This is a genomic window from Acidovorax sp. LjRoot204 (genome assembly GCF_056175785.1).
Genome location: NZ_JBGFFF010000003.1, coordinates 1 through 55,724 on the forward strand (window position 1 = coordinate 1; position 55,724 = coordinate 55,724).

At 65.9% G+C, this 55,724-nt stretch carries 51 protein-coding genes and 2 pseudogenes; 28 read left to right on the plus strand and 25 right to left on the minus strand.

Annotation, left to right across the window (positions count from 1 at the left end; all coding sequences use genetic code 11):
* From AC04MI_RS00960 to sucC, 6 genes are all read right to left on the minus strand, one after another.
* On the minus strand, window positions 1-258 hold a 258-nt coding region (locus tag AC04MI_RS00960), incomplete at its 3' end, for an FHA domain-containing protein (protein ID WP_476496927.1).
* Between the two features lie 41 nt (window positions 259-299).
* Window positions 300-1,088: a Stp1/IreP family PP2C-type Ser/Thr phosphatase gene (locus AC04MI_RS00965; RefSeq protein ID WP_116748326.1), complete on the minus strand. Its 789-nt coding sequence runs from the start codon at window positions 1,086-1,088 to the stop codon at window positions 300-302.
* A gap of 17 nt (window positions 1,089-1,105) precedes the next feature.
* Window positions 1,106-3,739 carry a CHASE2 domain-containing serine/threonine-protein kinase gene (locus AC04MI_RS00970; RefSeq protein ID WP_436076754.1) on the minus strand — a complete coding sequence of 878 codons (2,634 nt, stop codon included), beginning with the start codon at window positions 3,737-3,739 and terminating at the stop codon, window positions 1,106-1,108.
* Between the two features lie 262 nt (window positions 3,740-4,001).
* Window positions 4,002-4,688, minus strand: coding sequence for a TerC family protein (locus AC04MI_RS00975; RefSeq protein WP_056056608.1), 687 nt, complete (start codon window positions 4,686-4,688; stop codon window positions 4,002-4,004).
* 144 nt (window positions 4,689-4,832) lie between these two features.
* Entirely contained in the window at window positions 4,833-5,729 is an 897-nt protein-coding gene (gene sucD / locus AC04MI_RS00980) for a succinate--CoA ligase subunit alpha (RefSeq protein ID WP_056056609.1), read from the minus strand.
* A gap of 15 nt (window positions 5,730-5,744) precedes the next feature.
* The gene (gene sucC / locus AC04MI_RS00985; RefSeq protein ID WP_121508197.1) at window positions 5,745-6,905 is read right to left on the minus strand and encodes an ADP-forming succinate--CoA ligase subunit beta; all 1,161 of its coding nucleotides are present in this window, start codon (window positions 6,903-6,905) and stop codon (window positions 5,745-5,747) included.
* 206 nt (window positions 6,906-7,111) lie between these two features.
* Between sucC and argC the strand changes: the two genes are divergently transcribed.
* Window positions 7,112-8,044, plus strand: a complete 933-nt coding sequence (argC, locus tag AC04MI_RS00990) for an N-acetyl-gamma-glutamyl-phosphate reductase (protein ID WP_436076753.1) — start codon at window positions 7,112-7,114, stop codon at window positions 8,042-8,044.
* A 55-nt stretch (window positions 8,045-8,099) separates the two neighbouring features.
* Here the strand turns inward: argC and recX are convergent, their stop codons facing one another.
* Both recX and recA read right to left on the minus strand, forming a co-directional pair.
* Window positions 8,100-8,558, minus strand: a complete 459-nt coding sequence (gene recX / locus AC04MI_RS00995) for a recombination regulator RecX (protein WP_436076752.1) — start codon at window positions 8,556-8,558, stop codon at window positions 8,100-8,102.
* 84 nt (window positions 8,559-8,642) lie between these two features.
* Window positions 8,643-9,719 (minus strand): recombinase RecA, encoded by a 1,077-nt coding sequence (gene recA, locus AC04MI_RS01000; protein ID WP_056057577.1) that lies wholly within the window; start codon window positions 9,717-9,719, stop codon window positions 8,643-8,645.
* A gap of 140 nt (window positions 9,720-9,859) precedes the next feature.
* On the opposite strand from recA, the gene AC04MI_RS01005 reads away from it, so the two are divergent.
* A complete protein-coding gene (locus AC04MI_RS01005; RefSeq protein WP_056742807.1) occupies window positions 9,860-10,381 on the plus strand; it encodes a MarR family winged helix-turn-helix transcriptional regulator in 522 nt (173 codons plus the stop codon).
* Here AC04MI_RS01005 and AC04MI_RS01010 read toward each other — a convergent pair.
* Window positions 10,354-11,301 carry a LysR substrate-binding domain-containing protein gene (locus AC04MI_RS01010; RefSeq protein WP_056056616.1) on the minus strand — a complete coding sequence of 316 codons (948 nt, stop codon included), beginning with the start codon at window positions 11,299-11,301 and terminating at the stop codon, window positions 10,354-10,356. The two genes, AC04MI_RS01005 and AC04MI_RS01010, sit on opposite strands and share 28 nt — an antisense overlap.
* A gap of 107 nt (window positions 11,302-11,408) precedes the next feature.
* Here AC04MI_RS01010 and AC04MI_RS01015 point away from each other — a divergent pair, with 107 nt between their 5' ends.
* The gene (locus tag AC04MI_RS01015) at window positions 11,409-12,374 is read left to right on the plus strand and encodes a tripartite tricarboxylate transporter substrate binding protein BugE (protein ID WP_056057580.1); all 966 of its coding nucleotides are present in this window, start codon (window positions 11,409-11,411) and stop codon (window positions 12,372-12,374) included.
* Window positions 12,375-12,539: 165 nt separating this feature from the next.
* Window positions 12,540-13,466 carry an N-formylglutamate amidohydrolase gene (locus tag AC04MI_RS01020; protein WP_436076751.1) on the plus strand — a complete coding sequence of 309 codons (927 nt, stop codon included), beginning with the start codon at window positions 12,540-12,542 and terminating at the stop codon, window positions 13,464-13,466.
* A 24-nt stretch (window positions 13,467-13,490) separates the two neighbouring features.
* Here AC04MI_RS01020 and AC04MI_RS01025 read toward each other — a convergent pair whose 3' ends face one another.
* The 3 genes from AC04MI_RS01025 to AC04MI_RS01035 form a co-directional block, all read right to left on the minus strand.
* The gene (locus AC04MI_RS01025) at window positions 13,491-14,702 is read right to left on the minus strand and encodes a serine hydrolase domain-containing protein (protein WP_436076750.1); all 1,212 of its coding nucleotides are present in this window, start codon (window positions 14,700-14,702) and stop codon (window positions 13,491-13,493) included.
* A 100-nt stretch (window positions 14,703-14,802) separates the two neighbouring features.
* Window positions 14,803-16,215 carry a sensor histidine kinase gene (locus AC04MI_RS01030; protein WP_436076749.1) on the minus strand — a complete coding sequence of 471 codons (1,413 nt, stop codon included), beginning with the start codon at window positions 16,213-16,215 and terminating at the stop codon, window positions 14,803-14,805.
* Entirely contained in the window at window positions 16,212-16,868 is a 657-nt protein-coding gene (locus AC04MI_RS01035; RefSeq protein WP_436076748.1) for a response regulator, read from the minus strand. The genes AC04MI_RS01030 and AC04MI_RS01035 overlap by 4 nt, the downstream gene beginning before the upstream one ends.
* 138 nt (window positions 16,869-17,006) lie before the next feature.
* Between AC04MI_RS01035 and AC04MI_RS01040 the strand changes: the two genes are divergently transcribed.
* The 3 genes from AC04MI_RS01040 to AC04MI_RS01050 all read left to right on the plus strand — a co-directional run bounded on the left by AC04MI_RS01040 (window position 17,007) and on the right by AC04MI_RS01050 (window position 20,369).
* The gene (locus AC04MI_RS01040) at window positions 17,007-17,681 is read left to right on the plus strand and encodes a response regulator (protein WP_056056624.1); all 675 of its coding nucleotides are present in this window, start codon (window positions 17,007-17,009) and stop codon (window positions 17,679-17,681) included.
* 80 nt (window positions 17,682-17,761) lie between these two features.
* Entirely contained in the window at window positions 17,762-19,213 is a 1,452-nt protein-coding gene (locus AC04MI_RS01045; RefSeq protein ID WP_015016304.1) for a sensor histidine kinase, read from the plus strand.
* A 151-nt stretch (window positions 19,214-19,364) separates the two neighbouring features.
* The gene (locus AC04MI_RS01050) at window positions 19,365-20,369 is read left to right on the plus strand and encodes an MBL fold metallo-hydrolase (RefSeq protein ID WP_436076747.1); all 1,005 of its coding nucleotides are present in this window, start codon (window positions 19,365-19,367) and stop codon (window positions 20,367-20,369) included.
* A 31-nt stretch (window positions 20,370-20,400) separates the two neighbouring features.
* On the opposite strand, the gene AC04MI_RS01055 is transcribed toward AC04MI_RS01050, so the two are convergent.
* The 4 genes from AC04MI_RS01055 to AC04MI_RS01070 are packed head-to-tail and all read right to left on the minus strand — an operon-like array spanning window position 20,401 to window position 23,339.
* A complete protein-coding gene (locus AC04MI_RS01055) occupies window positions 20,401-21,144 on the minus strand; it encodes a DUF6882 domain-containing protein (protein WP_121941373.1) in 744 nt (247 codons plus the stop codon).
* Window positions 21,145-21,155: 11 nt separating this feature from the next.
* The gene (locus AC04MI_RS01060; protein WP_436075952.1) at window positions 21,156-21,887 is read right to left on the minus strand and encodes an SPOR domain-containing protein; all 732 of its coding nucleotides are present in this window, start codon (window positions 21,885-21,887) and stop codon (window positions 21,156-21,158) included.
* 46 nt (window positions 21,888-21,933) lie between these two features.
* Window positions 21,934-22,788 (minus strand): biotin--[acetyl-CoA-carboxylase] ligase, encoded by an 855-nt coding sequence (locus tag AC04MI_RS01065; RefSeq protein ID WP_436075953.1) that lies wholly within the window; start codon window positions 22,786-22,788, stop codon window positions 21,934-21,936.
* A complete protein-coding gene (locus AC04MI_RS01070; protein ID WP_108500224.1) occupies window positions 22,785-23,339 on the minus strand; it encodes an SET domain-containing protein in 555 nt (184 codons plus the stop codon). The genes AC04MI_RS01065 and AC04MI_RS01070 overlap by 4 nt, the downstream gene beginning before the upstream one ends.
* 119 nt (window positions 23,340-23,458) lie before the next feature.
* On the opposite strand from AC04MI_RS01070, the gene AC04MI_RS01075 reads away from it, so the two are divergent.
* The 6 genes and pseudogenes from AC04MI_RS01075 to AC04MI_RS01100 all read left to right on the plus strand — a co-directional run.
* The gene (locus AC04MI_RS01075) at window positions 23,459-26,368 is read left to right on the plus strand and encodes a DNA topoisomerase III (protein ID WP_436076746.1); all 2,910 of its coding nucleotides are present in this window, start codon (window positions 23,459-23,461) and stop codon (window positions 26,366-26,368) included.
* Window positions 26,365-26,595: a hypothetical protein gene (locus AC04MI_RS01080; protein ID WP_288853149.1), complete on the plus strand. Its 231-nt coding sequence runs from the start codon at window positions 26,365-26,367 to the stop codon at window positions 26,593-26,595. The genes AC04MI_RS01075 and AC04MI_RS01080 overlap by 4 nt, the downstream gene beginning before the upstream one ends.
* Window positions 26,596-26,680: 85 nt before the next feature.
* On the plus strand, window positions 26,681-27,457 hold the full coding sequence (locus tag AC04MI_RS01085; RefSeq protein WP_436076745.1) for a helix-turn-helix transcriptional regulator: 777 nt from the start codon (window positions 26,681-26,683) through the stop codon (window positions 27,455-27,457).
* A 115-nt stretch (window positions 27,458-27,572) separates the two neighbouring features.
* Window positions 27,573-28,166 (plus strand): YbhB/YbcL family Raf kinase inhibitor-like protein, encoded by a 594-nt coding sequence (locus tag AC04MI_RS01090; protein ID WP_436076744.1) that lies wholly within the window; start codon window positions 27,573-27,575, stop codon window positions 28,164-28,166.
* A gap of 67 nt (window positions 28,167-28,233) precedes the next feature.
* Entirely contained in the window at window positions 28,234-28,584 is a 351-nt protein-coding gene (locus tag AC04MI_RS01095; RefSeq protein ID WP_192419248.1) for a DUF4124 domain-containing protein, read from the plus strand.
* A 147-nt stretch (window positions 28,585-28,731) separates the two neighbouring features.
* Window positions 28,732-28,977: pseudogene (locus AC04MI_RS01100) on the plus strand (DUF2834 domain-containing protein); the annotation flags it as partial.
* A gap of 53 nt (window positions 28,978-29,030) precedes the next feature.
* On the opposite strand, the gene AC04MI_RS01105 reads toward AC04MI_RS01100, so the two are convergent.
* Entirely contained in the window at window positions 29,031-29,861 is an 831-nt protein-coding gene (locus AC04MI_RS01105; RefSeq protein WP_370539890.1) for an AraC family transcriptional regulator, read from the minus strand.
* Window positions 29,862-30,055: 194 nt separating this feature from the next.
* Here AC04MI_RS01105 and AC04MI_RS01110 point away from each other — a divergent pair, with 194 nt between their 5' ends.
* From AC04MI_RS01110 to AC04MI_RS01130, 5 genes are all read left to right on the plus strand, one after another.
* On the plus strand, window positions 30,056-30,811 hold the full coding sequence (locus AC04MI_RS01110; protein WP_395458141.1) for a tyrosine-protein phosphatase: 756 nt from the start codon (window positions 30,056-30,058) through the stop codon (window positions 30,809-30,811).
* A gap of 161 nt (window positions 30,812-30,972) precedes the next feature.
* Window positions 30,973-31,353: a BPSL0067 family protein gene (locus AC04MI_RS01115; RefSeq protein WP_395457033.1), complete on the plus strand. Its 381-nt coding sequence runs from the start codon at window positions 30,973-30,975 to the stop codon at window positions 31,351-31,353.
* A 5-nt stretch (window positions 31,354-31,358) separates the two neighbouring features.
* Complete coding sequence (locus tag AC04MI_RS01120; protein ID WP_395457035.1) at window positions 31,359-31,826, plus strand: STY0301 family protein; 468 nt, start codon at window positions 31,359-31,361, stop codon at window positions 31,824-31,826.
* Window positions 31,827-32,040: 214 nt separating this feature from the next.
* Window positions 32,041-32,991, plus strand: coding sequence for a peptidoglycan recognition protein family protein (locus AC04MI_RS01125; RefSeq protein WP_395457037.1), 951 nt, complete (start codon window positions 32,041-32,043; stop codon window positions 32,989-32,991).
* A 1-nt stretch (window position 32,992) separates the two neighbouring features.
* On the plus strand, window positions 32,993-33,298 hold the full coding sequence (locus AC04MI_RS01130) for a hypothetical protein (RefSeq protein WP_436076742.1): 306 nt from the start codon (window positions 32,993-32,995) through the stop codon (window positions 33,296-33,298).
* 396 nt (window positions 33,299-33,694) lie between these two features.
* On the opposite strand, the gene AC04MI_RS01135 is transcribed toward AC04MI_RS01130, so the two are convergent.
* The 3 genes from AC04MI_RS01135 to AC04MI_RS01145 form a co-directional block, all read right to left on the minus strand.
* On the minus strand, window positions 33,695-35,002 hold the full coding sequence (locus tag AC04MI_RS01135; RefSeq protein WP_436076741.1) for an MFS transporter: 1,308 nt from the start codon (window positions 35,000-35,002) through the stop codon (window positions 33,695-33,697).
* A gap of 231 nt (window positions 35,003-35,233) precedes the next feature.
* Window positions 35,234-35,878, minus strand: a complete 645-nt coding sequence (locus AC04MI_RS01140) for an NADPH-dependent F420 reductase (RefSeq protein ID WP_436075964.1) — start codon at window positions 35,876-35,878, stop codon at window positions 35,234-35,236.
* An 83-nt stretch (window positions 35,879-35,961) separates the two neighbouring features.
* The gene (locus tag AC04MI_RS01145; protein WP_436075965.1) at window positions 35,962-36,798 is read right to left on the minus strand and encodes a pirin family protein; all 837 of its coding nucleotides are present in this window, start codon (window positions 36,796-36,798) and stop codon (window positions 35,962-35,964) included.
* A gap of 116 nt (window positions 36,799-36,914) precedes the next feature.
* Here AC04MI_RS01145 and AC04MI_RS01150 point away from each other — a divergent pair, with 116 nt between their 5' ends.
* Both AC04MI_RS01150 and AC04MI_RS01155 read left to right on the plus strand, forming a co-directional pair.
* Window positions 36,915-37,835, plus strand: a complete 921-nt coding sequence (locus AC04MI_RS01150; RefSeq protein WP_436075966.1) for a LysR family transcriptional regulator — start codon at window positions 36,915-36,917, stop codon at window positions 37,833-37,835.
* A gap of 147 nt (window positions 37,836-37,982) precedes the next feature.
* Window positions 37,983-39,404: a DUF2130 domain-containing protein gene (locus AC04MI_RS01155; RefSeq protein ID WP_436076740.1), complete on the plus strand. Its 1,422-nt coding sequence runs from the start codon at window positions 37,983-37,985 to the stop codon at window positions 39,402-39,404.
* A gap of 66 nt (window positions 39,405-39,470) precedes the next feature.
* Here the strand turns inward: AC04MI_RS01155 and AC04MI_RS01160 are convergent.
* Window positions 39,471-40,067, minus strand: a pseudogene (locus AC04MI_RS01160) (flavin reductase family protein).
* Window positions 40,068-40,392: 325 nt separating this feature from the next.
* On the opposite strand from AC04MI_RS01160, the gene AC04MI_RS01165 reads away from it, so the two are divergent.
* Window positions 40,393-40,776 (plus strand): VOC family protein, encoded by a 384-nt coding sequence (locus AC04MI_RS01165; RefSeq protein WP_436076738.1) that lies wholly within the window; start codon window positions 40,393-40,395, stop codon window positions 40,774-40,776.
* 639 nt (window positions 40,777-41,415) lie between these two features.
* Here AC04MI_RS01165 and AC04MI_RS01170 read toward each other — a convergent pair.
* The 3 genes from AC04MI_RS01170 to AC04MI_RS01180 form a co-directional block, all read right to left on the minus strand.
* Window positions 41,416-42,237 carry a DUF899 domain-containing protein gene (locus tag AC04MI_RS01170; protein ID WP_436076737.1) on the minus strand — a complete coding sequence of 274 codons (822 nt, stop codon included), beginning with the start codon at window positions 42,235-42,237 and terminating at the stop codon, window positions 41,416-41,418.
* A gap of 184 nt (window positions 42,238-42,421) precedes the next feature.
* The gene (locus AC04MI_RS01175) at window positions 42,422-43,114 is read right to left on the minus strand and encodes a Vgb family protein (protein ID WP_436076736.1); all 693 of its coding nucleotides are present in this window, start codon (window positions 43,112-43,114) and stop codon (window positions 42,422-42,424) included.
* A gap of 44 nt (window positions 43,115-43,158) precedes the next feature.
* A complete protein-coding gene (locus tag AC04MI_RS01180) occupies window positions 43,159-44,415 on the minus strand; it encodes a helix-turn-helix domain-containing protein (protein WP_436076735.1) in 1,257 nt (418 codons plus the stop codon).
* A gap of 124 nt (window positions 44,416-44,539) precedes the next feature.
* Here AC04MI_RS01180 and AC04MI_RS01185 point away from each other — a divergent pair, with 124 nt between their 5' ends.
* From AC04MI_RS01185 to AC04MI_RS01210, 6 genes are all read left to right on the plus strand, one after another.
* Entirely contained in the window at window positions 44,540-45,160 is a 621-nt protein-coding gene (locus AC04MI_RS01185; RefSeq protein ID WP_192419261.1) for a class I SAM-dependent methyltransferase, read from the plus strand.
* 29 nt (window positions 45,161-45,189) lie between these two features.
* Window positions 45,190-45,951, plus strand: coding sequence for a tRNA-uridine aminocarboxypropyltransferase (locus tag AC04MI_RS01190; protein WP_436076734.1), 762 nt, complete (start codon window positions 45,190-45,192; stop codon window positions 45,949-45,951).
* A 61-nt stretch (window positions 45,952-46,012) separates the two neighbouring features.
* On the plus strand, window positions 46,013-46,891 hold the full coding sequence (locus AC04MI_RS01195) for a PA4780 family RIO1-like protein kinase (protein WP_056742748.1): 879 nt from the start codon (window positions 46,013-46,015) through the stop codon (window positions 46,889-46,891).
* 63 nt (window positions 46,892-46,954) lie between these two features.
* Window positions 46,955-47,455 carry a GNAT family N-acetyltransferase gene (locus tag AC04MI_RS01200; protein ID WP_436076733.1) on the plus strand — a complete coding sequence of 167 codons (501 nt, stop codon included), beginning with the start codon at window positions 46,955-46,957 and terminating at the stop codon, window positions 47,453-47,455.
* Between the two features lie 156 nt (window positions 47,456-47,611).
* Complete coding sequence (locus tag AC04MI_RS01205) at window positions 47,612-47,863, plus strand: hypothetical protein (protein ID WP_056056666.1); 252 nt, start codon at window positions 47,612-47,614, stop codon at window positions 47,861-47,863.
* A gap of 210 nt (window positions 47,864-48,073) precedes the next feature.
* Complete coding sequence (locus tag AC04MI_RS01210; protein ID WP_436076732.1) at window positions 48,074-48,646, plus strand: DUF1439 domain-containing protein; 573 nt, start codon at window positions 48,074-48,076, stop codon at window positions 48,644-48,646.
* 13 nt (window positions 48,647-48,659) lie between these two features.
* Here the strand turns inward: AC04MI_RS01210 and uvrA are convergent, their stop codons facing one another.
* Window positions 48,660-51,749 (minus strand): excinuclease ABC subunit UvrA, encoded by a 3,090-nt coding sequence (uvrA, locus tag AC04MI_RS01215; protein WP_233193835.1) that lies wholly within the window; start codon window positions 51,747-51,749, stop codon window positions 48,660-48,662.
* A 204-nt stretch (window positions 51,750-51,953) separates the two neighbouring features.
* Between uvrA and AC04MI_RS01220 the strand changes: the two genes are divergently transcribed.
* Window positions 51,954-55,712, plus strand: coding sequence for a beta strand repeat-containing protein (locus tag AC04MI_RS01220; protein WP_476496932.1), 3,759 nt, complete (start codon window positions 51,954-51,956; stop codon window positions 55,710-55,712).
* Window positions 55,713-55,724 lie beyond the last annotated feature (12 nt).

Consider the following 55,724-nt stretch of genomic DNA (forward strand, 5'->3'; position numbering starts at 1 on the left):
GCCCACTTCCACTGTATCGCCATTGCGCAACTCCTGGCGCTTGACGGCCTTGGCGTTCACATAAGTGCCGTTGGTGCTGCCCAGGTCTTCAATCTCCACATCCTGTCCCACCATGTGGAGCACGGCATGCTCACCGCTCACCGCAAGGTTGTCGATCACGATGTCGTTGTAGGGGCGCCGGCCCAGCGTGGTCCGCTCCTTGGTCAGCTGCACTTCCTTGATGACAACGCCGTCGATTGAAACGATCATTCTCGGCATGATCCACTCCTGATGTGATGAATTGTTGTAGTTCGGGCCGTTCAAGAGGCCCCTAGCAATCGGGACATGAGGCCACGCTTCTTGCCCCCAGCGGCAGCCTGCACCAGCAGCACGCTCACGTTATCACGACCGCCGTTGGCGTTGGCGGTGTCAATGAGCAGTGTCGCTTTTTCCTCCAAAGGCATGGGCGCCCGCACAAGCTCCGCCAGATCCGAATCGGACACCATGTCGGTGAGCCCATCGGAACAGAGTAGAAACAGATCATTCGGCGCCACCTGAAACTCGTTGACTTCCATCAGCACATTGGGCTCCACACCCAAGGCCCGAGTCACCAGATTGCGATTGGAAGACATGGCCGCCTGCTGCGCCGTCAGCAGCCCCGCATCGACCTGTTCCTGCAACCAGGAATGGTCGCGCGTGATTTGCTGCAAAGCACCATCACGCAGACGGTAACAGCGCGAATCGCCAATATGCCCCAAGATCAGGCGGCTGCCGTGGAACACTGCAACCACCAGCGTCGTACCCATGCCCGCGTACTGCGGATTGGAGAGAGACGCCCCCAGAATGGCGTGATTGGCGTTTTCCACGCAGATTTCCAGCGCCCGGCGCACGTCCGTGGACTGAGGACTCGCGCCGGCTTGGGCCAACCAGCGGGCCATTTCGGTACGGATAAAGGTGGTGGCCATGCCACTGGCCACTTCGCCCGCGTTGTAGCCGCCCATGCCATCGGCCAATATCGCGACCTGCGCATCGCGGTCGACGGCTACCGCGTCTTCGTTGTTGGAACGCACGCGGCCCTTGTCGGTCCGCGCAGTGAATTCGTAGGTCATGGATGTGGAGGCGTGCGTCATGGGGCGCCCGAAATCGGCGGGGCTGCCGCACCCCGCACAGCGGGGGGCTCCATCACGGTTTCCTGAAAATCCGCCATTTCTTGCCCTGTTGCATCGCGGTCCGCATCATAGACGACTGGTTCAGGGCTGAAGCGGGCATCGCCGGCCATGGCCTGCCGCAGATCCGCCGCGAACTGCCGCCCGGTCTGATAACGCGCCTCTGGCCGCTTTTGCAACGACAGCGCCACCACCCTGGCCACCGCGGCTGAGAGTTCGGGGCGCAGCTGGCGCACATCGGGAGCCTCCACGCTCGCGATCTTGTGCATCAGCTCGGTCATGGAAGCGCCCCGCAGCGGCAGCGTACCCGTCAACAACTGGAAGAGGGTGATGCCCAGCGAATAAAGGTCGGAGCGCCCATCGACTTTCTTTCCCGCCAGTTGCTCCGGAGACATGAAGCTGGGCGTCCCCAGAACCAGCCCCGTACGGGTCTTGCTCGAATCCGTGATGCGCGCAATACCGAAGTCCGTCACTTTGACCGCGTCTGTGCCACTGTCAAACATGATGTTGGCGGGCTTGATATCGCGGTGGACCACATTGTGGGCATGGGCATAGTCCAGCGCATCGGCCACCCTGGCTGCAATGGAGAGCACGGTGGGGACCGGCAGCAGCCGGTCCTGGCCACAGAAATGGGTCAGGTCCTGACCCTTGAGGAACTCCATGGCGATATAGGCCAAGTCATGCTCCTCACCGGCATCAAAAATAGTGACGATGTTCGGATGCTGTAATCGGCCTGCAGTTTCGGCTTCTCGGAAAAACCGTGCGCGCGCATCGATCAGGGCGTCACCTTCGAACTCCTGCCCCAAGGCCAGCGTCTTGATGGCTACGACGCGGCCGATCTTTGGATCGCGCCCCAGATACACCACTCCCATGGCGCCTTTGCCAATTTCACGATCAATCTGGTAGCGCCCCAACATGGGCACGCCGACACTCGCATCGCCTGGCAGGCGGGGCGCTGCAGCGCCGGCACCCGGCAAAGAGTCTGTGGCGCCCTGCGGAGCTTGCGCGCCACCTTGTGCCTGAGCCTTGGCACGCTTGTAGCGGCTGCGGGCGTCCTTGTAGTGCCAGTCATGGCGCAGGATATGTTCGTAGACCGTCTGCGCCTTGCCGAAGTGGCGCTTGCGCTCGAAATCCTCCGCCAGATGGTAGAGATTGTCCAGAAGCGCGTCGCTGGCAGGTACCTTGCGCAGGCGCTCAAAGGCCATATCCAGTTGTCCCTGGCCCTGCAGGGCCAAGCCCATCATGCGGTCCGCCTCGGCGGCTTCTGCGGAACGTCCGGAGGCGTCACTCAGCCGGCCACGGTGCAAAAGCACCACCACGGTGCTACCAGCCAATACAGCCAGCACTGGCAGCAACAACGGAACCCACAACCCCCCATAGCGCAAAAGGGTCCATTGGGCGATGACAACGGTGAGCGCGAGCGCCGCACCGACCCCCATCCCGACGGGGCGCGCCAAACGCGGCGCCAACAGCACCAGATACACCCCCCCCAGCGCCAACACCAGCCAAGCGACCGGACTAGCCCAGCCTGGCTCTATCACGCCCAGCCCGAGGCGAATGGATGACAAGGTTTGCGCCAAAACCTCCACCGGATAGGCAGCATGCTCCCCCAGCTGCGCCGCTGGGGCGCCCAGCTTCTCCGTCATTTCGCCCACCAACACGATCTTGCCCTGCAAGCTACCGGCGGCGACGGTTCCATCGAGCACGCTGGCAGCCGACAGAATACGGAAGGTGCCCGCTCCATCGCCAGCCACTTGCCAGCGGGGACGCAGCACGGCGCCTGCATTGGTGGCAACGTTCAGCCCTCCGAGCCGCAGCCCCGCAGGCGCATCGACCACGCGGATATCACCCAACCCCAGATGCAGGCTGTGTTGCGCCGCCAGCAACGCCAAGGACGGCACCCCCACGCTGTCGTAGCGAAGAAGCAGTGGAACCTGGCGCACACGCCCATCCAGGTCAGCCTCTGCATACAAGTGCCCCACCCCAGCCGCCACCGCGCCCAACGACGGGATGGGGTGCTGCGCCGACTGCATCGGGGTTGCAGCAGCACCCGGGTCGGGCAACGTGCTGCGACGCACGTACGATGGCAGGGGCGCAGCAGCCCCGCCACTTTCATAACGCGAAGCCAGGAGTACGTTGCCCGCCCGCTGCATGGCGGCTGCCAGAAGCGCATCGCCGTCGAGTACAGCTTCTGCCTCACCCACCACACGGCCGAGCTCGGCCGTCAGTGCGGTTCCCTCAGGCGCAACGGCAAGGGTTTCGCGGATTTTCCTCACGTAACCCAGGCCCCTGTCGTTCTGGGGCTGTGTGAGCGGGGGGGTGTAAACAACGGTTTGGGCGCCAGCCGCTGATAGGCGATCGACCAGGCGCGCGTGGATGTCACGCGACCAGGGCCATGGCCCCAGAGCGGCCAAGCTGGCATCGTCGATGCCCACAATCACCACGTCGGCCAACGGGGCGGGGGACGAGGTGCGGATGGCGGCGTCGTAGAGCTTGTGTTCGAGTGACAACGATGCACCCGTGACCGCACACAGGCCCGCTACGGCCAGTGCCACCAATCCGCCCCAAAAGCCATCGGTACGCCATCCATCCATCCGCCGCGCCGAGGTTTTTCGTCCCACTTGCTGTTATTCCACTCAGTATTGAGTGGGTTTGAAGCAATAACTGCGCCCATGCAGTCCAAGGGCCTTAGGACGTTGATAAGAGGAGATTTGGAGCGAATGGGCAGCGAGGGTGGAGTTGCGTGCCGTTCTTGTCACGCAACCCCGGGATGGGACGCCAGCGCCATGCCATTTTTGTCACTCGCGGGCCTCAAAGAGGGGTTGCACCTCCGTGCGAGCCCCCGGGTTGCAACCCTCAGGTCGCGGATGCGCTGTTGGATCCCTTGCGCCAGAACTTGCCCACGCCCACCACCAGCGCGGCGCCCAGTGCGGCCGCTACATAATGCAACGCTGGGTGCGCCACTGCGTAGTCATGCAAGATGGCATCGCTGGCGATGGTTTCTCCACCCACCCAGCCGATCAGCGCGGCGCCGAGCACCACGATGACAGGGAAACGCTCCATGAGCTTGATCATGAGGGTGCTGCCGAAAATCACCAGCGGGATACTGATGGCCAAGCCCAACACCAGCAGCACCACGTTGCCCTGGGCCGCAGCCGCCACAGCGATCACGTTGTCCAGGCTCATCACCAAGTCGGCGATGAGGATGGTGCGGACGGCGGCCATCAGGCTGCCATAGGTTTTGGACTCGCCCTCGTCCTCCTCATCGTCGCTGAGCAGCTGAAAGCCGATCCACAGCAGCAGACAACCGCCCACGATCTGCAGGAACGACAGCTCTAGCAGCTTGGCAGCCACAACGGTCAGCAAAATCCGCAAGACCACGGCAGCGCCAGAGCCCCAGAACACGGCTTTCTTTTGCTGATGGGGGGGAAGGGACCGGGCTGCCAGCGCGATGACCACCGCGTTATCGCCCGAAAGAATGATGTTGATCCAGACGATCTTCACCAGGCCGATCCAAAAATCGGCGCTTTGCAGAAACTCCATGACTGACTCCACTGTTATGAATGCAAGAAGCGCCCGGAACCTGGGTTCCGAGCGCTTCTCTTTTTGTAGGAGCCGCCAGTCTAGCGGTCTGTGCCGCGCACCGCGTCCGTAATTGTGCTTACGGACGGGACAGCGACAGCCTGCTTACTTCAGCTGGGCCTTGAGCAACTTGCCCAGTTCCGAAGGGTTGCGGGTGATGATGAAGCCCGACTCTTCCATGATGGCCAGCTTGGCATCGGCCGTATCGGCGCCGCCAGAGATCAGCGCGCCAGCGTGGCCCATGCGCTTGCCGGGAGGGGCGGTCACGCCAGCGATGAAGCCCACGATAGGCTTCTTCATGTTGGCCTTGCACCACTGGGCGGCTTCGGCTTCGTCCGGACCGCCGATTTCGCCAATCATGATCACGGCGTCGGTGTCTGGATCGTCGTTGAAAGCCTTCATCACGTCGATGTGCTTGAGGCCGTTGATGGGGTCGCCACCAATGCCCACGGCGCTCGATTGACCCAGACCGACTTCGGTCAGCATGGCCACGGCTTCGTACGTCAGCGTGCCCGAGCGGGACACCACGCCGATACGGCCCTTGCGGTGGATGTGGCCGGGCATGATGCCGATCTTGATTTCGTCAGGCGTGATCAGGCCAGGGCAGTTGGGGCCCAGCAGCAGCGTCTTCTTGCCGCCAGCGGCTTCCTTGGCCTTCATCTTGTTGCGCACCATCAGCATGTCCTTGACGGGAATGCCTTCGGTGATGCAGATGGCCATGTCCAGGTCGGCTTCGACAGCTTCCCAGATCGCGTCAGCGGCGCCTGCGGGCGGCACATAGATCACCGACACGGTGGCACCGGTCTGCTGGGCGGCTTCCTTGACGGAGGCGTAGATCGGGATGTTGAAGATCGACTCGCCCGCCTTCTTGGGGTTCACGCCCGCCACGAAGCAGTTCTTGCCATTCGCGTATTCCTGGCACTTTTCGGTGTGGAACTGGCCAGTCTTGCCCGTGATGCCCTGGGTGATGACCTTGGTGTCTTTGTTGATGTAGATCGACATGTGTGTTCTCCGGGCTTACTTGACGGCAGCAACGATCTTGGTCGCAGCTTCGGCCATGGTGTCTGCGGCAATGATGGGCAGGCCAGACTCGGCCAGCATCTTCTTGCCGAGCTCTTCGTTCGTGCCCTTCATGCGCACGACCAGCGGCACGTTCAGGTTCACGGCCTTGCAAGCTGTGATCACGCCGGTGGCGATGGTGTCGCACTTCATGATGCCGCCGAAGATGTTGACCAGAATGCCTTCGACCTTGGGGTTCTTCAGCATGATCTTGAAGGCTTCAGTCACCTTCTCGGGGGTAGCACCGCCGCCCACGTCCAGGAAGTTGGCCGGCTCGCCGCCGAACAGCTTGATGGTGTCCATGGTGGCCATGGCCAGGCCGGCGCCGTTCACCAGGCAGCCGATGTTGCCATCGAGGCTGATGTAGGCCAGGTCGAACTTGGAGGCTTCCACTTCGGCTGGATCCTCTTCGTCCAGATCACGGAAGGCCACGATTTCGGGGTGGCGGAACAGCGCGTTGGCGTCAAAGTTGAACTTCGCGTCCAGGGCCATCAGGTTGCCCTTGGAGTCGCAGTTCAGGGGGTTGATTTCCACCAGCGACGCGTCGGTGTCCATGTAGCACTTGTAGATCTTGGCGAAGATGTCTACTGCTTGGTCGATGGAAGCGCCGGTCAGGCCGATGGCTGCTGCCACCTTGCGGCTCTGCGCTTCAGTGATGCCGGTCAGCGGGTCGATCATCTCGGTGATGATCTTCTCGGGCGTGGAGTGGGCCACTTCCTCGATGTCCATGCCGCCTTCGCTCGAAGCGATCAGGGCGACCTTCTGCGTGGCGCGGTCGGTGACCAGCGAGACGTACAGCTCATTCTTGATGTCGGCGCCGTCTTCGATGTACAGACGGCGGACCTTCTGGCCCTCAGCGCCGGTCTGGTGGGTGACCAGCTGCATGCCCAGGATTTCGCTGGCGCGTGCTTTCACGTCGTCGATGGTCTTGGCAACCTTCACGCCGCCGCCCTTGCCACGGCCACCGGCGTGGATCTGGGCCTTGACCACCCACACGGGGCCGCCGAGCTTCTGGGCTGCTTCCACGGCTTCTTGCACCGTGAATGCGGGAATGCCACGCGGAACGGGCACACCAAAATTGCGCAAGATTTCCTTGCCTTGGTATTCGTGAATCTTCATGAGGTCTCTCTCAGGGAAGGGTGGTAGTTACCCGTTTACCATGAACAGATGTCTGGCCGCGGGCTTGGGACATGGCAACCCGCGACTGTATCATGCTGCAACGCACCATCCTTGTGCCTGACTTACACCCTGGGCTGGCCTGATAGCCTTCTCATCCCCCCTTTTCTATCCGGCAGACGCTGCCACCTTTTTGCAGGAGCACCTCCATGTCCAAAGTCTTTATTGATGGCGAAGCCGGTACCACAGGCCTGCAGATCCGCGAGCGCCTGCAGGCCATGCCGCAGATCGAGCTGGTCAGCATTACGCCTGAGCTGCGCAAAGACCCGGCCGCCAAGCGCGACCTGATCGCGGGGGTGGATCTGGTGGTGCTGTGCCTGCACGACGACGCTGCGCGCGACACCGTGGCGATGGTGGACGAGATCGAGCGCAGCTCGGGCCGCAAGGTCAAGGTGATCGATGCCAGCACGGCGCACCGCACTGCCAATGGTTGGGTGTACGGGTTTCCGGAACTCGCGGCAGCACAGACACAAGCGGTGCGCGACGCCACCCGCGTCTCCAATCCCGGCTGCTACGCCACGGGCGCGATTGCCATGCTGCGCCCGCTGGTCGATGCAGGCCTGATCCCGGCGGACTACCCTTTGAGCCTGCCTTCGGTCTCGGGCTACTCCGGCGGCGGCCGCACCATGATCGAAGCCTACGAGGCGGGCACCGCAGCGCCGTATGAGGCCTATGCGCTGGGCCTGTCGCACAAGCACATCCCCGAAATCTTGCGCTACACCGGGCTCACACGCCGCCCGGTGTTCATCCCTGCGGTGGGCAACTTCCGCCAGGGCATGCTGGTGCAGTTGCCGCTGCACCTGGACCTGCTGCCCGGAGCCCCCAAGGCAAGCGACCTGCACGACGTGCTGGCCAGCCACTACAGCCGCACCAACACGCCAGAACAATGGGTCAGCGTGCTGCCCCCCACCGACGATTTGAAGCTGGCCGCCGACACGCTGACCGACACCAACAAGCTGGAGCTGCGCGTGTTTGCCAACGAGCAGTACCGGCAGGCCGTGGTCATCGCGCGCCTGGACAACCTGGGCAAGGGCGCGAGTGGCGCTGCAGTGCAGAACCTGCAATTGATGCTGGGCGTGTAAACACCTCAGAGCGCATCAGGAAGCGGGGCCGATGCCCCGCTTGTTGGCGTTGTGGTCAGCCCTCGTCAGACGCATCGGCGCCCAGCACCGCGCGCCGCGCCACATCGCCTGAGAACCCCCGCACCAGCAAAAACCGCATCTGCTTGGCGCGGGTTTGCGGATCTGCGGCGGGCTCGCCAAACTTGCGGCGCCACACCGCGCGGGCACGCTCCAGTTCGCTGCCCTGCAGCTGGGCCACTGCTTGCTGCACAGCCTCTGCCCCCAGCCCCTTGGACTGCAGCTCCTGCCGGATGCGCGATGCACCCAGACGCTCTGCGCGCCGGTGCAACACCGACTCCACCACCCTGGCCTCGCTGATGAAGTCCTTGGCCTGCAGGTCGTCCAGCACAGCCCCCAGGTCTTCGCCCTCCTGCACATGCGGCGCGAGCTTGCGTTGCAGCTCGGCGCGCGAATGCTCCCGCTGGCTCAGCAGCCGCAGCGCACGGCCCTTGAGCGAGAGCGCAGTGAATCCCATGACTGATCCAAAGCTATAGTTTTAATAGCTGCAAGCGCATATGAAATGTGCACCTGCAGGCTATTTGCCTTCAAAAACCGGAAATCACTCGTCCGCAGCCGCTGCTGGGGCCTGCAGTGCGCCAGGCAGCAGCGCAATGCCCAGGCCTTCGCGCACCTTGTTCTCGATCTCGCGGGCCAGGTCGGGGTTTTCGCGCAAAAACTCGCGGGCGTTGTCACGGCCCTGGCCGATCTTTTCGCCGTTGTAGGCGTACCAGGCACCGCTCTTTTCCACGATCTTGGCCGTCACGCCCATGTCGATGATCTCGCCCTCGCGGCTGATGCCTTCACCGAACAGGATGTCGAACTCGGCCGTCTTGAAGGGCGGGCTCACCTTGTTCTTGACCACCTTGACCTTGGTCTCGTTGCCGATGGCTTCGTCGCCCTTCTTGATCGTGCCGGTGCGACGGATGTCGAGGCGCACCGACGCGTAGAACTTGAGCGCATTGCCGCCGGTCGTCGTTTCGGGCGAGCCGAACATCACGCCGATCTTCATACGGATTTGGTTGATGAAGATGACCATGCAGTTGGTCTTCTTGATCGTGGCGGTGAGCTTGCGCAGCGCCTGGCTCATCAGGCGGGCTTGCAGACCGGGCAGGGCGTCGCCCATCTCGCCTTCGATTTCGGCCTTGGGCGTGAGCGCAGCCACCGAGTCCACCACGATCAGGTCCACGGCGCCGGAGCGCACCAGGCTGTCCACGATTTCCAGCGCCTGCTCGCCGGTGTCGGGCTGGCTGATCAGCAGGTCGGACAGCTGCACACCCAGCTTCTGGGCGTACTGCACATCCAGGGCGTGCTCTGCATCGACAAACGCGCAGGTGCCGCCTTGCTTTTGCATTTCGGCAATCACCTGCAGCGTGAGCGTGGTCTTGCCCGACGATTCCGGGCCATAGATTTCGACCACACGGCCACGGGGCAGGCCACCCACGCCCAGCGCGATATCGAGGCCCAGCGAGCCGGTGGAGACGACCTGGATGTCCTCGATCACCTCGCCTTCACCCAGGCGCATGATCGTGCCCTTGCCGAATTGCTTCTCGATCTGGGCGAGCGCGGCGGCCAGGGCCTTGGCCTTTTCCGTGTTCACGGGCAATGCGGGGTTGGTGCCTTTGACTGCGACGTCCATGAGAAACTCCTTGAAAAACAACAGGTTGGATGCTTGCATCGCTCTGCGGTTAATCACAGGCTGGATGCTTGAACAGTAGTTTATGCGAGCAATGAAATCCAGATAAAGCGATTTTTAGTCAGTTTGCCTGACAATATCGCATGGCCGATTTTTCTCCAGCCGCCCCCCTTGCCACGCCCGCCCCGGGACCTGACGACCGCTGGCGCCAGACCCACCTGGGCCGCCTGATGGGCAGCGCCCTGCGCCGCTTCGACGCTCGGGTGCTGCAGCTCATGGCGCGCAATGTGGAGGTGCCGCTGGCGCTGTCCAACCTGGCGGCACGCGACCAGGTGACGGCTGCACACGTGCACATCACCCGGCACCTGGCCTTGCAGGGCGACCGGTTGACCGATCTGGCCCAGCGCGCGGGCATGACCAAGCAGGCCATGGCCAACCTGGTGGACCAGTGCGAGGCATGGGGGCTGGTCACTCGCGAGGCCGACCCGCTGGATGCGCGGGCGCGCCGCGTGTGCTTCACGCCCACCGGCCTGGCGTGGCTGCAGGCGTTCCGGGACGCCGTGGCGCAGGCCGAGGCGGAGTTCCGCGCCGAGGTGGGCCATGACGTGGCCACCGTGGTGGCCATTGGGCTGGAGGCCTATGCGGGCGGCGATACGGGTGCCTGAGCCCCCATCGGCTCGGCGCACGCCAGCAGCCATTCCCTGAAGCACTGCAGCGCGTGCAGCTGCGTGCGGCCTTCGGGGTAGCAGAACCAGTAGCCCACATCACTCCGGTAACCGCCGCGCAGGTCGGCATCGGGCAGGGGCTCGCGCACCAGGCCTGCCGTGATTTCATCCTGCACCAGGCAACGCGGCACCAGCGCCAGTCCCATGCCCGCCATCACGGCGCGGATCATGGTCTGGAACTGGTCGAACTGCGGCCCGGCCAGCGGGTCGATGAGGCCCTCCACCCCGTGCGTCTCGCTCCAGCGCAACCACGCCTCGGGCACGGTCACGTGGCGCAGAAGCGTGTAGCGGGCCACATCGCGCGGGGTGTGGATGGGCCAGTCGGCCACCTTGGTGCGGGGGGCGATCAGCGCCACCTCGTTGCCCGTGATGTGATGGGCGTGCGCGCCGGGCCAGTGGCCGTCGCCGAACAGGATGGCGCAGTCCAGCTCGGGGCGGGTGAAGTCGTAGCTGTGCACATAGGGCACAAAGTGCAGCGTGATTTGCGGGTGCTGCTGCTGGAACTGCGGCAGGCGTGGGATGAGCCATTTGGCCGCAAACGTGGGCAGGCTGGACAGGTGCAGCGCCCCGCCACCGTCATCGCTGGTGATCAGCTCCAGCGTGGCGGCCTCCAGCTGCGCCAGCACGCCACGCACCGCCTTTTCGTAGCGCTCGCCGGCGGGGGTGAGCGCCAGGCGCTTGCGGCTGCGTTCGAACAGCGGCACGCCCACCCAGGTCTCCAGTTCCTTGACCTGTTTGCTGACCGCGCTTTGGGTGAGGTGCAGGGCCTCGGCCGCGCGGGACACCCCGCCGAACCGCGTCACCGTGGAAAAAGCCCGCAGCAGGTGAACGGGTGGCGAGAGGCGGCGAAGGGATGACATAGTAAGTAATCAAATCATTCCAAATAGGAATGTTATCAGGCATATCCATTGCTTGGTAGAGCGCATTGAATCCTTTAACCTCAATGCAACCCATAGGAGAAACGCCCATGCAACGCCGTCACCTGCTCTCAGCACTGGCCGCCGTATCTTTCGCTCCCGGAATGTCTTTGGCGCAAGAGGGCAAGCCCCTGCGCATCATCGTTCCGTTCCCGCCCGGGGGCGCCACGGACATCACGGCCCGCAGCCTGCAAGAGTCGCTGGCGCGCATCCTCAAGCAGCCCGTGGTGCTGGAAAACCGGGGCGGCGCAGGCGGCTCCATCGGCATGGCCGAAGTCGCCCGCGCGCCAGCAGACGGCCTCACCCTGGGCGTGGCCACGCTGTCCACCCATGGCGTGAACCCCGCCGTGTACACCAAGCTGCCCTACCACCCGACCAAGGACTTCATCGGCGTGACCGAGATCGTCAAGGCCCCGGGCGTCATCGTGATCAACCCGGCCGTGGTGCCCGTCAAGGACTTTGCGGAGCTGGTGAAGTACCTCAAGGCCAACCCCGGCAAGGTGTCCTACGCCACCCCCGGCAACGGCACCATCGGCCACATGTGGGGCGAGCTGTTCAAGAGCAGCACCGGCACCTCCATGGTGCACATCCCCTACCGTGGTGCAGGTCCGGCCATCAACGACGTGCTGGCGGGCCAGGTGGCGGTGTACTTTGACCAGGTGGCTTCGTCGCTCCCGCACGTCAAATCGGGCAAGCTCAAGGCGCTGGCGGTGTCGTGGCCCGAGCGGCTGGATGTGTTGCCCGATGTGCCCACCTACGCCGAACTGGGCTACAAGCAGGCCAACGAGCCTTCATGGTTTGGCCTGGTGGCCCCTGCGGGCACGCCCCCGGCGGCGGCAGAGCGCATCCAGCAAGCCGTCGCCCAGGCCCTGAAGGAGCCCGCCGTGCGCGAGCGCCTGGCGGGACAGGGCCTCTACCCCTCGGGCACCACACCCAAGGAATTCACGGCCCAGATCGCCAGCGAGATCGACAAAATGAAGCGCGTGGCGGCCTACGCCAAGGTGGTGCTCGACTGACCTGATTTCCCCGGGCCCTGGGCCCCGGGGACGGCCACAGCTGGGATGGTGAGACAACGCAGGCACGCCTGCTTCCCGGGCCTGCTCAAGGTCTCAGGGATAACCATAGTCACATCCCGGTCTGGGCGGCTAGGCCAGCCGCCCTCCTTTGCGCACACTCTGCCTATGCATGCAGCCTTGAAACTGATCCACCACCGCTTCCAGCAGGCCCAGCCCGGCGTCACCGGCTCGCCGGGGCTTGCCACACAACCCGCCACCGTCACTGCGGTGCCCGGCAGCACACCGCTGGTGCTCGACTCCCCCCACAGCGGCACCCGGTACCCCGACGACTTTGGTTCCGCCCTAGACCTCGCCACGCTGCGCCGGGCCGAAGACACGCACGTCGAAAAGATCTACGCCTTTGCCCCCGCGCTCGGCGTGGCCTGGGTCGAGGCCCACTTCCCCCGCATCTACCTGGACGCCAACCGCGACACGACCGAGCTGGACACCAGCCTGCTCGACGGCGACTGGCCCGACCCCATCTCCACCGATCCCAAGGTGCTCAGCAAGGTGCGCCTGGGCAAGGGGCTGATCTGGAAGTTCACCGACCAGGGCGAACCCATCTACCAGCGCCAGCTCACCGTGGCCGAGGTGCGTGCGCGCATCGACCGCTGCTGGCGCCCGTACCACGCCGCCGTGGCCCAGGCCATCGATGCCGCCCATGCGCGCCACGGCTACAGCATCCACCTCAACTGCCACTCCATGCCCGCCGTGGCCGGGCGCTTTGCCACCGAGTTTCCGGGGCTGGAGCATGCCGACTTTGTGGTGGGCGACCGCGATGGCACCACCGCCAGCCCGGCGCTGTCGGCACTGATCTGCGAGCACCTGCGCGCATGCGGCTATAGCGTCGAATACAACCACCCCTACAAGGGCGTGGAGCTGGTGCGCCGCTACGGCAACCCCGCGCAGCACCGCCACAGCATCCAGGTCGAGATCAACCGCAAGCTCTACATGGACGAGCAGACGCTCGCCCAGATGCCTGAGGGCATGGCGCGGCTGCAGGCGGACCTCAAGACCCTGGTGCAGAGGCTGCTGGCACACGATCAGCGCTGAGCACCCGACGCAGGCCCGGCGGGCTCAGGCCACCAGCGTGGAGACCCCTTCGTAGAGCAGGCCCATGCTGTCCGCCGTGGCGATATTGCTGTGGGCCAGGCCCGCGCGCGAACCATCGAGTGCGACCACCGACAGCGCCTGAAAGCCCGCGTCCTGCCCGTTGTGCAGCAACCAGCCCGTGCCGTGCACCGCATGCACCAGCCAACCCAGGCCATAGCGGCCTGCGGGGGCATGCCCCAGGTCCTGCAGGCCCTTCACATAGCTGCGGGGCAAGGGGGTGGCGTCGCCGCGCAATGCCTGCAGGTGCCACTGCAGCCACCGCGCGTCCTCCTCCACCGTCAGGCTCACGGCGCCTGCCGGGTCCAGGACCTCCAGCCACACACGTTCCGGCGCCTCGGCCAGGGGCAGGGGCTGCAGCCGCCCGTCCAGGATTTCATGCCCGGCGGGCTGCTGGCTACCGGCACGCATCGGTTCTCCCACAAAGAGCGAAAGGCCCAGGGGCTGGGCCACGCGCTGGCGCAGCAGATCCGCCCACCCCAGGCCCGTGGCCGCGCGCAGCATGCGGGCCGCCAGCGCATAGCCTGCGTTGGAGTAGGCAAAGCCCGGGTCTGCGCCCGTGCCGCGAACGGGCGGCTGGCGCAGCAGCCACTGCAGGAAGAACGCCTCTGCCTCCGCAGGTTGCTGCAAGCGCGCCAGCACCTCAGGGCCCACTGCATTCACGAACAGGTCCACGTCTTCGATGGCTGAAAAACCCATCACCCCGGCGCGATGGTCCAGCAGGTCGCGCAGCGTGATCTGCTGATAGGCGGGCAGGGCGCTCTGCGCCAGCTCGGGCAAGGTCTGGGCCAGCGTGCTGTCCCAGCGCAGCAGGCCCTGGTCCACCACGCTCGCGGCCGCGCAGGCCGTCATGGCCTTGCTGTTGGAGCCGATGGCCATCAGGTCGCCGGTGGCCAGGGGCGCATTGCCACCCAGGCGGCGCAGCCCCGCGACGGCTGTGCGGACCTGGCGCGGGTCCGCCCACCCGGCGGCAGCGCCCACCACACCCTGCTTCACCAGCGCTTGGGCCAGGGTCTGCACCCGCTTGTGGGCTTCGCGGGGACCGTCGTCGTCGCCACCGCCGCAGGCGGTGAGCACGCCGCCTAGCGTGGACAGGCCTGCGGCGGCCAGCCAGTGGCGCCGCGAGAGAAGGGGGGCGCTGCGCGCCGTGGAAGGGGTAACAAGGTGGGTAGGGTTCATGGCATCTCGTGAAGTGAAGAAGATGCCGGGATTGTTGAAACGCGAACCTTGGGCGAACCCAAAGATCTGCGCTGGGCGTGGAGCTGCCGGGTGCGGATTGTCAGCCCGCCACCGGCCAGCGCAGCGTGAAGCCTACGCCCCGTCCGTACAGCCCCGGCCCCAGGCGGACCTGCCCGCCCAGGTGGCCGATGGCCTGCTGCGCAATGGTGAGCCCCAGGCCCGATCCGCTGCTGCGCGCGCGTGGCGAGCGCCAGAAACGCTCGAACACCCGGTCCTGCTCACCGGCCGCTATGCCCGGGCCGTCGTCGGCAATCCAGACCACCACGTCGCCGCCCTCCTGCCGCACCCGCAACTGCACCTCGCGCCCCGCGCCCGGGCCGCAGCCGTGCTTGAGCGCGTTGTCCAGCACATTGCCCAGGGCGGACCAGAGCAGCTGGCGGTCCAACGGCAGCTTCAGGGTGTCCGGCCCGTCGAGCGACAGCTCCACGCCCAGGCCCTCAGCCCAGCCCGCGCGCTCGGCCAGGCAGTCCTGCAGCAGCGCCATCAGGTCCTGTGGCGCGGTGGGGTGCTGCGCGGGGGCCTCCTCCAGTGCCGCCAGCGTGAGCAGCTGTTCGCTCAGGTGCGCGGCGCGCTGCACGGCGCGCGTCAGCGCCTCGCTGGCTTGCGCGCGTGCGGGGCCTTCGGGGGCTTGCGCCAGCACATGGGCCTGGGTGGCGATGACGGCCATGGGCGTGCGCAGTTCGTGGGCCGCGTCGTGCACCAGGGCCTTTTCGCGCGCCAGGTGGGCCCGCAGGCGGGCCAGCAACTGGTCGAACGACTGGGCCAGGCCGTGCAGCTCGCGCTGGGGCGGAAGGTGCTGCAGCGGCCGCAGGTCGTTGGCCGAGCGCGCGGCGATCTGGGCATCCAGCCGCGCCAGCGGGCGCAGCCCGGTGCGCACGGCCAGCCACAGCGGCAGGCCCACCAGCGGCAGCGCCAGCAGCACCGAGGCCGCCAGGTCTTCGCCCATGAAGCCCAGCAGCCGCGCATCGGCCAGGCGGGGCTCGGCCACCACCACGCGCCAGGGGCCCGTGCTTTCCCAGGCCACCCAATGGGGTGTGCCGGCCACGTCCATCGCGGCATGGCCCGCGTCGCCTGCCAGCACCACCGCGCGCACACCGGCCGTGCTGCTATGCAGAAGCTGGCCTGTGCGGTCCTGCAGCTGCAGCAGCACCGAGGTGCCCTGCAGCAGGTCCACATCGGCGCGCATGGCGTTGAGGGTGTGGGCCATGCCGTGCACCAGCGCGCGGGCCTCGGCGGGTTGCTCCAGCGTGGCCAGCGCCCCTGCCAGCCCCTGCGCGAGCTGGCGCACGCCGGGGTTGGTGTCCATGGCGCGGTAGTGGGTGATGGCCGCCTGGCCCAGCAGCACCAGCCACACCAACGCCATGGCCGCGAGCAGCGCCAGCAGGGTGCGGCGCATGAGGCTCGGGCCCCACCAGCCGCGTGGGGGCGCGGGGGTTTCGGTAGGTGGTGTCATGGCTGCAGCCGGTAGCCCACGCCACGCACCGTGACCACGCGCTCTGCGCCGATCTTCTTGCGCAGGTTGGAGATATGCACCTCCAGTGTGGCGGCGTCCAGCGCGTCGCCCAGGGGTTCGAGCCGCTGGGCAAGCACGTTCTTGGCCACCACCTTGCCGGGTTCGCGCGCCAGCTCCACCAGCAGCCGGAACTCGCGCGGTGACAGCGCCAGGGGCTCGTCGCCCAGCCAGGCCTCGTGCCGCCGGGGCGCCACGCGCAGCGCGCCCAGCGTCCACTCCTCGCTGGCCTGGCGGGCACTGCGCCGCAGCACGGCGTGCAAGCGCGACAGCAGCTCGGGCACATCGAAGGGCTTGAGCACGTAGTCGTCGGCACCGCCGTCCAGGCCGTCAAGCCGGTCCTGCAAGGCGGTGCGGGCTGTGATCACGATCACCGGCAGGCTGAGGCCCGCGCGGCGCCAGCGACGCAGCAACGCCATGCCCTGGCCGTCGGGCAGGGTCAGGTCCAGCAGCACGGCGGCGACCTCGTTGGCGTCGGGCAGGGGCGGCGTGGCGGCCACGCTGCGCAGCCATTGCACCGTGAAGCCGCCCTGCTGCAGGGCTTGCAGCAGGGCCTGGCCCAGGTCCAGATCGTCTTCGATGAGCAGGATGTGCATGGCCGCCATTTTCCGTGTCCCAAGCTTGCAGCCAGCCAAAGGCGCCGGACAGGGAGCTGGCGCCTAAAATCCTCGCACAGGCAGACAATGACGACACAGGCCCGCCCACGGGCCGCACCACCCAAGGAGACAGTCCGCATGCGCATCCTCATTGCCGAAGACGACCAGGTGCTGGCCGATGGCCTGCTGCGCACGCTGCGTGCCTCGGGCGCCGTGGTGGACCATGTCGCCAGCGGCAGCGAGGCCGACGCGGCGCTCATGACCAACAACGAGTTCGACCTGCTCATCCTGGACCTGGGCCTGCCCAAGATGCATGGGCTGGAGGTGCTGAAAAAGCTGCGCGGCCGGGGCTCCGCCCTGCCGGTGCTCATCCTCACCGCCGCAGACAGCGTGGAAGAACGCGTGAAGGGCCTGGACTTTGGCGCCGACGACTACATGGCCAAGCCCTTCAGCCTGCAAGAGCTCGAAGCCCGCGTGCGTGCCCTCACGCGCCGGGGCATGGGCGGCACCAGCAGCGCCATCAAGCACGGCCCGCTGGTGTACGACCAGGCCGGCCGCGTGGCCACCATCGACGGCAAGATGATCGAGCTGTCCGCCCGCGAACTGGGCCTGCTGGAAGTGCTGCTGCAGCGCGCCGGCCGCCTGGTGAGCAAGGAGCAGCTGGTGGAGCGCCTGTGCGAGTGGGGCGAGGAGGTGAGCAACAACGCCATCGAGGTCTACATCCACCGCTTGCGCAAGAAGATCGAAGGCGGGCCCATCCGCATCGCCACCGTGCGCGGCCTGGGCTACTGCCTTGAGAAGATCCCCAATTAACTATCAAAACGATAGCAGCTTGTGCATATGAATCTGGCGCTATCGGGTGTTTTGGCTTCAAAAATGCCACGGCGGCCGCTGTGAAGATCTTCCAGCGCGAGCAGCGCTCCCTGTTTGGCGAAATCCTGGACTGGATGCTCACGCCGCTGCTGCTGCTGTGGCCTGTGAGCCTGGCGCTGACCTGGCTGGTGGCGCAGGGCCTGGCCAACAAGCCGTTTGACCGGGCGCTGGAGTACAACGCCCACGCCCTCGCCCAACTGGTGAGCGTGGTGGGCGACAAGGCCCAGTTCAACCTGCCCCAGCCCGCCAGCGAGATCCTGCGCGCCGACGACTCCGACATCGTGTACTACCAGGTCATCGGCCCGGGCGGCGAGTTCCTCTCGGGCGAGCGCGAACTGCCCGAGCCCCCGAGCGACGAGGTGCCCCTGTCGGGCGAGGTGCGGCTGCGCGATGCCGAGATGCGCGGCATCGACATCCGCGTGGCCTACATCTGGGTGCGCCTGCCGCTGAAAGACACGCCGGTGGCGCTGGTCCAGGTGGCCGAGACGCGCGAAAAACGCAGCGTGCTGGCCACCGAAATCATCAAGGGCGTGATGCTGCCGCAGTTCGTCATCCTGCCGCTGGCCGTGCTGCTGGTGTGGCTGGCGCTGGCGCGGGGCATCCAGCCGCTCAACCAGCTGGAGCAGCGCATCCGCGCGCGCAACCCCGACGACCTCTCGCCACTGGACGACCGCACCGTGCCTCTCGAAGTGGCGCCGCTGGTGTCGTCCGTCAACGACCTGCTCACGCGGCTGAACGATTCGCTGGCCACGCAAAAGCGCTTTCTGGCCGATGCAGCCCACCAGCTCAAGACCCCGCTGGCGGGCCTGCGCATGCAGGCCGACCTGGCACAGCGCGAAGGCACCAGCACCGAAGAGCTCAAGCGCTCGCTGCAGCAGATCGGGCGCTCCAGCATCCGCGCCACTCACACCGTCAACCAACTGCTGGCGCTGGCGCGGGCCGAGGGCAGCGGCGTGGGCATTGCCCGCCAGCCCTGCGACCTGGCGCGCCTGGTGATCGAGGTGGTGCGCGACTCGGTGCCCCGTGCGCTCGACAAGCACATCGACCTGGGCTACGACGGCGCCGAGCCTGGATCGCCGGGCGTGCTGATCGACGGCAACCCCACACTGCTCAAGGAGCTGGTGCGCAACCTGGTGGACAACGCCATCAACTACACGCCCTCCACGCCCGACAAGCCCGGCGTGGTCACTGCCCGCGTGCTGGCCGACACCTTCGGCCATGTGCTGCTGCTGCAGGTCGAGGACTCCGGCCCCGGCGTGCCCGAGGCCGAGCGCGAGCTGGTGTTCCAGCCGTTCTACCGCGCCCTGGGCAGCGAGGCCGACGGCTCCGGCCTGGGCCTGCCCATCGTGCTCGAGATTGCCAGCAAGCACGATGCCGAGGTCACGCTCGAAGACGCACGCCCTGGCCAGACTCCGCCCGGCGCACGCTTCAGCGTGCGTTTTGCGGCGCGGGACGTGGTGGCGGGCAGCTGACACCGTGGCGGGCCCTGCCGCTGGCGTGGCAGAGGACAAGGCCACCACGCCGCAGGGTTGATGCGCCGGCAACCCGCCACAGCACCGGGCATCCGGCATCATGCGGCCTCGTAGCCTGGCCCGATCTTTTTGCACGGACGCAGCCCCCGCCATGACCTCACCGCCCCGCCGCTTTGCCAACACGCACCCTGACGTGGTGATCGGCAACTTCCCCTGGTACGAAATGGTCTGGCGCTCGCTGCGCGGCGATTTCAAGCCGCGCAGCGAGCCTGCGGGCGGCTACGGGGCCTTTGCCCGGCAGTGGACGCAGCCCGTGGACCCCGCGCGCCTGGCACAGCGCCAGCAGGTGCCCGTGATCACCTGGCTGGGCCATGTCTCCATGCTGCTGCAGGTGGCGGGCCTCAACGTGCTGATCGACCCCACGCTGTGCGATTTTGCGGGCCCCCTGGGCCGCTTTGGTGCCCCGCGCCGTGTGCCTGCGCCCCTGGCGCCCGAGGACCTGCCGCCCATTGACGTGGTGCTGATCTCGCACAACCACTACGACCACCTGTGCTACGGCACCTTGCGCCGCCTGCGCGACGCGGGCCAGTCGCCCCGCTTCGTGGTACCGCTGGGGCTGGCCGACTGGTTCACACAGCGGGGCATGGGCCCGGTCACCGCGCTGAACTGGTGGGAGCACGCCGACATCGCCCCCGGCGTGCGCGTGGTGTTCACGCCGTCGCAGCACTGGAGCCGCCGCACCCCGTGGGATACGAATGCCTCGCTGTGGGGTGGGTACCTGCTGGAATGGTCGCGCCCGCAGGCGGCTGCGCCCTGGCGCTTTCTGTTCCCGGGCGACACGGGCTACAGCGACGACTTCAAGGCCATCCGCCAGCGCCTGGGGCCGGTGGACTTTCTCGCATTGCCCATCGGCGCCTATCTGCCCCGCGACTTCATGAAGCCCATGCACGTGAAACCCGAGGACGCCGTGCAGCTCATGCTGGACGTGGAAGCCAGGCAGGCCATGGGTGTGCACTGGGGCACGTTCATGCTGACGCAGGAGGCCTTCGACCACCCGCCGCGCGACCTGGCCGCCGCGCTCGCGCAGCGTGGCCTGCCGCTGGACCGCGTCTGGCTCATGCGGCAGGGCGAGACGCGCGCCATACCGTTGCCATAGCGCTGCACCGGGGTTGGCGCAGCAACCGTGCTCACGCCACGCGCTGCACCGACATCAGGGCCATGTACAAAAAGCCCCGGCCCGTGGGCACGCGGTACACGCCCTGGGCGCCCAGCACCTGCGCGGCCACGCCCGACAGCTCCCAGCCATCGGTGGCATCGCCCTTCCACAGCGGCACCGTGAGGTGCAGGAAGCCTTGGGTTTCGCCCCACTCCCGCACCGCAGCGATGCGCGACACCACCGGGGCCTCGTTGTGGAAATTGGCCCAGGCCCACAGCCAGGTGCCGCTGGCCTCCGACACGGAGCCGATGAACTCGATGTCAGCCACCAGACGGGGCACACCGCCGTCTGAAAAGGTCAAGGTGCCTGCCGCCTGGTCGTAGTCCCAGCGTTCAAAGTGCGAGATGCCGTGGTCCTGCTCCAGTGCGCGCTGCTTGTCCCGCAGCGCATGGTGCCCCTGTGTCACCGCATCGATCCAGGCGGCTTCGGCATCACCGTCCAAGGCCTCCACGCTGCGTGCCATGGCGTCCTGGTAGCAGTGGTGGCACAGGATCTGGAGGTCCAGGCAGTCCGCATTGTGTTCGTTCCACTCGCCGCCTGTCTTGAGCAGCTCGGTATGGCAGCTCGCACACCAGGCGTCCGGGTAAGGGGTGTCTGGCGACGGTGCATCGCAAAACCAGCGCTGCACCGGGTGGCGGCACAGATGACCACACACGTAGGTGGGTGCGGCCTCTCCGTGCTCGCCGCACTGGATGGATGTCGGCTCTTCGTTCATGGTGAAGGTGCTCAGCCGCAGGTACGCAGCGTCTTGCCCGCCATGGCCGTGCGCAGCACATCCAGCTGTGCCCGCAGCGCGTCGTTCACGGCGGACAGGCGCAGCGTGAAGCCGGGGGATTCGGCGCGCTCCTGGATCACGCGCGCCGTGCGCACGCCTTTGTTGCCAAGGTTGGCCAGCTCGCGCTCGGCCGCCTCTTTCGATGCGAAGCGGCCCAGCGACAAGCCCAGTTCAAGCGTGCCCCCGGCACGGTCGTGGTCCACCTTGCGGGCGCGCAACTCGGCACGTTTGCGGTCCAGTGTTTCCACGTCGTCAAAGCGCCCCATGTAGACCATCCAGCGGCCCGGCACAGGCGTGGGCTCCAGCGTCCAGCTGCCTGAGGGCAAGCCAGCAGCCGCCGTGCGCAGCACTTCGGCCTGGCGGTCGTCGAAGACGCCGGCCTGCAGGCACTCGGCAGATTCTGCGGGGGCCGGGGCAGCCGGTGTGGAGGCGGGGGTGGGGGAGTCGTTGGCGGCGGTGGCCTGGGATGGGGAAGTAGAGGTGGGGGCGGGGGGCGCAGCAGAGGAGGTCTTGCTGGGGTTGACCTTCAGGATCTGCAGCGTCTCGGGCCGGATCTGCTGGTTCATGCGCTGGGGCTCGGACTGCTCTTGCGGCGCATAGCCAAACTGGCGCAGCAGCCCTTGAGACCACGCGTAATAGCCCGCGTTGGCCAGCAGCAGCACGATCACGGCAAGACGGAGCATGGGGCGCGGCCTTTCAAGAACACTCGCATCGGAAGAGGAAGCTGTCTCACACCGGTGGCACCGCCGCCGGCCGGACGCTGATTTCAGAACTGGTGATGGCCTGCATGCCACCGGCCGTGTGCACCAGCAGCGCGCCATCATCGCCCACGCCATGCGCGGTGCCGGTGTGGCCGTCGCTCAGCGTCACCGCGCGGCCCTGCAGCACATCACGTGCCGCAAAGCGTGGCTGCATGGGCGCAAACCCATAGCCCGCAAACGACTGCAGCATGGCCACCAGCGGCGGCACGATGCGCAGCAGGGCGGTGGGTGCGTCCAGGCCCGGCTCCACCTCCTGCAGGCTGCCGGGGCGCATGCTCATGCCCTCGGGGCTGCGCGGCAGCACGTTGATGCCAATGCCCACCACCACATAGCGCGCGGTGCTGGTGCTGGCCTGCGAAGCCACAGCCTGGGGTGCCACAAAACTGGCCGTCTCCACCAGGATCCCACCCAGCTTGCGGTCGCCCGCAGCGCCGCCAAGCCACAGGTCGTTGGGCCACTTGAGCCCCACACGCGCAGGCTGCCCCGCCCCCAGCGCAGGCAGTACGGGCTGCAGGCTTTCAGCCACGCTCACCCCCACGGCGAGCGACAGGCCGGACCAGTCCTGGGGGGCCAGCGGCAGTCCCAAGGACATCATGAGAGAAGCCCCCACATCGCTTTGCCACACCCGCCCCAGCCGCCCGCGCCCGGCAGTCTGCTGCTCGGCCACCAGCAAGGTGGGCTCGCACTGGCCGTTGCGCGCACGGCGCATCAATTCGGTGTTGGTGGAGTCGATGGTGGGCAGCACCTCGACAGTAAAGCCCGGTAACAGCGGTGACACCGCTTCCCAGACGGCCTCGGCAGGCCAGCGGATGGGGGCGTTCATCGCCGGGCCTTTTTGGCGGCCTTGGCGGACGGTTTGGACGGCGGCAGCGGCACGGGAGGTGCCCAGCCGCGCTTGGGCGCGAGCAGCGTCCCCCGGCAGTTGGGGCTGCCACACCAGCAGGGGTATTCGGCCTTGAGCTTCGGGGTATAGCGCTCTTCAATGATCAGGCCGTAGTCGTAGTTCAGCTCTTCGCCCGCCTGGATGTTGCGCAGCGCGGTGATGAAAATGCGGCCGTCCCGCTCGTCGGCGTAGCAGTTGGGGTTGCAGCTGTGGTTGATCCAGCGCGACGAATTGCCACCGAACTTTGCGTCGATCACATGGTCTTCATCCACATGGAAGTAGAACGTGTGGTTGGGCTGCAAGGGGTCGTGCGGGTGCCGGTCCTGCGCCTCCTGCCAGCCGATCACTTCACCCGTGTATTCGACAAGGACTTCGCCCTCTGCAATATCCTGCACGGCAAAAACGCCCTTGCCGTGCACACCCGAACGCCGGGTCTGGATGCGACGGCCCTGCGCGGGGGTCGGGGTTGCAGGCGGTGCGGTGCGGGGCATGGCAAAAACTCTGTTAACTTGAATATGCACACATGCGCGTGCGCGTGTACGCGTGAGGCAACGAATTGTAGAAGCGACCGGCCGGATGCCGGACAGCCAGACTGGCGAGAAACCAAAAAATGACCAAGACCCTGGTAATTGCAGAGAAACCCTCGGTGGCGCAAGACATCGTGCGCGCACTGACCCCCGTAGCGGGCAAGTTCGAGAAGCACGAAGACCACTTCGAGAACGACCGCTATGTAGTCACCAGCGCCGTGGGCCACCTGGTGGAGATCCAGGCCCCCGAGCAGTTTGACGTGAAGCGCGGCAAGTGGAGCTTTGCGCACCTGCCTGTGATCCCGCCGTACTTTGACCTGAAGCCCGTGGACAAGACCAAGAGCCGCCTGAACGCGGTGGTCAAGCAGGCCAAGCGCAAGGACGTGACACAGCTCATCAACGCCTGCGACGCGGGCCGCGAGGGGGAGCTGATCTTCCGCCTGATCGAACAGTACGCCGGTGGCGCCAAGCCTCTGGGCAAACCGGTCAAGCGCCTGTGGCTGCAGTCCATGACGCCCCAGGCCATCCGCGACGGCTTTGATGCGCTGCGCACCGAGCAGCAGATGGCGGGCCTGGCCAGCGCGGCCCGCAGCCGCTCTGAGGCCGACTGGCTGGTGGGCATCAATGGCACGCGGGCCATGACGGCGTTCAACTCGCGCGATGGTGGGTTCTTCTTGACCACCGTGGGCCGGGTGCAGACGCCCACGCTGTCGCTGGTGGTGGAGCGCGAGGAAAAGATCCGCAAGTTCATCAGCCGCGACTATTGGGAAATCCACGCCACCTTTGGCGCGGAAGCCGGCGAGTACCCCGCCAAGTGGTTCGACCCCAAGTGGAAGAAGGGCGAGGATGTGGAAATGCGCGCGGACCGCGTGTGGTCCGCCGCCGAGGCACAGTCAATAGCCAACGCCGTGCGCGGCAAGCAGGCCACGGTCACCGAAGAAAGCAAGCCCACCACACAGGCATCGCCCCTGCTGTTCGACCTGACCAGCCTGCAGCGCGAGGCCAACGGCAAGTTCGGCTTTTCGGCCAAGACCACGCTGGCCCTGGCGCAAAGCCTGTACGAGCGCCACAAGGCCCTGACCTACCCACGTACCGACTCGCGCGCGCTACCGGAAGACTATTTGCCGGTGGCCAAGCAGACCTTCGAGATGCTGGCCGACAGCGGCATGCGGCATCTGGCGCCCCACGCGCTCACGGCGCTGAACAACAACTACGTGCGCCCGTCCAAGCGCATCTTCGATAACAGCAAGGTCAGCGATCACTTTGCCATCATCCCCACGCTGCAGGCGCCGAGCGGCCTGAGCGAGGCCGAGCAAAAGCTGTACGACCTGGTCGTGCGCCGCTTCATGGCTGTGTTCTTCCCGAGCGCGGAATACACGGTGACCACGCGCATCAGCACCGTGGCGCCCCACAGCTTCAAGACCGAAGGCAAGGTGTTGGTCAAGCCGGGCTGGCTGGCCATCTACGGCAAGGAAGCAGCCGACGAGGTGGAAGGTGGCAAGGACGGCGACAAGGGCCAAAACCTGGTGCCCGTGAAGCCTGGCGAGAGCGTCAACACCCTGGCCGCTGACCCCAAGGGCCTCAAGACCAAGCCGCCCGCCCGCTACTCCGAAGCCACGCTGCTGGGCGCCATGGAAAGCGCTGGCAAGCAGATCGACGATGACGAACTGCGCGAAGCCATGCAGGAAAAGGGCCTGGGCACGCCTGCCACGCGTGCGGCCATCATCGAAGGCCTGCTGACCGAGAAGTACATGCTGCGCGAGGGCCGCGAGATCATCCCCACGGCCAAGGCCTTCCAGCTCATGACGCTGCTGCGCGGGCTGGAGGTCGAGGAACTCTGCCGCGCCGACCTGACCGGCGAATGGGAGTTCAAGCTCTCGCAGATGGAAAAGGGCCAGCTCAGCCGCGAATCCTTCATGGCCGAGATCGCCGCCATGACCGAGCGCATGGTCAAGAAGGCCAAGGAATACGACCGCGACACTATCCCCGGCGACTACGCCACACTTGAATCGCCCTGCCCCAACTGCGGCGGTGTGGTGAAGGAAAACTACCGCCGCTTTGCCTGTGTGGGCAAGGCGGGCGCGGAGCCTTGTGGATTCAGCTTCGGCAAATCACCCGCAGGCCGCACGTTCGAGACGGCAGAGGCCAATGCCCTGCTGCGGGACAAGAAGATCGGCCCGCTGGAGGGCTTCCGTTCCAAGGCGGGCTGGCCCTTCACCTCCGAGATCGTCATCAAGTACGACGAAGAGGCGCACAACTACAAGCTCGAGTTCGACTTCGGCGACGACAAGAAGGGCGAAGAGTCCGGCGAGATCGTGGAGTTTGAAGACGCCGCGCTCGGCCCTTGCCCCATCTGCGGATCGGAAGTGCACGAACACGGCAGCAACTATGTGTGCAGCAAGGCCGTGCCCACCGCGGCGCAGCCCACGCCCAGCTGCACCTTCAAGAGCGGCAAGATCATCCTGCAGCAGCCCGTGGAGCGCGAGCAGATGCACAAGCTGCTGGAGACCGGCAAGACCGACCTGCTCGACAAGTTCGTGAGCATGCGCACGCGCCGCAACTTCAAGGCCCACCTGGCGTGGGACAAGGAGGCGGGCAAGGTCAACTTTGAATTCGCACCCAGCAAGTTCCCACCCCGTCCGGGCGCCGCTTCAAAAACAATAGCAACCAAGGCAAAAGCCACTAGCGCTACCGCCAAAAAAACCCCTGCAAAGAAGGCCGCAGCCAAAACGACGGCTGCCAAAGCCCCGCGCAAGGCCGCCGCAGGCAAGGCCCCCAGCGCAGCGCTGGCCGCCGTGATCGGCACCGAGCCGGTGGCGCGCCCCGAGGCCGTGAAGAAGATGTGGGAATACATCAAGGCCCACAACCTGCAAGACCCCAAGGACAAACGCACCATCGTCGCTGACGACAAGCTGCGCGCCGTGTTCGGCAAGGACAGCGCGGGCATGTTTGAGCTGGCGGGCATCCTGGGCAACCACCTGGGCGGCGAATGATGAAGCCGCTGCACACGGAACACACCGCATCGCCCGCACGGTGCGCCCAAGACACTTGGCGCACCGCGCTGGTGGCCTTGGTGATCGCGGGGGCACTGGGGGGTTGCACCACCACAGGCTCCGCGCGCTCCAGCGACCCGGCCAGCCAGCAGCAGCCCCAGGGCGCGAGCGGCGTGACCGTGTTTGGCGATATCGACGTGAACGTGACGCGGGAGCGCACCCGCTGACTGCAAGCTGCCACCGCGCGCAGCCCGTCTTGAACCAGCACGGGGCCGGGCGGATGATGGAACGTGAGCCGCAAGGGAGAGATTGATGGTCGAACCCGCACTGTCGTTGCAGATTGCCACCACGGTGCACCACCGCATCCACACTGTCACGGTGCGCATGGATTCGGTGGGCTGGGTGGTCTCTGGCACCAAGCACCTGGTCACACCGGGCGGGGCGCACCGCTATCCCAGCGGGCGGGTGTTTGTGCTGCCGCGTGGCGCGCAGTGGGAGGTGGTCAACGACCCCGCCCCACAAGGCCGCTATGTGGCGCGACTGCTGTGTTTTGCACCCGAACTGGTGGAGCAGTTTCACCGCCAGTTCGGCCAGTTTGCGGCCGTGCCTGCGGTGCAGGGCTGTGCGGGCCTGGCGGCCGATGCGGCATTTGAAGACAGTTACCGGCGTGCCCTGGCCGCGCTGGAGAGCGATGCCAGCTCGCAGGCGCTGCGCGAACACCGCGCGCTCGAGGTGCTGCTGATGCTGGCCGAGGCAGGCATCGTCTTCGCCCCGCCCGGCGAGCTGGGCTGGGCCGAGCGGGTGCGCCGCCTGGTGAGCCCCAGCCCGCAGGCTGACTGGACGGTGGAGCGTATCGCCGCTGCCTTTGGCACCAGCGCCAGCACCCTGCAGCGCCGCCTGGCACAAGAGGGCGAAACCGTGAGCCAGTGCCTGCGCGATGTGCGGCTGGAGACGGCGCTGGTGCTGCTGCAAAGCTCCACGCTGCAAGTGTCCGAAATCGCAGCGCGCTGCGGCTACGAGTCGCACAGCCGCTTCAGCGCGGCCTTCCGCGAGCGTTTTGGCTTTCCGCCCTCGCAACTGAGGCCCTGATTACTTCGGCTGACGCACAGCGCACAGCCTTTGATGCCGCCGGGCCAGTGCGAAGGCGTGGCACACCGCACCATCAAGTCCTTGTTTCACCCCGCTATCGCAAGGAGCCTTTCGGATGTCTTTTCCTCTTTCGCGCCCCCTCCGCGCCCTGTCTGCCGTCGCCACCCTGGGCCTTGCACTGGCCGCCCAGGCCCAGGCCTTCACCCTCACCAGCCCCGACTTTGCCGAAGGCAACACGCTGCCCCAGCGCTTCGAGTTCAAGGGCTTTGGCTGCGCGGGCGACAACCAATCACCCGCCCTGCGTTGGAGCGGCGCACCTGCGGGTACACAGAGCTTTGCCGTCACTGCCTACGACCCCGACGCGCCCACAGGCTCGGGCTGGTGGCACTGGTCGGTGGTGAACATCCCCGCCAGCGTCACCGAGCTGCAGCCCGACGCCGGTGCTGCTGGCGGCGCCAAGCTGCCCGCAGGCGCCAGCCATGTGCGCATCGACTACGGCGTGGCCGCCTGGGGCGGGGCGTGCCCGCCCGAGGGGGATGCGCCGCACCGCTACATCTTCACCGTACACGCACTCAAGGTGCCACGCCTGGACCTGCCTGCCGACGCCACCGCTGCGCTGGCGGGCTACATGATCAACGCCAACAGCCTGGGCAAGGCCACACTCACGGTGCGCTACGGGCGCCCTGCGGCCCAAGGCAGGCAGCAGTGACCGTGTGGGGTGGGGCACTGTGATGTTTTAAGCTTGGTGGTCATTCACCCCACTGCAGGCCCACCCCATGCGCAGCCCCCGCGAACGAGCCCTCTGGTCCCTTCTGGCCGCACTGCTGCTGGCCGCCGCAGCAGCGGCGTGGTGGACCGCCGACCAGTGGCTGCCCCAGGCCGGACCCTGGACCGAACAGGCCTGGAAAAAGATCACCCGCCCCGGGCCCGAGTCCCTGCCACCCGACAAGCGCCCCGCTGCTGCGCAGGCCCGCCCGGCGCCGGCGGGCGCGTCCCAGCCCGTGGCGCCGCAGCCGCGCAAATGCGTGCGGGACGGCCGCACCGCCTACACCGACCAGCCCTGCCCCCAGGGCAGCCAGGAGCTACCGGTGGATGGCGCAGTCACGTCGCTGCCGCCTGCGCAGTAAGCGGCTGGCGGCCAGCTGTTGATGGCGTGCAGGCCTGTGGTGGGCATGTCGTTTTTTTCCTAGCCGGCGAGGGGGCTGCACAGATTCAATCGGTGCATTGATTCACTACCCCAGGCCTCTCTCTTTCTTTGGGGGCCGCATGCACCGATGCACCACCACCAACCCCTGCGCGTTTTTCTTTTTCTGCTGGCCGCCCTGGGCCTGGCCATCCCCTGGTACTTCAACACCGTGTACTTTCTGGCCGGTGGCAGCGTGATGCCCGATGTTTTCTGGCGCGACGCCTTTGCCAACGCGCTCACCACCGGCATCACCTGCGACGTGTACCTGGCCGCCGTGGCGTTCTCGGCCTGGGTGGCGGCCGACCGCCGCCTGGGCGCGTGGCGCTGGGCTTACATCGCGGCTTGCTTCGGCATTGGTCTCGCGTTTGTGATGCCGCTGTACCTGGCTCAACGCCTGCGCAGGGACGCTGATCCCTCCAGCGGCGGACCCAGCTGCGCCTGTGCGCCCACCTGCAGGGGCCAGTGTTCGGTGACCGGCCTGCGGCTGCCCTGCACCAGGGCCTGTAGCGGCTGGCCCGCCAGCCTGCGCACATCACGCGCCATGTGCGACTGGTCGTAGTAGCCCTGGTCCACCGCCAGTTCCACCACAGGGCCGTCGGGCGCGGCCAGCGCGCTCCCCAGTGCGGTGTTCAACCGCGCAATCACCTGAAACTGCTTGGGCGCCATGCCCCAGTGCGCCACAAAGCGCCGCTCAAACTGCCGCTGGCTCAGGCCCAGACGCTGGCCTGCGTCTTTTGCATCGTCGTTGGCCGCGTGTAGCAAAGCCAGCGCCTGTTGCCGCCGCGCCTCGCAGGGCGATGGCGGCGCAACCCACTGGCGGATGAAGTCGCACAGCACCTGCAGCCGCGCACCATCGTCCGCGGCTGCCCGCACCGCGTGTTCCACCTCCGCCCACCCAGGGCCCACCAGGTCTGCCAGCGGCCGCAGCGTGTTCACCACTCCACGCGCACTGGCAAACAGCGCCGCCGCTGCCGAAGGCTGCAGCACCAGCCCCACGGCCTGCACCGGCCCGCTGTGTTCATACACCGTGGCCGTGGTGCTGGCGCTCATCCATGCTGACTGCGGCACGGGCGCGCCCCGGCACACCACCTGCCCGGCCAGCCGCACCACCAGCATGCTCGCCACCATGGCCGGGAAATGCGATTGCGTCAGCGCCGCCGGGGCATTGACCACCACGGCAGCCATCAGCCAGGGCTGCAAATCGGAGGGGACGGGCACCAAGCGCTGCATATCCGCATTCTGCATATCGACGTGGCGCAGGTGGCGGCTTTCGGGGTGGGTGGCCAGCCAGTCAGCCGTCGTACTCGACGTTCTCCAGCCACCCGTGCGACATGCAGCTGCCGCAGTGCCCGACTATCCTTGTTGCTTTCGTATCCCCACCCACCACCCACCACTCAACCGTGCCAAGCACCATGCAGCAAGAGCAAGCCCCCACCCGGTCCGTCCACCTCGCAGGCGCCACCAACTTCCGCGACCTCGGCGGCTACACCGGCCACGGCGGCCGCCCGGTGAAATGGCGCCGCATCTTCCGCTCTGACCACCTGGCGGGCCTGACGCCCGAGGACCAGGCCCTGCTGGCAGACCTGGGCGTGGCCCGCGCGGTGGACTTTCGCGGCCAGGCCGAAAGCGCCGCGTATGCCTACGCACTGCCCGGCGTGGCCTACCACCCGTTGCACATCGAACCCACCGTGGTGCAGCGCGCGCTGGAGCTGCAACGCACCGGCCGCCAGCTCACGGCGCAAGACGCCGTGGGCCTGATGCAGGACACCTACCGGGGTTTTGTGCACGACAACGCCCCGCGTTTTGCCGAGCTGTTCCGCCTGCTGCTCGCCAGCGATGCACCCACCGTGTTCCATTGCACCGCTGGCAAAGACCGCACCGGCTTTGCCGCCGCCCTCATCCTGCTGACCCTGGGCGTACCGCGCGATGTGGTCATGCACGACTACCTGCTCACCAACACGCTCTACCAGCGCCCGCCCGGCATGGGCAGCCACGCGCCGGAAGAAGTGCTGCGCGTGCTGTGGCGTGTGCAAGAGGAGTTTCTGGACGCCGCCCTGCACATGGTGGACAACGACTATGGCGGTCTGCAGGCGTATCTGGTGGACGTGCTGGGTATTGACGCTGCCGCACAGAAAGAATTGGCAGAGCTGTATCTGCAGGCAGAGTAGGGCTCGTGCAGGTCGCAGACAGGCAAGCGGCCACCAATATCTGCACACAAGCGGTTTCCAATGTCACGTTTTGCGGCTGTGCAGCGCTCCTAGAATTCGGCCGCCCCAAACGCCTGAACGAGCCCTGACAGGTGTGTTTGTGCGGCTTTGCCAGCAAACGAATGTCATACATCTACGACAACCCAGAGTCCTTGGCCAAGCAACCGCTCGTGGGCACGCACCACTGCGTTGCACTTGTTAAGCACTACGCCAGAGCTCCAGCCTCATCGCTCTGGAGAGAAGGGGCCTCTGTGAAAGGCAATATGCTGCTCAAAAAGGGCACTGCCATCGCAACCTTCGTCAACGGAAAGTACCCAAACCAGGGCACTGGCAACCATGCGGCGTTGTATGTGTCTCAGGATGCATCGGGAATCACGGTCATCGATCAATGGTCCGGCAGCGGCACGATCCGCTTGCGTCGGTTGATATTTCTCGGAAAGGACAAGACCGGGAAATATGTTGACCCCAGCAACAATGGCGACGCGTTCTCGGTGGTGGAGTAATCGGTATGACGAATAAATTTGGCCTAAGTCTTTCACTGATTGTTTTGAGCGCGAGCGGCGCTGCCATCGCGCAAGAGGCCCCGGGCAACGCGGCGGCCCACAAGGCCACCGCTTGCCCACCATCAATTCAGGTCCAACAGACGCCCTCGCCCGCCCTTATTTCAGATTGGCAAACCCGCAGCAGCAACGACACGCATCCTCTTGCCAATATTTCCTTCTACGCGGGGCCACCAGAGGAGATGGCCCAACTAGCGCCCAGCAGCGCGCAGCGCAAAGGCAAGACGCTCACCTCGCGGTGGCTGTTAGCTCCGACCGACCGCGTTTACTGGGTAGCTTGTGAATACGCCGGGACATCGGCCACTGCTACCAAGCCGCTCGACAAAAACATTGCGTCTTGTGTTGCCGAGCACGACATGAACAGCTCGCCACCAGTGCTTAAACGATGGAGCTGCCGCGGAGGCACCGCAGGGTAGCAGGCTGCTCAAATGCCTCTCGACAACACCGAAAGCGGTATTCCCAGTGATCACTTGCCCCTTAGGGCTCTCAGAAAATCCCCTACAGGCTGTTTGATGGGGTCGAGCTTTTTGTGATTGGCATTTGCCAATCTGTATCTCAGCCGTCTGGTAGGGATGAGTGCTCCGTACCAAGACTCTCTGAGAGAGAGCACCATTTAATAAGATATTAATAATGGCCGAAATTCAAATCACTTCGCCAATTGGGAAAACTGTCGGAAATAACCCTCATGAGGTACAAGCGGTTCAGCGTGCTCTCAACCGCCATATGAATTGCAAGATCGGCTATCAGCCCATCAAAGAAGATGGCAGAATTTCTCCTGAAACACTCCAAGCAATCCATGTATTTCAAAAAATGATTGGCGTCACACCCGCAGACTCCATCATTCTTCCCCATGGTTCGACTCACAGGGCCCTGAATCAAGATATCATAAGAATTCTCAATCCCACCGCAGCATGCCTTGTTGCTGATCAAGAGAAAATCAGGCAAGTAATCATTGATCGGGTAAATATCGTTGAACGAAAAACGTGGCAGGCTTTGAACCCTGCCAAGATTCCCCAGAATGACTGGAGCTACCAGTCCATCGCCATTCATCATGCAGGCAATTCGTTTTCATGTGGGGCGAACGGTGTTGATGCGCTAAAGAACGCGGAGAAAATCGATATGAATAGCTTCGGACAAATTAGCTATCACTATGCTATCGATTGTCGAGGGGTGGTTTATGAAGCGCTTGATATTCGCCACAAGGGAGCTCACATTGAAAGGGGAAACACTGGTGTCATCGGAGTGGTTTTCCTGGCTGACTTGAGCGTCCGAGGTGAGGCATCCCGGCACGGTCCTGGTGTCGCAAACGTTACGCGAAGCAGGGGAGTGCGAGCCGGGGTTTCTGAGTTCTTGGGCGTGCAAAAGGATCAACTCGCGGTTAATCACGATGAGCCATCGGAGCTGCAAATGTCCAAAGCGGAAAAATTAGTCCAAACTTTGATCGAATTTTTTCCCATCAAACGACTTGGAGGGCATCGGGAATTTGCACAAGCTGCGGGCAGTAGCAGGGCATGCCCAGGAATTTACGGAATGATCATTGCGGAGCAATTGCGTAAAAAATTTGGTCTTGCAAAACCTTGATATGACAAAAAAAATCGCCTTTTTTATCGGCGCACTTTCTTTGTTTCTGACTGCATGGCTTTTTGTCGGGTTGGATCGATACGTTGGAGACCATGAAGTGGGGAGTGCGTGGAACCCCTTTATAAAGACAACCCCAACGTTTCAAGTTCTTTTCAGGAACCCTGCACAATATACACTCGATCGCGATCCATTTGATTCACTTGACAGTACCCGAAAAAATCAATTTTTGGAGTATTGCGGCATTCGATATGGGATTCACGATCCTCACCGCTGTGAGGAATATATTGAACAAATGCGGGTCAAGTAATAACTAGACGAGCGCACTTCAAATAGACATACGGTATTCAGTGCAAACGACTGGAACACCGTTGATCGGGGACCGGGGGGCCCCGACGGCCACGCTGGATAACGAGGTGTGGATCTGCCAGCTTAAGACCGGGGCCCCACAACGACACAGTAGCGCAGTTCACCGTTTATCGCAAGAAGGCTGTTTCATCAGTGCCAACACGCTGCCCACGCCGCCGCTTAGGCCACATTGCGCTGGCAGGGTTACCGCAGCGGATAGGATTCACTGTGTTCTAGCGTCTGGCCCACACATTTAACTACCGCCCCACGTGTTAGCGAGTGCTAGGGCCGTCAGCCATCTCACCCATGATTTTCTAGTACTGGCGAGCGCTACGGGCAGGTGTGCCGCCTGCCGTACTCACCTTGCAATGGGTTGCACACGCCCCACCCCACCCGACTGGCGCCGCACGCGCCAGAACAGCCAGCCCACGATCGACAGGTTCAGCAGATTCCATCCCATGCCGTTCAGGAACGCGGCGCGGTAGCTGCCCGTCAGGTCAAAGATCCAGCCCGACATCCAGCCCCCCAGCGCCATGCCGATCAGCGTGGCCATGATCACCGCACCCACCCGCGCACCGGCCTCCTGTGGGGCGAAATACTCGCGGATGATGATGGCGTAGGCGGGCACGATGCCGCCCTGGAACAGCCCGAACATCGCCGAGATGACATACAGCGGCACCAGCCCGTCAAACGGCAAAAACAGCGCCAGCCCCACGCCCTGCAGCGCCGAGCCCAGCAGCAGCGTGCGCACGCCGCCAATGCGGTCGCAGATCAGGCCCGACACCAGGCGGCTGACGATGCCGCAGGCCAGCATCAGCGACAGCATCTCGGCCCCGCGCGCCGCGCCAAAACCCAGGTCGGTGCAATAGGCCACGATGTGCACCTGCGGCATCGCCATGGCCACGCAGCACGCGACGCCCGCCACACACAGCAATAGCTGTGCATGCAGCGGGCGCAGACCGAACGGGCGGCTGCGGTCGAGCGGCAACGGCGAGGGCGCTGCACCCGACGCGGCCGGTGCCACCGCTGCCGATGCTGCATCCATCTGCGCCACCGGCGCGCGCTGGCGCATGCGCAGTGCCAGCAGCAGCATGCCCACCCCACACACAATGCCCAGCAGCACATAGGTGTGGCGCCAGCCGATCAGCTCAATGCCGTGCTGCACGATGGGCGGCCACAGCGCGCCCGCAATGTAGTTGCCGCTGGCGCAGATCGCCACCGCAATGCCCCGCCGCTTGTTCCACCACAGCGCGGTGTCTGCCATCAGCGGCGCAAACGTGGCCGAGCTGCCAATCAGCCCCATCAGCCCGTGCGCCAGCCCAAACCCCCAGATGCTGCCCGACAGCCCCGCCCACACAAACCCGCCACACACGGCCACCGCGCCCACGCACAGCACCGGCATCAGCCCATGGCGGTCGGCCATGCGGCCCGTCCAGATTCCGCCCAGCCCCAGGCACACCATCATCAACGTGTAGGGCAGCGACGCATCGGCACGGCCCACGCCAAACTCGGCCTGCACGGCGGGCAGCACCACCGACACCACATACATGCTGCTGTTGCCCAGCACCACCAGGCCCAACGTGGTCAGCAGGCGCCAGGCGGCTTGGCGAGAGTCGATCAGGGATGCGGGGGCGGCGGCAGAGGGGGGCGAAGAGGTGTTCGGCATGCGGGGCAATTTACCCCACAGCGCTGCAGGGACTTGCAGGGCGGCGTCATGGCTCGCTGAGTGCAAGGATGCGGCGCATCGATTGGTGTGATGTTTTAGCTGTTCGCACGGGCTGACCGCACACCCTGGAGGTGCCGCGGGTGGTGGGGCAGGGTCACTGCCACAGACCCCAGGCAACACGCGTTGATCGAGCTACCTGCAGTCTGAAAGTGCCAGGGCAGATACCCCTTCTCAGATCTTGATGAACTGGGCGGCCGACAACGCACCAAACGGCAACTCCGACAAACGCCCGCCCACCGCCAGCGTGCCCAGGTCCACCGGGAAGTAGCCGATGGCGTCCAGCACCTTGCGCACTTCGGCCTTGGCTGCGGCGTCGTCGCCTGCATAGAACATGGCGCGCTGGCCGCCCGACACTTGGGGCTGCGCCAGCACGTTCACATCCAGGTGGTTGAACGCCTTGACCACGCGGGCGCCGGGCACTAATTCGCTGAACACTTCGCTGGACGAGCGCCCGCCCAGGTCGATGGCCTTGATGCCGTAGGCCGCCAGCGGGTTGCTGGGGTCTTGGGCATCTGGCGAGTTGGGGTCCAGAAACGCCACGGGGTTGGTGCCGTCGATGACGATGCGACCATTCCACGCAGGCAGGCCACCCAGGGCCTGGCCCAGGTCTTCCCAGCGCACTGCGATGAGCACGATGTCTGCGGCGGCAGCCTCTGCCACGGTACCCGCTTTGATGGTGGGGCCCAGCTCAGCCACCAGCGCGGCCAGTGATTCCGGCCCGCGCCGGGTGGAGAGGGTGGCCGCCAGGCCTTTGCTGGCCAATGCGCGTGCCACGTTAGAGCCGAGTGCGCCTGAGCCGATGATGCCGATGTTCATGGTGTTTTCCTTGTCAATGAGTGAAGTGGGTGGAGAGAAAGGGAACAGTGAAAAGTCGAATGTGGAGGGGGATGTGAAAGGGATTAACCCAGCCGCCCGGCCTGGCGCAGTTGCGTGGCAATGCGCCGGATTTCTGTGGTGCCCTGCCGCAGTGCTGCCTGGCTGGTATGCACGGAGTAAGTCCCCATGACCAGCTCATGCGGGTGCGGCACGGCAGAGCCCAGCACGAAGCTGGTGGCTTCGGTGGCCACAAAGTCGATGCTTTGGTGGGTGGGCTCAAACGCCACCAGCTCGCCTGCCGCAATGGGTTCGCCCGCCGTCAGTGCGCCGGTGGCCACTGCCGCCCACGCCACGGTGTGGCCGGGGGGCGGGGTGTAGGTCCAGCGTTCGCCCTGGGCCAACTGCACGGCCAGATAGGTCATGCCCTCGGGCGCTGCCACGGGGCTGTGCACTGCGCCGTACTCGCCCAGCAGCACCCGCACCGGGCCCACCTGGGGCACCAGTTCGGGGGCGAGGTACTGGCTGTGGGCGGGGGCGTTTTCCAGCGCGGCGGGCAGGGCCACCCACAGCTGAAAGCCCCGGCCCGGCGTGTCGCCCACGGGGGCACCGGTGTGCCACACGCCGTTGCCAGCACGCATCCATTCGACGCCACCCGCAGGCAGCAGGCCCGCTTGGCCGGTGGTGTCTTCGTAGCGCACATCGCCTTCCGACAAGAACGTGACCGTGGCGATGCCCGAGTGGGGGTGCATGCCAAGGCCCTGCTGCGCTGCGCCGGGCTGAAAGTGCACCCGATCCAAAAAGATGAAGGGCTTGAGCACCTGGCCCAGGTCCCCAGGGCTCATGAGGCGGGTGATGGGGCCGTGCGTGGTGCCACGGGTGCGGTGGGTGATGGCGCGTGGGGCGGTGGCGGGTGCAGACATCAAGAGAACCTCGGAGGTGTTGAACTGATGCCTGTAGCTTAAAAATTCATCGATTGATTGACTAGATTGCGCAATATGATTGCACTCGTCCATTAATCGAATGAATGAGCGTGACCATGCTGGATCTGAACGACGTGGCCATCTTTGTGCAGGTGGTGCGCTGCGGCAGCTTTGCCGAAGCCTCGCGCCGCCTGGGCGTGCCGCCCAACACCCTGAGCCGCCGGGTGCAGCAGCTGGAAGCGCAGCTGGGCACCCGGCTGATGCAGCGCTCGACCCGCCACCTCACGCTCACCAGCGCGGGCCAGGTGTTTCTGGAGCGTTGCAGCGGCGCGGTAGAGGGGCTGATGGATGCGGGCGAGGAGCTGCTGGCGGTGAACCAGGAGCCCAGCGGCCTGGTGCGGGTGGCGGCCCCGGCTGATTTTTTTGATTTCTTTGCGATGGAGTGGCTGACCGAGTTCCTGGTCGCGCACCCCAAGGTGCGGGTGGACTTTGTGCTGAGCGACGGCCGCGCCGACCTGATTGCAGACCGGATTGATGTGGCGTTTCGCGGCGGCATTCTGGAGGACTCGGGCCTGTTTGCCCGCAAGGTGCTGGATGCGGGCAGCGACGGCCTGGTGGCCAGCCCGGCCTACATTGCCCGCCGGGGTGTTCCGGCCACGCTGCAAGACCTGGTGGACCACGACTGCCTGGCGTTCAGCCACCCCAGCGGCAAGGCCACCTGGCGCGTGACGGGGCCAGAGGGCGCACCGGCCGAGGTGCAGGTGACTGGCCGCTTCAGTGGCAACACGGCACAGGCCTTGCGCAAGGCCGCGCTGGCGGGCTTGGGCATTGCGCTGCTGCCCTCCACGCTGACGCAACGCGATCTGCGCGCTGGCCTGCTGGTGCCCATGCTTCCTGGATACCACCGGCTGGGGCATGGCGTGCACATGGTCTACCCCAGCAGGCGCTACCTGCCCTTGGCCGTGTCGGCGTTCATTGAGCTGGTCATCAGCAAGATGGGTGCGATGCAGGAGCTGCCACCCCAGGGCGATGGCTGATGACTGACGCGGTATGAATCCACGGGTGCCGTTCACGCTGGGTCTGTCAGCGCACTGCACGAGGCTTCGCAAGGCTCCGTCTGCTCACACTGCTGACCGCTATGCTCCCCACCCAACGAAACACAAACAACCCACACGGTGACCGCCATGCACGACATCATCTGCCCCCACTGCAACAAGGCGTTCAAGATTGACGAGACCGGGTATGCCGACATCCTCAAGCAGGTGCGGGACGCGGATTTCGCCGCGCAGTTGCACGAGCGGCTGGAGCTGGCCGAGCAGGACAAGCGCAATGCGGTGGCGCTGGCGCAGGCCCAGGTGGCCAATGAGCTGCAGAAGTCGGCGGCGGCCAAAGATGCCGAGATTCAGGCCCTGAAGGCGCAGCTGGGCGCGGGCGCGGTGGAGCGCGACATGGCGGTGGCGCAGGCCCTGGGCGCGGTGGAGAAGCAGCGCGACGCGCTGGAAAACAAGCTGGTGAGTGAGCTGGAGCGTGCGCGGCAGGCGCAGCAGGCAGCGGACCAGTTGGCACAAGCACGGCTGGCGCAGCAGCTGCAGGGCGTGGCCGCCCAAAAGGACGCCGAGATACAGCAGCTCAAATCACAACTGGACGCTGCCGAGGTGGCACGCAGGCTGGCGGTGACCGAGGCAGTCACGGTGGTGGCGCGGGAGCGCGACGAGCTCCAAAACAACCTGAACCTGGTGGTGGTGAAAAAGCAGCTGGAGGAGGCCGCTATCAAGGAACAGTACGCCTTGCAGCTGCGCGACCGGGACGGCGAGATTGCGCGGCTGCGGGACATGAAGGCGCGCCTGTCGACCAAGATGGTGGGAGAGACGCTGGAGCAGCACTGCGAGACGGAGTTCAACCGCATCCGCGCCACGGCGTTTCCCCGCGCCTACTTTGAAAAGGACAACGACGCGCGCAGCGGCAGCAAGGGCGATTACATCTTTCGCGACCTGGACGAGGCGGGCAACGAGATCGTCTCGATCATGTTCGAGATGAAGAACGAGAACGACGAGACGGCCACGAAGAAGCGCAACGAAGACTTCCTGAAAGAGCTGGACAAGGACCGCAACGAAAAGGGCTGCGAGTACGCGGTGCTGGTGTCGCTGCTGGAGCCCGAGAGCGAGCTGTACAACACCGGCATCGTGGACATGTTCTACCGCTATCCCAAGATGTATGTGGTGCGGCCGCAGTTCTTCATCCCCATCATCACGCTGCTGCGCAACGCTGCGATGAAGTCGTTGCAGTACAAGTCAGAGCTGGCGCTGGTGAAGGCGCAGAATCTGGACATCACCAAGTTCGAATCGCAGCTGGAAGAGTTCAAGGGCGCGTTTGGGCGCAACTGGCGCCTGGCATCGGACGGGTTCGAGGAAGCCATCAAGCGCATTGACGAGGCCATCAAGGACCTGGAGAAGACCAAGGAGGCGCTGCACAAGTCGGCCAACAACCTGCGCCTGGCCAACGACAAGGCCGAAGACCTCACGATCAAGAAGCTGACACGGGGCAATCCGACGATGGCGGCCAAATTTGCGGAACTCAAGCAGTTGGGGATTTCGGACGGGGAGTGATGCGGGGCGGGCACAACCGGTCTGCGGCTGCCCCGTCGCCATGGGTTGCATGAACGTTGAGCGGCCCTAGCCGCGCACCGACGCCCCCGTCGCATAAAACTGCCCGCCTGCCACGTAGTGCAGCGTGCGCAGGTCATCCGGCGCGGTGTCGAACTCCCAGTGCCCGTTGCGGAACACGCGGTCGTCAGCCCAGGCGGCCACCACTTCGCCGATAAAAAGGTCATAGGCCTGCTGGTTGTGCGGCTCGGGGATCACGCGGCACAGCAGCCAGGCGGCGCAGCCTTGCACCAGCGGGGGCGTGGCCTGCGCCGGGTGGCCGGGCGCTTCAAACAACGACACGCCATGGCGCTGCAGCTTGTCGGGCGTGGTCTTGGCGCTGTCGGTGCCCAGCGCTACGGTCAGCGCGGCCAGGGGCACGGTGGGCAACTGCAGCGCAAAGAAGCCGCTGGCCTCCACCAGCTCGCGCGTGCGCGTGGCCTTGTCGAGCACCACCGTGACCTTGGGCGGTGCAAAGTCCAGTGCGCAGGCCCACGATGCCGCCATGACGTTGTGCTGACCCGCGTGGGCGGCCTACACCAGCACGACGGGGCCGTGGTTGAGCAGGCTGTAGGCCTTGTCGAGGGGCACCGGGGTGAAGTGGGGGTGGGAGGCAGTGGGCAGCATGGGGTGTGACGGTGTGTTCAAAGGGCAATACCAGGGGATGGGGCAGTGCGTGGGGCCTGTGGGCGCTGCCGATATTTGCTATTAATTAGATAGCTATTCAGGCATATTGCACTAGCGCCATGGCGCATTTTTGCCTCAAAACGGCCTCCATGAAGCCTGTGGGGGCGCTCTGGGGCCAGCGGCACGGCCCGCCCAATGCCCCCGCCTCTGAGTGCCGCACAGGGGCTTGTGGCCCGCGCCGGTGATGGCGATAGCCACCCGCTAACATGCCAACGCCAACCGTTGGCCACAACCCGCCCCCTGAGGGGCCTACAGGAGACGATGAATGTTCAGTCATGTGATGGTCGGTGTGAACGACCTGGAGCGGTCCAAGAAGTTTTATGACGCGCTGCTGGGGGCGCTGGGCGTACCGCCCGGGGTGGCCAACAAGAACCGCTACTTCTATCGCGGCCCCACCGGTACCTTTGGCATCACCACCCCCATCAACGGCGAGCCCGCCACCTTTGCCAATGGCGGCACCATCGGTTTTGCCATGCAGTCGCCCGAGCAGGCCGATGCCTTCCACGCCGCCGGTGTAGCGAACGGTGGCATTACCTGCGAAGACCCACCCGGCTGGCGCGAAGGCCCCAGCGGCAAGCTGTACCTGGCGTACCTGCGCGACCCGGACGGCAACAAGATCTGCGCCCTGCACCGCCCGGCCAAGGCCTGATCAACGGGCAGGCCCCCCCCGCTGCAACCCCGGTAGCGTTGCAGCCAGCGCTGGGCGCCCTGCACACTGTGGCAGGCCGCAACGGCCATGGCCCCGGTGACGGCCAGCATGGCCAGGGTGTGAACCCCCAGCGCGGCCAGCGCGAACAGCAAGGGGGTGGAGAGCCGGTCGCCCCCAAAGGCCACTCCACCTGCCGCGCCATTGCCCCCGCACAGCGGCGCCAGCGCAGGCACCAGCGCCAGCCCGGCACCGTGCACCGTGGCCACCCCAAAGGACCAGAGCGCCATGCCCACAGGCCCGGCGGGCTTGCGCAGGCGATGCCACGCCGCCCCCGTCAGACGCACGCGAGCGACTATCACCACCCCGCCCAGGCCGCCCGCCACCGCCAGCAGGGCAGGTGGCGACAACCACAGCCCCCACCCCACCGCAGCCGCCGTCAGTGCCACGGCGGCCAGGTGCCCGACGGCCATGGGCAGCAGTGCGCGCAGCGGCATGCTGTGGTCACGCGCACAGAGGCTCCAGGTGGTGGCCAGCCCCCAGCCCGTGAGGGGGTTGAGCCCGTGCAGTGCCCCCATGGCGGCGATGGCCAGCCAGGACCAGAGGGTGGCGTCCATGGTCGCGGTCTCCACCGTGTGTGGTTCAGCCCCGTGTGGAGCAGCACCCGCCCGGCGCCGTGTGGGCCGGTGAAGGCTGTGGCGCCTGTGCAGCTGGTGCCGCCGCAGACCCAGCCGCTGGCAGGGAAGGTGCATACCGGTCGTGGTGGCGCACCCAGTCCATGGGGTAGGCGGGGTTGGTCTCGTGGCGGCCTCGGGGCGTGAGGTCCAGCAGCTGGTAGGTGCCCATCATGGCCTCCACGCCGCGCCCAAAGGTGGAGTAGGCGTGGAACACCTCGCCCGCGTCACTGCGCACAAACACGCTGATGCCCGGCGCCTCATCGGCGGGGAACGGCCGCATGCCGTAGTTGTAGAACACCTCGCCGTTGCCGCGTGCGCGCTGCTCGGGCGTGAAGCTCACGGCAAAGTCGTGGTTGAAGTCGCTGCCGTGCGACGACGCCCAGCGAAACTGCCAGCCCATGCGCTGGCGAAAGCGCTCGATCTCGGCCAGCGGCGCGCGCGAGACGGCGAGCACCGACACGTCGCGGTGCTGCAGGTGCAGCTCCATGCCGCCCATGTGGTCGGCCATGAAGGAGCAGCTGGGGCAGCCCTGCTCCCACCCAGGGCCAAACATGAAGTGCTGCACCAGCAGCTGGCTGCGGCCATCGAACAGGTCGGCCAATGCCCACGGACCCTGCAGCGTGTCCAGCATGTAGCGCTTGTCCACGCGGGTCCAGGGCAGTGCGCGGCGCTGCGCGGCGACCTCATCATGCAGGCGGGTCAGAGCCTTTTCGCGGGCCAGCAGCGCGTGGCGCTGGGCCAGCCATTCGTCGGCAGAAACCACGGGGTGAGGGGTGGGTGCGTTCATGGGGGTGCTCCTGGTGGGTGGTGGATGACGTTGCGGGACGGAAAATTGCGTGGGGAGAGAGGCGCTGGCAGCCGCACCTGTCCCCGGCCTGCGACATCGCGTGATGCGCGCAGGGCCTGTGGTCGCAAGGGGTGGTGGGTGCGGCGGGGCGCCGCGTCGCTCAAGGGCTGAAGGTGTCAGGGGCTCAGGTGCGGGCCGCCTTGGGCCGGCGCACAGCGCGGACCTTGCCGCTGCCGCCGCCCCCGCAGTAGAAGAGGTCGGCACCGTCCGATTCGAGGCCGCTCACGCCCACGCCTGGAGGCATGTCGAGCTGCTGCAGCACGGCGCCGGTGGCGGGGTCGATGTGGCGCAGCGTGCTCTCGTCACCCTCCCAGGTGCCGTGCCACATCTCGCCGTCCACCCAGGTCACGCCGGTCACAAAGCGGTCGGACTCGATGGTGCGCCGGATGGCGCCGGTGGCGGGGTCGATCTGGTGGATCTTGCGGTCGCGGTACTGGCCCACCCACAGGCTGCCCTCGGCCCAGGTGAGGCCCGAGTCGTTGCCGTTGCCGGGTGCAGGAATGGAGGCCACCACCCGGCCGGTGGCGGGGTCGATCTTGTCGATGCGCGCCTCGGTGATCTGGTACAGGTGCCTGCCGTCAAACGCAGTGCCTGCATCGCTGGCCACGGCCAGCGTGCGCTGGGTCTCGCCCGTTGCAGCATCGAAGGCCACCAGGTGCGCCCCCGTGGCCGCCCAGACATGCTGGCCGTCGTGGGTGACGCCGTGCACGCTGTCTGCACCCGCAAAGGGGCCGTATTCGCGCACGATCTCGGCGGGTTGTGAAGGGTGGCGGCTGAGGGTGGCGGGTGTCGGGTCGGTGTGGGTGCACGCGGTCATGGTTGGCTCCTGTGTGGTGGCCCGGTGGGGGCTTGGCGTCCACTTTATGCAATCGGCAGCGCAGCAGGGAGTAACAAGATCGTCGTGAATCCGGACAGCGGCGGCGCCAGCCAGCGCTGCGCACGCGCGCGGCCGATGGAGCGCACACGGCCTTGTGCTTCCAGCTCGGCCAACGCGCGCTGCACGGTGCGCTGGCTGGCATCCGTGCCCAACGCGAGCGCCGAGGTGGACCAGGCCGCACCGTCCGACAGCAGAGCCAGCAGCGCCGCCTGCTCGCCATCGATGGGCGGCGCCAGCACCACCACGGGCCGTGCGTCCAAGGGCTGCAGCGCAAAGCCGCGCGCTGTGGCCTCGATGCGCGCCAGCGGCCGCAGGAGCGCGCGCAGCCGCCCTACCTCCACCCGCAGCCGCGCACGGTGGGTGTCGTCCGGGCCGCGGGTGCGAAAGACCTGCGCAATCAACGCCTCGCGCTCCGCATCGCCGGGCCAGGCTTGCGCCAGCGCACACACCAGCGCGAACAGGATGGGCCGGCGTGCCAGCAGTTGCCACACGCCGGCGTCTGCGGTGGAGGGGCCACCGCCCACCCCCACGCAGCGCCGACATGCATCCACCACCAGCGCGCCCGATGCCAGCAGGTCTGCCACATCGGAAAGGCGCAGCGGCTGGTCGACCCCTGCCCCCACGCGCCGCGCTGCGGGTTGGTCCAGCACGGCGCGCGCCTGCGCCACCTCAGCCAGCAGGGCCGGTACATGGGCTTGCTCAGCGGCCTCCTGCGCACGGTCCAGCGCCGCGCTGGCGGAGGCGATGTGCAGCGAGCGCAGCGCCAGCTCGGCCAGGGTCAGGTCGGCCATGGCCCGCAGGGCGGGGGGCAGGTCGCCCGCTGTGGGGGCGGTCGCCATAGCGTCCATGGCCGCTGCGGCTTCGTCCAGGCGGCCCATGCGCAGCAGCCGCCGCGCCGCAATCAGCCGCGCCTGTGTGGCGTTGGCGGTGTCGCCGTGGGCTTGCAGCGTGTCGGCTGCCTCCAGCAGCGGACGGGGTGACCCGCCCAGGTCGCGCATGGCCAACGCCACCTCGGCCTCGGCCACCACGCAGCGGGCGCGCGCCTGGGCTTCGTGGGTGCCAAAGGCGCGCGCAGCCTGCCGCAGCAGGTCGCGCGCACGGGGGTGTTCGCCCAGCTGCGCCATGGCAATGCCGCGCAAGGCCAGGGCGGGTGGGTCGTCGCGCAGGGCCACGCGCTTGAGGGCGCCCAGCGGGTCCCCGGCGGCCAGTGCGCGGGCGGATGCGGAGATCAGCGAATCCATGGCCGCAGACTACACCGCCAGAAGTCCATACGCTCGTGGGCGATACTCGCCGCCTCGAACAGCCACCTCGAATCGCCATCGTGCGGCTGCCCCCGCAGGCGGTTCGCGGCAAAAGGAAGCAGCAGTGAAACCAGTGACCGGCAGCGCAGACGCGGCCATTTTTGACGAGGCGTACTACCAGCGCTTTTACTTCGACAAGAAGACCAGCGTGGTGGACCCGGCGCACACCGAGCGCCTGGGCGCGTTTGTGTGCAGCTACCTGCAGTACCTGCGCGTGCCCGTGCGGCGGGTGCTGGATGTGGGCTGCGGCATTGGCCTGTGGCGCGATGTGATCGCACGGCATTTTCCGCAGGCGCAGTTCCACGGCGTGGAGTTCAGCGAATACCTGTGCCAGCGGTTTGGCTGGGAGCGCGGCTCGGTGGTGGACTACAAGGCCCGCACGCCCTACGACCTGGTGATCTGCCAGGGCGTGCTGCCCTACCTGAGCGAGGCCGACGTGCAAAAGGCCATGCGCAACCTGGCGCGCCTGAGCCGGGGCGCCCTGTATGTGGAGGCCGTCGCGCGCGAGGACTGGGAGCAGGATGTGGTGGACGAGCAAGTGACCGACCCGCGCATGTTCCGCCACCCCGCACAGCTGTACCGCCGCACGCTGGGCGAGGGCTTTACCGAGCTGGGTGGTGGCGTGTGGCTGAGCCCGCTGGCAGAGCTGCCGCTGTTTGCGCTGGAACGTGCGGGCGGCCGGTGACAAAGCCCGCAGCCCCCTCGGCGACTGACGTGGCCACCACCGACACGCCGTCCGTCACACCATCTGCCCCACCGCATGCGGTGGCACGCCTGCGCGCCGAGCGCCTGGCCCGCAGTGCCAAGCCCTTTCTGGCCCGGGGCGGCCCCAAGGGCCAACGCTGTGCGGGCTGCCGCCTGGTGCCCAGCCACTGCATCTGCGCGCTGCGGCCCGTGCTGCCCACGCGCGCAGGCATGTGCCTGCTGATGGCGGACATCGAGCCCCTCAAGCCCAGCAACACCGGCTGGCTGATCGCCGATGTGGTGGCCGACACCTATGCGTTTGGCTGGGCGCGCACCGAGGTAAACCCCGACCTGCTGGCGCTGCTGGCCGACCCACAGTGGCAGCCGTATGTGGTGTTCCCCGGCGAGTTCGTGGCGCCCGAGCGCGTGGTCACGCAGGTGGTCCAGGCCGAGGGCAAACGCCCGCTGTTCGTGCTGCTCGACGCCACCTGGCCCGAGGCGCGCAAGATGTTCCGCAAGAGCCCCTACCTCAACCACCTGCCCGTGCTGAGCCTGCAGCCCGAGCAGCTCTCGCGCTACCACCTGCGCCGATCCACCCGCATGGACCACTTCTGTACGTCCGAGGTCGGCGCGCTGTGCCTGGAGCTGGCGGGCGAGCTGCAGGCCGCACAGGCGCTGGAGGCATACCTGGACGTGTTCACCCACCACTATCTGCAGGCCAAGCACCAGTTGCCGGTGGCTGCGGACGATGCCACGCACCTGCGGCTGCGCGGTGTGTGCAGCACGGGCTGAGCAAAACGCACTTTGGCACAAGGTCCGCCGGGGGATTGCGCGACACGGGCAAAATGCACCGATGAAAGCTCCCCCCCGCCTGCAGTCCCTCATCGAGGAAGGCCTGATCGACACCGTGGTCCGGCAGCTCATGAGCGGCAAGGAGGCCATGGTCTACGTGGTGCGCTGCGGTGACGAAACCCGCTGCGCCAAGATCTACAAAGAAGCGAACAACCGCAGCTTTCGCCAAGCCGTGGATTACACCGAGAACCGCAAGGTCAAGAACTCGCGCTCGGCCCGTGCCATGGCCAAGGGCAGCAAATTTGGCCGGCAAGAGCAAGAGGCCGCCTGGCAAAGCGCCGAGGTCGATGCGCTCTATCGCCTGGCCGCCGCCGGCGTGCGTGTGCCGCAGCCCTACAACTTTCACGACGGCGTGTTGCTGATGGAGCTGGTGACCGACGCCCACGGCGATGCGGCCCCGCGCCTGAACGATGTGAGCTTCACTCCCGAAGACGCGCGCACCCACCACGCCACGCTGGTGGCCGAGGTGGTGCGCATGCTGTGTGCGGGCGTGGTGCATGGGGACTTGTCGGAGTTCAACATCCTGCTGGCCCACCTGCCTGGCACAGAAGGTGAAGAGGCGGGCCACGACGGCCCCGTCATCATCGACCTGCCCCAGGCCGTGGACGCTGCGGGCAACAACCACGCCCAGCGCATGCTGCTGCGCGACGTGGCCAACCTGCGCGACTTCTTCGGCCAGTTTGCCCCCGAGCTGCGCACCACCCAATACGGCCCCGAAATCTGGAGCCTGTACCAGAGCGGGCTGCTGAGCAATGAGACGCCGCTCACCGGCATCTATGCGCCGACGCATGCCGATGTGGACATGCAGGCCGTGCTGCGCGAGATTGACGACGCGCGCGACGAAGATGCAGCGCGCAGGCTGCGCATGGCGGCGGGCTGACGCCGTCTCCACCACGCAGGGCTGTGGCACCATCGCGGCCTTTTTCAGTGTCGCTTGCCCGCCATGCCGTTCATCCCCATCCGCAACTTCTGCCCCGGCGACGAACCTGCATTGCGCGCCGTTTTCCATGCCTCGGTGCATGGGTTGGCTTGCAAGAACTACACCGCCGAACAACTCGCCGCCTGGGCTCCACTGCACCATGACGCCCCACAGTGGGCAGAGCGCATGCGTGCCAACCAGCCCTTCATCGCGCAAGCGCAGAGCAGTGGCGCCATCGCCGGGTTTGCCGACCTGCAGGCCAACGGCTATATCGACATGTTCTTCGTGGCCCCGGAGTTCGCACGACAGGGCGTGGCCCGGGCGCTGATGGCGCACATTCACGCGCAAGCGGCGCAGCGCGGCATCACCCAGTTGCACGCACACGTCAGCCTGACCGCCGAGCCCTTTTTTGCCGCCCAGGGCTTCGTGGTGGAAGCGCGCCAGCAGGTGGAGCGTGCGGGCGTGGTACTGCACAACGCGCGCATGGCCAAGGCCTTGGCAGCCCGCCTGAGGGATCAGTCCTGATTTGATAGCTACTTGCGCTTATCAATCAAGCGCCAGAGGCCAATTTGGCTTGAAATGAAACCACAGTGCTGTGCCCCTGCACCTGCAGGTGCCTTACAGTAGCCGCCCCGCACACACAAACCCACCCACATACCAGCCCACGACGGCTGCCACCCCATGACCAAAGACCTGGCCCGACAGAACGAACTCAAACCCATGGCCCTGTGCGAGCCCTGCCAGGGCATCCAGCGCAACTGGCGCAAGGCGCCGGGCCATGCCGAGCTGGTGCAGCGCGGCAACCGCAAGGAAGACCGTGAGGACGGCACCGTCACCATCACCCGCTATGTGTGCGACCGCTGCGGCACCGCGTGGGAGTACGAGAATGACAAGAACAACCAGCGGGCGGGCTGGTCGGTCGTGGGGCGCTGAGCGCGGCGCTGGTCGCACCGGTGGCGGCCGAGCCCCGCCACCGCCATCCCGCAGCCCACGTGTAAATGCACCTATTTTGATAGCACCCAAGGCATATAGCACTAGCGCTATCGCCCCAAAATCCACAAACTTCTGGTAACAACGCCTGCAGCAAGCCTTGGGCACCTTTTTGCTACCGCGGTGTCACAACGGTTTTGACGGAAAGCACCCATGCTGCATCGCCGACGATTCCTGACCCACGCCACCCGGGGCATTGCCCTGGGCGGCGCGGTGCTGCTGGTGGCGCGGGGCGCGCTGGCACAGCCCAGCTACACCGTGCCTCTGGCCCAACTGCAGGCCATGGTGGACCCCAAGTTTCCGCGCAACGTGCCGGTACAAGGCCTGTTCAACCTGAGCGTGCAGGTGCCCCACCTGCGCCTGCTGCCCGAAGTGAACCGGCTGGGCGCAGCCATGGCGCTGGATGTGGCCGGCCCGGCGCTGCGGCGCAGCCACCAGGGCAGCCTGGATGTGGAGTTTGCGCTGCGCTACGAGGCCAGCGACCGCACGCTGCGCGCCCACCAGATCCAGCTGGGGCGCATGGAGTTTCCCAGCCTGCGCCCGGCGGTGACCGAGCTGCTCAATGCCTACGGCCCGCTGCTGGCCGAACAGTCGCTGCGCGAAGTCACTTTGCACCAACTGCGCCCGCAAGACACGGCGGTGTTTGACAGCCTGGGCCTGCAGCCAGGGCCCATCACCGTGACGGCCAAGGGGCTGACGGTGGCGTTTGTGAGCAAGACGCCCTGAAGGGCAACAGGGCTCAGGCGGGCGATTTTTTCAAGTAAGGCGCCAGATACCGCCCCGTATGGCTGGCCGGGTTGGCCGCCAGCTCCTCGGGCGTGCCCACGCCCACCACGGTGCCACCGCCCGCACCGCCCTCGGGGCCCATGTCGATGAGCCAGTCAGCGGTTTTGATCACGTCCAGGTTGTGCTCAATGATGACGATGGTGTTGCCCGCGTCGCGCAGCTGGTGCAGCACCTTGAGCAGCAGGTCGATGTCGGCAAAGTGCAGGCCGGTGGTGGGCTCGTCCAGGATGTAGAGCGTGCGGCCCGTGTCGCGTTTGCTCAGCTCCTGCGCCAGCTTCACCCGCTGCGCCTCGCCGCCTGAGAGCGTGGTGGCGGCCTGGCCCAGGCGGATGTATGACAGGCCCACATCCAGCAGCGTCTGCAGCTTGCGCGCAATGGTCGGCACGTCCTTGAAGTAGGCCGCAGCGTCCTCCACCGTCAGCTCCAGGATCTGGGCGATGTTCTTGCCTTTCCACAACACCTCCAGCGTCTCGCGGTTGTAGCGCTGGCCGTGGCAGATGTCGCAGGGCACGTACACGTCGGGCAAGAAGTGCATCTCCACCTTCACCACGCCGTCGCCCTGGCAGGCCTCGCAACGGCCACCGCCCGAAGACTGCGACACGTTGAAGCTGAAGCGCCCCGGGCCGTAGCCGCGTTCCTTGGCAGTGTTGGTCTCGGCCATCAGCTCGCGGATGGGGGTGAACAGGCCCGTGTAGGTGGCGGGGTTGCTGCGCGGCGTGCGGCCAATGGGGCTTTGGTCCACATTAATGACCTTGTCGAAATACTCGATGCCCACGATCTCTTCGTGCTCGGCCGGTTCTTCGTGCGCACGGTGCACCTGCCGCGCCACGGCGGCATAGAGCGTGTCGTTGACCAAGGTGCTTTTGCCGGAGCCCGACACGCCCGTCACGCAGGTGAGCAGCCCCACCGGGAAGTCCACCGTCACCCCCTTGAGGTTATTGCCCGTGGCACCCACCACGCGCAGCGCCTGTACGGCGCCCTGGCGCGCATGGTGCTCGGCCATGCGCTCGGCGCGGCGCTTGCTGGCTTCGGTCTGCGGAAAGCGCGACTTGGTCTTGGCCTCCACCACGGGCGCGGGCTGGTCCAGCACCGGCAACCAGGGCGTGCGGCGCTGGGGCACGGCAATGGTGCGCGTGCCCGACAAGTACTGGCCCGTGAGCGACTGGGCATTGGCGCGCACTTCGTCGTACGTGCCCTGCGCCATCACCCGCCCGCCGTGAACGCCCGCACCGGGGCCCATGTCGATCACATGGTCGGCGGCGCGCATCATGTCCTCGTCGTGCTCGACCACGATCACGCTATTGCCGATGTCGCGCAGGTGCTGCAGCGTGGCGATCAGCCGGTCGTTGTCGCGCTGGTGCAGGCCAATGCTGGGCTCGTCGAGCACGTACATCACTCCCGTCAGGCCCGATCCAATTTGGGAGGCCAGGCGAATGCGCTGCGCCTCTCCACCGCTGAGCGTTTCAGCGCTGCGGTCCAGGCTCAGGTAGCTCAGGCCCACGTCGTTCAAAAACTGCAGGCGCGTGGCGATCTCGCGCACCACCTTGTCGGCAATCTCGGCCTTGGCACCGGTGAGCTGCAGGGCGTGGAACCACGCGTGCGCGTCGCTCAGCGTGGCGTGGCTCACTTCGTAGATGGCACGGGCCTGTGTGCCTTCGCCCACCTTCACATGGCGGGCCTCGCGGCGCAGGCGCACGCCGTGGCATTCGGGGCAGGGCTGGGTGCTGCGAAAGCGTGCCAGGTCTTCGCGTACCACCACCGAATCCGTCTCGCGGTAACGGCGCGCCATGTTGGGGATGATGCCTTCGAAGGGGTGCTTCTTGGTGTGCACCTTGCCCTTGGAAGCCCCGCTGTCCATGATGTAGCTGAAGGCGATTTCTTCATCACCCGAGCCGTGCAGGATGGCGTGCTGCACCGGCGCAGGCAGCGACTCAAACGGTGCCTCGATGTCGAATGCGTAGTGCCGGGCCAGGCTCTCCAGCATCGCAAAGTAGTAGCCATTGCGCCGGTCCCAGCCCTTAATGGCACCGCTGGCCAGGCTGAGCGACGGGAAGGCCACCACGCGCGCCGGGTCGAACACCTCGCGCTGGCCAATGCCGTCGCACGCCGGGCAGGCGCCCATCGGCGAGTTGAACGAGAACAGGCGCGGCTCCAGCTCGGCCAACGAGTAGCTGCACACCGGACACGCAAACTTGCTGCTGAACAGGTGCTCCTGGCCCGTGTCCATCTCCAGCGCCAGCACGCGGCCATTGCCCTCGTTGCCGCCCACGCGCAGGGCCGCCTCAATGCTCTCGGCCAAGCGCTGCTGCAGGTCAGCGCGCACCTTCACCCGGTCGATCACCACGTCAATGTCGTGCTTCTCGGTCTTCTTGAGCGGGGGCAGGTTCTCGTGCTCGTAGATCTGCCCATCCACGCGAAAGCGGATGTAGCCCAGCGCCTGCATCTGCGCAAACAGCTCGGTGAACTCGCCCTTTTTCTCGCGTGCCACGGGGGCCATCACCATGAGTTTGGTGTCCTCGGGCAAGGCCAGCACGGCGTCCACCATCTGGCTCACCGTCTGCGCGGCCAGCGGCAGACCGTGGTCCGGGCAGAACGGCGTGCCTGCACGGGCATACAGCAGGCGCAGGTAGTCGTGGATCTCGGTCACCGTGCCCACGGTGGAGCGCGGGTTGTGGCTGGTCGCCTTCTGCTCAATGCTGATGGCGGGCGACAGGCCTTCGATCAGGTCCACATCCGGCTTGTCCAGCCGCCCCAGAAACTGCCGCGCATAGGCCGACAGGCTCTCCACATAGCGCCGCTGGCCCTCGGCATAGAGCGTGTCAAACGCCAGGCTGGATTTGCCCGAGCCCGACAGCCCCGTGATCACCACCAGCTGGTTGCGCGGAATGTCCAGGTCGATGTTCTTGAGGTTGTGCGTGCGCGCCCCCCGGATGCTGATGCGCTGCTCGCGCAGGGCGCGGGCGAGGTAGACACCATCGGCGGATCGGTCGTCGGCAACAGGGGGAGGGGTCACGGGCGGGCTCGGTGCAGGAAAACCCACCATGATAGGCGAGACCACGAGGGGCACGACCTGCTCGCTATGGCGAGAGGCGGCTGTGTCGTGTCGCGTTGTTACAACCCCTCCATAGCCCTGTGGCCAATTGTTAACATCACGCCTTCACAAAAAAGATTCAGTCACGCCTTGGATACATTTCGCCCGAAGCAATGACCTCGGCGATGCCGAAAGCGGGTCTCAGGGAGAAATGCAATGAAATGGATTCTGGGCGCAGCCCTGGGCCTTCTATTGGCCGGCCCTTCGTACGCCGTCAACTACGCCATACAGGATGGCGGCGCGGGTAGCGGTTGTCAGAACGCCTGGCCCCCTTCCATTGTCGGAAACTACAACGAAAACGGCACGCTCAACGGTGTGCCCCGCTATGACGGCAGCGGCTGGTACCTGTACCGCGCCTCCATCTTTGGGCAGGATAACTGGGTCGTCAGCAATTCGCTGGGTAGCACGGACCTCAACAACAGCACCATTGCGTTCTACGCACCCTCTTCGGCCGGCACACCCGTCGCCGGTACGGGCTACAACAGCACCAACTCGGCCTGCGGCAAGATCAACGTACAGCAGGGCGTGACGGTGCCAGCACCTGATGCGCCTACGATCGGACCGCTGAATTCCGGGGTACAGCCCTATATCTCCGGTGGGAGCACGACCGTGTATTGGTCCGGCGTGCCCGGCGTAGTGGGCTACAAGCTTGACGTCGCAACCGACGCGGCGTTTACGACCTTTCACCCCGGCTACAACGGACTGGTAATTACAGCCTCGCCCACCCCCCCGACCAGCGCCACGGTCACTGGCTTGAGCAACGCGGGGACGACCTACTACTTCCGTGTGCGCTCCTACAACGGCGGCGGGGACAGTGTTCCATCCGCGACGGTTAGCACCACCACAGTGCCCGCAGCGCCCACCTTGCAGACAGTCAGCAATGTCCGCGCCGATCGTTTCACAGCCAACTGGGCTGCCGCCACCGGCGCAGACGCGTACCGCTTGCAGGTATGTACAGACGCGGGGTTTACTTCTTGCATTGCTGGCTACAACCCGGCCAGCGTCGGCGACTCGCCAGCCCTCGTTTCGGGCCTCGCTCAAACCACGACCTACTATTACCGGGTATCCGCCGGAAATGCGAACGGCTATAGCGCCTATTCCAGCAGCGCCAACGTCACAACCAATACCCGCCCCAGCCTGAGTGGCAGTTTCATGACTTCCGGTGCGGTCAACGACAACGCCACGATTGCACCGTTCACAGGCGTTACTGTCTCGGACGCGAACGGCGATGCTGTCTCGGTGCAGATCAGCTACGCAGCAGCCAATGGCACGCTCGCGGGCACAGGGCTCACGGGCAGCGCTGGTAGCTACGTCTTGACAGCCCAGGCGCCAGCCACCGTGACCACCAACCTGCGGGGTCTGGTGTTCACGCCCACGTACCAGCAAGGCCCAACGGGGAGCACGGTGACCACCACGTTCACCCTGGTCCCTGATGATGGCACCGATGTCGGCACCAGCAACAACACCACCAAGGTGACGACGACCATGACCAACGTCGCACCCAGCTTCGTTGGCGCCACGACAACGCTCACGGTCAGCGCGAACGCTGCCGCCACAGACATCAAGTCATTGCTCCACGTGAGCGATACCGACACCGGACAGACAGAGACATGGTCCGCTCAGACGGCGCCGGTGCACGGAACGCTCACCATCAGCGGTACAGCGACTGCCTCGGGAGGAACCGACATTGCGCCGTCTGGCACCATCACGTACACGCCCGCATCCAACTACAGCGGCAATGACAGTTTTGCAGTGCGGGTAAGCGACGGGTCCGATAGCGCCGTACGCACTATCACAGTGACCGTGCAGGCCATGGCACCGGGAGCCCCCACAGGTGTGGTGGCCACGCCAGCGGATGGGCAGGCCAGTGTGTCTTTCAGTGCGCCGTCCAGCAATGGAGGCTCAGCCGTCACTGGCTACACCGTCACGTCCAGCCCGCAGGGGCTCACCGGCTCGACGGCCGTCTCGCCCATCACCGTCTCCGGCCTGACGAATGGGACCGCCTACACCTTCACAGTCATCGCCACCAATGCCATCGGCTCCAGTGGAGCGTCATCGCCGTCAGCGCCTGTCACCCCGAAAGGCGAGCAAACCATCACCTTTGCCAACCCTGGCGCCCAGAACTTCGGAACGTCCCTCTCCCTCACGGCGTCTGCGACCTCGGGCCTGCCTGTGAGCTTCAGTTCCACCACCCCAGGCATTTGCACCGTCACTGGGAGCGGGGCATTGACCCTGGTTTCTGCAGGCAACTGCACGATCGTCGCCGCCCAGACAGGCGACAACGTGTGGAACGCCGCGACAACCGTATCCCAAACGTTTGCCATCAATGCCATGGTTCCTGGCGCGCCCACCATCGGCACTGCAACTGCGGGTAACACGCAGGCCACCATCACGTTCACAGCGCCCGCCAGCAATGGCGGCTCAGCCATTGCCACCTACACAGCCACCTCCAACCCCGACAGCAAAACCGGCACCTGCGCGGGGCCCGCAGCCTGTCCCATCACCGTGAGTGGCCTGAGCAATGGCACTGCATATACCTTTACCGTCACGGCCACCAACAGCGCAGGCACAGGGGCAGCGTCGGCAGCGTCCAACTCCGTCATACCCAAGGCAGTGCAAACCATCAGCTTTGCCAACCCGGGGAGCCAAAACTATGGCACCTCACCTGATCTGGCTGTCCTGGGTGGCGGTGCTTCTGCCACCTCCGGCCTGCCCGTGGCCTTCACGTCATCCACCCTCGGTGTTTGCACCATCACCCCGGCGGGGGTTCTGACCTTCGGGACGGCCGGGACTTGCACCATCAATGCCGATCAGGCGGGCAACGGTGTGTACCTGGCAGCTCCCCAGGTGTCGCGCAGCTTTACCGTGACCCCCATCGCGCCCGGTGCTCCCACCATTGGAACGGCCATAGCAGGTGATACGCAGGCCTCGGTGGCCTTCACCGCACCAGCGAACACCGGCGGCACCGCCATCACGGGCTATACGGTCACCGTCACTCCACCTGACGTGGCGCCTGTCTACGGGGCCGCATCACCCATTGTCGTCACGGGGCTGACCAACGGGCAGGCGTACACCTTCACCGTGACGGCGGATAACTCTGCAGGGACAGGGCCTGCGTCTTCGGCATCCAACTCCGTCACGCCCAAGGCCATACAGTCCATCACCTTCGACAATCCTGGCAGCCAGAATTTCGGCACCACGCCCACGCTGTCTGCCTCGGCCACGTCCGGTCTGGCCGTTGCGTTCACCTCGTCCACCACCGGCGTGTGCACGATCACCAGCGGGGGGGCACTGACGTTTGTCACGGCGGGCAGCTGCACCATCAATGCCGACCAAGCAGGCAATGGCGTCTTTTTGCCAGCACCGCAAGTCAGCCGCAGCTTCACCGTCAATGCGCAACTGTCAGTGTCTGGCGCAGTGCCTGGCATGGCAGGCCTGGCCACTGCGACGCTATCAGGCGGAGGTGCGAGCTGCACCCTGAACCCAGGCGGCACCAGTTTCATGGCGCCCGTCGGCATGCCTGGCAACCTCACGCTGCCCCTTGGAGGGTTCGAGTTCCTCGCCACCGGCTGCTCGGGGAGTGTCACCATCACGCTGAACTATCCAGACCCCATGCCCGCCGGCATCCAGTTTTGGAAGTTTGGCCCTGCCACAGCAGGTGCGGGGGCTTCTACCTGGTTCGCCTGGTCGGGGGCAACCCTCAGCCCTGACCGGCGTACTGTGAGCTATACCGTGACGGACAACGGTGTGGGAGACTCCGACAACGCTGTCGGCAGCATCCGTGACCCGTTTGCACCTGCCTTCTTTGTCGGATCGGATGCAGCCGCCATTCCCGTCAACAACCCCTGGGCTCTGGCAGTGCTGGTCGCGGTCCTGGGTTGGCTAGGCCTGAGGCGCCGTCACCAACACCGCTGAAATCCGGGACTG

Excerpts from the sequence above, each read along its gene's own strand:
- AC04MI_RS00965 (WP_116748326.1), bottom strand. The coding sequence starts at position 1,088 with ATGACCTACGAATTCACTGCGCGGACCGACAAGGGCCGCGTGCGTTCC.
- AC04MI_RS00970 (WP_436076754.1), bottom strand. The coding sequence starts at position 3,739 with ATGGATGGATGGCGTACCGATGGCTTTTGGGGCGGATTGGTGGCACTG.
- AC04MI_RS00975 (WP_056056608.1), bottom strand. The coding sequence starts at position 4,688 with ATGGAGTTTCTGCAAAGCGCCGATTTTTGGATCGGCCTGGTGAAGATC.
- sucD (WP_056056609.1), bottom strand. The coding sequence starts at position 5,729 with ATGTCGATCTACATCAACAAAGACACCAAGGTCATCACCCAGGGCATC.
- sucC (WP_121508197.1), bottom strand. The coding sequence starts at position 6,905 with ATGAAGATTCACGAATACCAAGGCAAGGAAATCTTGCGCAATTTTGGT.
- argC (WP_436076753.1), top strand. The coding sequence starts at position 7,112 with ATGTCCAAAGTCTTTATTGATGGCGAAGCCGGTACCACAGGCCTGCAG.
- recX (WP_436076752.1), bottom strand. The coding sequence starts at position 8,558 with ATGGGATTCACTGCGCTCTCGCTCAAGGGCCGTGCGCTGCGGCTGCTG.
- recA (WP_056057577.1), bottom strand. The coding sequence starts at position 9,719 with ATGGACGTCGCAGTCAAAGGCACCAACCCCGCATTGCCCGTGAACACG.
- AC04MI_RS01005 (WP_056742807.1), top strand. The coding sequence starts at position 9,860 with ATGGCCGATTTTTCTCCAGCCGCCCCCCTTGCCACGCCCGCCCCGGGA.
- AC04MI_RS01010 (WP_056056616.1), bottom strand. The coding sequence starts at position 11,301 with ATGTCATCCCTTCGCCGCCTCTCGCCACCCGTTCACCTGCTGCGGGCT.
- AC04MI_RS01015 (WP_056057580.1), top strand. The coding sequence starts at position 11,409 with ATGCAACGCCGTCACCTGCTCTCAGCACTGGCCGCCGTATCTTTCGCT.
- AC04MI_RS01020 (WP_436076751.1), top strand. The coding sequence starts at position 12,540 with ATGCATGCAGCCTTGAAACTGATCCACCACCGCTTCCAGCAGGCCCAG.
- AC04MI_RS01025 (WP_436076750.1), bottom strand. The coding sequence starts at position 14,702 with ATGAACCCTACCCACCTTGTTACCCCTTCCACGGCGCGCAGCGCCCCC.
- AC04MI_RS01030 (WP_436076749.1), bottom strand. The coding sequence starts at position 16,215 with ATGACACCACCTACCGAAACCCCCGCGCCCCCACGCGGCTGGTGGGGC.
- AC04MI_RS01035 (WP_436076748.1), bottom strand. The coding sequence starts at position 16,868 with ATGCACATCCTGCTCATCGAAGACGATCTGGACCTGGGCCAGGCCCTG.
- AC04MI_RS01040 (WP_056056624.1), top strand. The coding sequence starts at position 17,007 with ATGCGCATCCTCATTGCCGAAGACGACCAGGTGCTGGCCGATGGCCTG.
- AC04MI_RS01050 (WP_436076747.1), top strand. The coding sequence starts at position 19,365 with ATGACCTCACCGCCCCGCCGCTTTGCCAACACGCACCCTGACGTGGTG.
- AC04MI_RS01055 (WP_121941373.1), bottom strand. The coding sequence starts at position 21,144 with ATGAACGAAGAGCCGACATCCATCCAGTGCGGCGAGCACGGAGAGGCC.
- AC04MI_RS01060 (WP_436075952.1), bottom strand. The coding sequence starts at position 21,887 with ATGCTCCGTCTTGCCGTGATCGTGCTGCTGCTGGCCAACGCGGGCTAT.
- AC04MI_RS01065 (WP_436075953.1), bottom strand. The coding sequence starts at position 22,788 with ATGAACGCCCCCATCCGCTGGCCTGCCGAGGCCGTCTGGGAAGCGGTG.
- AC04MI_RS01070 (WP_108500224.1), bottom strand. The coding sequence starts at position 23,339 with ATGCCCCGCACCGCACCGCCTGCAACCCCGACCCCCGCGCAGGGCCGT.
- AC04MI_RS01075 (WP_436076746.1), top strand. The coding sequence starts at position 23,459 with ATGACCAAGACCCTGGTAATTGCAGAGAAACCCTCGGTGGCGCAAGAC.
- AC04MI_RS01080 (WP_288853149.1), top strand. The coding sequence starts at position 26,365 with ATGATGAAGCCGCTGCACACGGAACACACCGCATCGCCCGCACGGTGC.
- AC04MI_RS01085 (WP_436076745.1), top strand. The coding sequence starts at position 26,681 with ATGGTCGAACCCGCACTGTCGTTGCAGATTGCCACCACGGTGCACCAC.
- AC04MI_RS01090 (WP_436076744.1), top strand. The coding sequence starts at position 27,573 with ATGTCTTTTCCTCTTTCGCGCCCCCTCCGCGCCCTGTCTGCCGTCGCC.
- AC04MI_RS01095 (WP_192419248.1), top strand. The coding sequence starts at position 28,234 with ATGCGCAGCCCCCGCGAACGAGCCCTCTGGTCCCTTCTGGCCGCACTG.
- AC04MI_RS01110 (WP_395458141.1), top strand. The coding sequence starts at position 30,056 with ATGCAGCAAGAGCAAGCCCCCACCCGGTCCGTCCACCTCGCAGGCGCC.
- AC04MI_RS01115 (WP_395457033.1), top strand. The coding sequence starts at position 30,973 with ATGTCATACATCTACGACAACCCAGAGTCCTTGGCCAAGCAACCGCTC.
- AC04MI_RS01120 (WP_395457035.1), top strand. The coding sequence starts at position 31,359 with ATGACGAATAAATTTGGCCTAAGTCTTTCACTGATTGTTTTGAGCGCG.
- AC04MI_RS01125 (WP_395457037.1), top strand. The coding sequence starts at position 32,041 with ATGGCCGAAATTCAAATCACTTCGCCAATTGGGAAAACTGTCGGAAAT.
- AC04MI_RS01130 (WP_436076742.1), top strand. The coding sequence starts at position 32,993 with ATGACAAAAAAAATCGCCTTTTTTATCGGCGCACTTTCTTTGTTTCTG.
- AC04MI_RS01135 (WP_436076741.1), bottom strand. The coding sequence starts at position 35,002 with ATGCCGAACACCTCTTCGCCCCCCTCTGCCGCCGCCCCCGCATCCCTG.
- AC04MI_RS01140 (WP_436075964.1), bottom strand. The coding sequence starts at position 35,878 with ATGAACATCGGCATCATCGGCTCAGGCGCACTCGGCTCTAACGTGGCA.
- AC04MI_RS01145 (WP_436075965.1), bottom strand. The coding sequence starts at position 36,798 with ATGTCTGCACCCGCCACCGCCCCACGCGCCATCACCCACCGCACCCGT.
- AC04MI_RS01150 (WP_436075966.1), top strand. The coding sequence starts at position 36,915 with ATGCTGGATCTGAACGACGTGGCCATCTTTGTGCAGGTGGTGCGCTGC.
- AC04MI_RS01155 (WP_436076740.1), top strand. The coding sequence starts at position 37,983 with ATGCACGACATCATCTGCCCCCACTGCAACAAGGCGTTCAAGATTGAC.
- AC04MI_RS01165 (WP_436076738.1), top strand. The coding sequence starts at position 40,393 with ATGTTCAGTCATGTGATGGTCGGTGTGAACGACCTGGAGCGGTCCAAG.
- AC04MI_RS01170 (WP_436076737.1), bottom strand. The coding sequence starts at position 42,237 with ATGAACGCACCCACCCCTCACCCCGTGGTTTCTGCCGACGAATGGCTG.
- AC04MI_RS01175 (WP_436076736.1), bottom strand. The coding sequence starts at position 43,114 with ATGACCGCGTGCACCCACACCGACCCGACACCCGCCACCCTCAGCCGC.
- AC04MI_RS01180 (WP_436076735.1), bottom strand. The coding sequence starts at position 44,415 with ATGGATTCGCTGATCTCCGCATCCGCCCGCGCACTGGCCGCCGGGGAC.
- AC04MI_RS01195 (WP_056742748.1), top strand. The coding sequence starts at position 46,013 with ATGAAAGCTCCCCCCCGCCTGCAGTCCCTCATCGAGGAAGGCCTGATC.
- AC04MI_RS01200 (WP_436076733.1), top strand. The coding sequence starts at position 46,955 with ATGCCGTTCATCCCCATCCGCAACTTCTGCCCCGGCGACGAACCTGCA.
- AC04MI_RS01205 (WP_056056666.1), top strand. The coding sequence starts at position 47,612 with ATGACCAAAGACCTGGCCCGACAGAACGAACTCAAACCCATGGCCCTG.
- AC04MI_RS01210 (WP_436076732.1), top strand. The coding sequence starts at position 48,074 with ATGCTGCATCGCCGACGATTCCTGACCCACGCCACCCGGGGCATTGCC.
- uvrA (WP_233193835.1), bottom strand. The coding sequence starts at position 51,749 with ATGGTGGGTTTTCCTGCACCGAGCCCGCCCGTGACCCCTCCCCCTGTT.
- AC04MI_RS01220 (WP_476496932.1), top strand. The coding sequence starts at position 51,954 with ATGAAATGGATTCTGGGCGCAGCCCTGGGCCTTCTATTGGCCGGCCCT.